This window comes from Actinomadura sp. NPDC049382, assembly GCF_040677125.1.
Classification (GTDB): Bacteria; Actinomycetota; Actinomycetes; order Streptosporangiales; family Streptosporangiaceae; genus Spirillospora; species Spirillospora geliboluensis.
Window position 1 is genome coordinate 1 of record NZ_JBFARO010000009.1, and the last position, 57,671, is coordinate 57,671.

At 73.2% G+C, this 57,671-nt stretch carries 44 protein-coding genes and 1 pseudogene (1 of these 45 running past the window's edge); 26 read left to right on the forward strand and 19 right to left on the reverse strand.

Features of this window, described 5'->3' with window-relative positions; all coding sequences use genetic code 11:
• A partial coding sequence (locus tag AB0K34_RS08455; protein WP_364546641.1) for a hypothetical protein occupies window positions 1-993 on the reverse strand: 993 nt, incomplete at its 3' end.
• The gene (locus AB0K34_RS08460; RefSeq protein ID WP_301175381.1) at window positions 990-4,295 is read right to left on the reverse strand and encodes an ABC transporter permease; all 3,306 of its coding nucleotides are present in this window, start codon (window positions 4,293-4,295) and stop codon (window positions 990-992) included. The genes AB0K34_RS08460 and AB0K34_RS08455, both read right to left, overlap by 4 nt.
• A 250-nt stretch (window positions 4,296-4,545) precedes the next feature.
• On the opposite strand from AB0K34_RS08460, the gene AB0K34_RS08465 reads away from it, so the two are divergent.
• Window positions 4,546-5,106, forward strand: a complete 561-nt coding sequence (locus AB0K34_RS08465; protein ID WP_301175380.1) for a dihydrofolate reductase family protein — start codon at window positions 4,546-4,548, stop codon at window positions 5,104-5,106.
• A gap of 239 nt (window positions 5,107-5,345) precedes the next feature.
• On the opposite strand, the gene AB0K34_RS08470 is transcribed toward AB0K34_RS08465, so the two are convergent.
• The 3 genes from AB0K34_RS08470 to AB0K34_RS08480 form a co-directional block, all read right to left on the reverse strand.
• Window positions 5,346-5,777 carry a hypothetical protein gene (locus AB0K34_RS08470; RefSeq protein WP_301175379.1) on the reverse strand — a complete coding sequence of 144 codons (432 nt, stop codon included), beginning with the start codon at window positions 5,775-5,777 and terminating at the stop codon, window positions 5,346-5,348.
• Between the two features lie 98 nt (window positions 5,778-5,875).
• Window positions 5,876-6,775, reverse strand: a complete 900-nt coding sequence (locus tag AB0K34_RS08475; protein WP_138636054.1) for a helix-turn-helix transcriptional regulator — start codon at window positions 6,773-6,775, stop codon at window positions 5,876-5,878.
• Window positions 6,772-7,596, reverse strand: a complete 825-nt coding sequence (locus tag AB0K34_RS08480) for an SAM-dependent methyltransferase (protein WP_138636055.1) — start codon at window positions 7,594-7,596, stop codon at window positions 6,772-6,774. Before AB0K34_RS08480 ends, AB0K34_RS08475 begins: the two co-directional genes overlap by 4 nt.
• A gap of 272 nt (window positions 7,597-7,868) precedes the next feature.
• On the opposite strand from AB0K34_RS08480, the gene AB0K34_RS08485 reads away from it, so the two are divergent.
• The 3 genes from AB0K34_RS08485 to AB0K34_RS08495 all read left to right on the forward strand — a co-directional run bounded on the left by AB0K34_RS08485 (window position 7,869) and on the right by AB0K34_RS08495 (window position 10,572).
• A complete protein-coding gene (locus AB0K34_RS08485; RefSeq protein ID WP_135655624.1) occupies window positions 7,869-8,222 on the forward strand; it encodes a YciI family protein in 354 nt (117 codons plus the stop codon).
• 50 nt (window positions 8,223-8,272) lie between these two features.
• Entirely contained in the window at window positions 8,273-9,556 is a 1,284-nt protein-coding gene (locus AB0K34_RS08490) for an RNA polymerase sigma factor (protein ID WP_356948746.1), read from the forward strand.
• A 74-nt stretch (window positions 9,557-9,630) separates the two neighbouring features.
• Window positions 9,631-10,572, forward strand: a complete 942-nt coding sequence (locus tag AB0K34_RS08495; RefSeq protein WP_301175378.1) for a threonine/serine dehydratase — start codon at window positions 9,631-9,633, stop codon at window positions 10,570-10,572.
• A gap of 10 nt (window positions 10,573-10,582) precedes the next feature.
• Here AB0K34_RS08495 and AB0K34_RS08500 read toward each other — a convergent pair whose 3' ends face one another.
• Window positions 10,583-11,869: a serine hydrolase domain-containing protein gene (locus AB0K34_RS08500; RefSeq protein WP_364546648.1), complete on the reverse strand. Its 1,287-nt coding sequence runs from the start codon at window positions 11,867-11,869 to the stop codon at window positions 10,583-10,585.
• A 170-nt stretch (window positions 11,870-12,039) separates the two neighbouring features.
• A pseudogene (locus tag AB0K34_RS08505) lies at window positions 12,040-12,942 on the reverse strand (RNA polymerase sigma factor); the annotation flags it as partial.
• 191 nt (window positions 12,943-13,133) lie between these two features.
• On the opposite strand from AB0K34_RS08505, the gene AB0K34_RS08510 reads away from it, so the two are divergent.
• Window positions 13,134-13,754, forward strand: a complete 621-nt coding sequence (locus AB0K34_RS08510) for a TetR/AcrR family transcriptional regulator (protein WP_364546651.1) — start codon at window positions 13,134-13,136, stop codon at window positions 13,752-13,754.
• A 60-nt stretch (window positions 13,755-13,814) separates the two neighbouring features.
• On the opposite strand, the gene AB0K34_RS08515 is transcribed toward AB0K34_RS08510, so the two are convergent.
• Window positions 13,815-17,192 (reverse strand): pyruvate carboxylase, encoded by a 3,378-nt coding sequence (locus tag AB0K34_RS08515; protein WP_301175375.1) that lies wholly within the window; start codon window positions 17,190-17,192, stop codon window positions 13,815-13,817.
• 321 nt (window positions 17,193-17,513) lie between these two features.
• Between AB0K34_RS08515 and AB0K34_RS08520 the strand changes: the two genes are divergently transcribed.
• Window positions 17,514-20,984 (forward strand): AAA family ATPase, encoded by a 3,471-nt coding sequence (locus AB0K34_RS08520; protein ID WP_364546654.1) that lies wholly within the window; start codon window positions 17,514-17,516, stop codon window positions 20,982-20,984.
• A 25-nt stretch (window positions 20,985-21,009) separates the two neighbouring features.
• Here AB0K34_RS08520 and AB0K34_RS08525 read toward each other — a convergent pair whose 3' ends face one another.
• Both AB0K34_RS08525 and AB0K34_RS08530 read right to left on the reverse strand, forming a co-directional pair.
• On the reverse strand, window positions 21,010-21,750 hold the full coding sequence (locus AB0K34_RS08525) for a DUF2812 domain-containing protein (protein WP_301175373.1): 741 nt from the start codon (window positions 21,748-21,750) through the stop codon (window positions 21,010-21,012).
• Window positions 21,747-22,085 carry a PadR family transcriptional regulator gene (locus AB0K34_RS08530; RefSeq protein WP_138639447.1) on the reverse strand — a complete coding sequence of 113 codons (339 nt, stop codon included), beginning with the start codon at window positions 22,083-22,085 and terminating at the stop codon, window positions 21,747-21,749. The genes AB0K34_RS08525 and AB0K34_RS08530 overlap by 4 nt, the downstream gene beginning before the upstream one ends.
• Window positions 22,086-22,320: 235 nt before the next feature.
• Here AB0K34_RS08530 and AB0K34_RS08535 point away from each other — a divergent pair, with 235 nt between their 5' ends.
• Complete coding sequence (locus AB0K34_RS08535; RefSeq protein ID WP_138639448.1) at window positions 22,321-22,503, forward strand: hypothetical protein; 183 nt, start codon at window positions 22,321-22,323, stop codon at window positions 22,501-22,503.
• Window positions 22,504-22,612: 109 nt separating this feature from the next.
• On the opposite strand, the gene AB0K34_RS08540 is transcribed toward AB0K34_RS08535, so the two are convergent.
• Complete coding sequence (locus AB0K34_RS08540) at window positions 22,613-23,275, reverse strand: TetR/AcrR family transcriptional regulator (protein ID WP_301175372.1); 663 nt, start codon at window positions 23,273-23,275, stop codon at window positions 22,613-22,615.
• Window positions 23,276-23,469: 194 nt separating this feature from the next.
• Between AB0K34_RS08540 and AB0K34_RS08545 the strand changes: the two genes are divergently transcribed.
• A complete protein-coding gene (locus AB0K34_RS08545) occupies window positions 23,470-25,341 on the forward strand; it encodes a serine/threonine-protein kinase (RefSeq protein WP_301175371.1) in 1,872 nt (623 codons plus the stop codon).
• 159 nt (window positions 25,342-25,500) lie between these two features.
• Here the strand turns inward: AB0K34_RS08545 and AB0K34_RS08550 are convergent, their stop codons facing one another.
• Both AB0K34_RS08550 and AB0K34_RS08555 read right to left on the reverse strand, forming a co-directional pair.
• Window positions 25,501-25,752: a DUF397 domain-containing protein gene (locus AB0K34_RS08550; RefSeq protein ID WP_089327163.1), complete on the reverse strand. Its 252-nt coding sequence runs from the start codon at window positions 25,750-25,752 to the stop codon at window positions 25,501-25,503.
• Window positions 25,752-26,618, reverse strand: coding sequence for a helix-turn-helix transcriptional regulator (locus AB0K34_RS08555; protein WP_171069264.1), 867 nt, complete (start codon window positions 26,616-26,618; stop codon window positions 25,752-25,754). The genes AB0K34_RS08550 and AB0K34_RS08555 overlap by 1 nt, the downstream gene beginning before the upstream one ends.
• A gap of 226 nt (window positions 26,619-26,844) precedes the next feature.
• On the opposite strand from AB0K34_RS08555, the gene AB0K34_RS08560 reads away from it, so the two are divergent.
• From AB0K34_RS08560 to AB0K34_RS08585, 6 genes are all read left to right on the forward strand, one after another.
• Complete coding sequence (locus AB0K34_RS08560; RefSeq protein WP_138639450.1) at window positions 26,845-27,465, forward strand: ATP-binding protein; 621 nt, start codon at window positions 26,845-26,847, stop codon at window positions 27,463-27,465.
• A gap of 97 nt (window positions 27,466-27,562) precedes the next feature.
• Entirely contained in the window at window positions 27,563-27,916 is a 354-nt protein-coding gene (locus AB0K34_RS08565) for an STAS domain-containing protein (RefSeq protein WP_240808279.1), read from the forward strand.
• Between the two features lie 248 nt (window positions 27,917-28,164).
• On the forward strand, window positions 28,165-29,421 hold the full coding sequence (locus tag AB0K34_RS08570; RefSeq protein WP_301175369.1) for a pitrilysin family protein: 1,257 nt from the start codon (window positions 28,165-28,167) through the stop codon (window positions 29,419-29,421).
• The gene (locus tag AB0K34_RS08575; RefSeq protein ID WP_301175368.1) at window positions 29,418-30,782 is read left to right on the forward strand and encodes a pitrilysin family protein; all 1,365 of its coding nucleotides are present in this window, start codon (window positions 29,418-29,420) and stop codon (window positions 30,780-30,782) included. The genes AB0K34_RS08570 and AB0K34_RS08575 overlap by 4 nt, the downstream gene beginning before the upstream one ends.
• A 261-nt stretch (window positions 30,783-31,043) precedes the next feature.
• A complete protein-coding gene (locus AB0K34_RS08580) occupies window positions 31,044-32,786 on the forward strand; it encodes a sporulation protein (RefSeq protein ID WP_364546662.1) in 1,743 nt (580 codons plus the stop codon).
• A 110-nt stretch (window positions 32,787-32,896) separates the two neighbouring features.
• Window positions 32,897-33,772, forward strand: coding sequence for a hypothetical protein (locus AB0K34_RS08585; protein ID WP_301177891.1), 876 nt, complete (start codon window positions 32,897-32,899; stop codon window positions 33,770-33,772).
• On the opposite strand, the gene AB0K34_RS08590 is transcribed toward AB0K34_RS08585, so the two are convergent.
• The 3 genes from AB0K34_RS08590 to AB0K34_RS08600 all read right to left on the reverse strand — a co-directional run bounded on the left by AB0K34_RS08590 (window position 33,773) and on the right by AB0K34_RS08600 (window position 39,409).
• Entirely contained in the window at window positions 33,773-34,687 is a 915-nt protein-coding gene (locus AB0K34_RS08590) for a hypothetical protein (RefSeq protein ID WP_364546665.1), read from the reverse strand.
• A 1,410-nt stretch (window positions 34,688-36,097) separates the two neighbouring features.
• Window positions 36,098-36,955 carry a hypothetical protein gene (locus AB0K34_RS08595; protein ID WP_364546668.1) on the reverse strand — a complete coding sequence of 286 codons (858 nt, stop codon included), beginning with the start codon at window positions 36,953-36,955 and terminating at the stop codon, window positions 36,098-36,100.
• 90 nt (window positions 36,956-37,045) lie between these two features.
• Window positions 37,046-39,409, reverse strand: a complete 2,364-nt coding sequence (locus tag AB0K34_RS08600) for a SpoIIE family protein phosphatase (RefSeq protein ID WP_364546671.1) — start codon at window positions 39,407-39,409, stop codon at window positions 37,046-37,048.
• 377 nt (window positions 39,410-39,786) lie between these two features.
• Between AB0K34_RS08600 and AB0K34_RS08605 the strand changes: the two genes are divergently transcribed.
• The 7 genes from AB0K34_RS08605 to AB0K34_RS08635 all read left to right on the forward strand — a co-directional run bounded on the left by AB0K34_RS08605 (window position 39,787) and on the right by AB0K34_RS08635 (window position 48,915).
• Window positions 39,787-42,906 (forward strand): M14 family zinc carboxypeptidase, encoded by a 3,120-nt coding sequence (locus AB0K34_RS08605; RefSeq protein WP_364546674.1) that lies wholly within the window; start codon window positions 39,787-39,789, stop codon window positions 42,904-42,906.
• A gap of 481 nt (window positions 42,907-43,387) precedes the next feature.
• On the forward strand, window positions 43,388-44,089 hold the full coding sequence (locus AB0K34_RS08610) for a sigma-70 family RNA polymerase sigma factor (RefSeq protein WP_274704614.1): 702 nt from the start codon (window positions 43,388-43,390) through the stop codon (window positions 44,087-44,089).
• Between the two features lie 366 nt (window positions 44,090-44,455).
• The gene (locus tag AB0K34_RS08615; RefSeq protein WP_364546677.1) at window positions 44,456-44,824 is read left to right on the forward strand and encodes an SSI family serine proteinase inhibitor; all 369 of its coding nucleotides are present in this window, start codon (window positions 44,456-44,458) and stop codon (window positions 44,822-44,824) included.
• 146 nt (window positions 44,825-44,970) lie between these two features.
• Window positions 44,971-45,369, forward strand: coding sequence for a CBS domain-containing protein (locus tag AB0K34_RS08620; RefSeq protein WP_240807723.1), 399 nt, complete (start codon window positions 44,971-44,973; stop codon window positions 45,367-45,369).
• 77 nt (window positions 45,370-45,446) lie between these two features.
• Entirely contained in the window at window positions 45,447-46,268 is an 822-nt protein-coding gene (locus AB0K34_RS08625; protein ID WP_364546680.1) for an ANTAR domain-containing protein, read from the forward strand.
• Between the two features lie 121 nt (window positions 46,269-46,389).
• Complete coding sequence (locus AB0K34_RS08630) at window positions 46,390-48,357, forward strand: SpoIIE family protein phosphatase (protein WP_138637318.1); 1,968 nt, start codon at window positions 46,390-46,392, stop codon at window positions 48,355-48,357.
• A gap of 54 nt (window positions 48,358-48,411) precedes the next feature.
• Entirely contained in the window at window positions 48,412-48,915 is a 504-nt protein-coding gene (locus AB0K34_RS08635; RefSeq protein WP_138637317.1) for a DUF6328 family protein, read from the forward strand.
• Window positions 48,916-48,940: 25 nt separating this feature from the next.
• Here the strand turns inward: AB0K34_RS08635 and proS are convergent, their stop codons facing one another.
• Complete coding sequence (proS, locus tag AB0K34_RS08640; RefSeq protein ID WP_364546685.1) at window positions 48,941-50,389, reverse strand: proline--tRNA ligase; 1,449 nt, start codon at window positions 50,387-50,389, stop codon at window positions 48,941-48,943.
• Window positions 50,390-50,447: 58 nt separating this feature from the next.
• Between proS and AB0K34_RS08645 the strand changes: the two genes are divergently transcribed.
• A complete protein-coding gene (locus AB0K34_RS08645; protein WP_138637316.1) occupies window positions 50,448-52,148 on the forward strand; it encodes a proline--tRNA ligase in 1,701 nt (566 codons plus the stop codon).
• 4 nt (window positions 52,149-52,152) lie between these two features.
• On the opposite strand, the gene AB0K34_RS08650 is transcribed toward AB0K34_RS08645, so the two are convergent.
• The gene (locus tag AB0K34_RS08650) at window positions 52,153-52,971 is read right to left on the reverse strand and encodes a rhomboid family intramembrane serine protease (protein ID WP_364546688.1); all 819 of its coding nucleotides are present in this window, start codon (window positions 52,969-52,971) and stop codon (window positions 52,153-52,155) included.
• A gap of 218 nt (window positions 52,972-53,189) precedes the next feature.
• Between AB0K34_RS08650 and AB0K34_RS08655 the strand changes: the two genes are divergently transcribed.
• From AB0K34_RS08655 to AB0K34_RS08665, 3 genes are all read left to right on the forward strand, one after another.
• Entirely contained in the window at window positions 53,190-54,833 is a 1,644-nt protein-coding gene (locus AB0K34_RS08655; protein ID WP_364546691.1) for an ATP-binding cassette domain-containing protein, read from the forward strand.
• A 149-nt stretch (window positions 54,834-54,982) separates the two neighbouring features.
• Entirely contained in the window at window positions 54,983-56,098 is a 1,116-nt protein-coding gene (locus AB0K34_RS08660) for an exo-alpha-sialidase (RefSeq protein WP_364546694.1), read from the forward strand.
• Window positions 56,095-56,391 (forward strand): MoaD/ThiS family protein, encoded by a 297-nt coding sequence (locus AB0K34_RS08665; RefSeq protein WP_301176569.1) that lies wholly within the window; start codon window positions 56,095-56,097, stop codon window positions 56,389-56,391. The genes AB0K34_RS08660 and AB0K34_RS08665 overlap by 4 nt, the downstream gene beginning before the upstream one ends.
• A 61-nt stretch (window positions 56,392-56,452) precedes the next feature.
• Here the strand turns inward: AB0K34_RS08665 and AB0K34_RS08670 are convergent, their stop codons facing one another.
• The gene (locus AB0K34_RS08670) at window positions 56,453-56,827 is read right to left on the reverse strand and encodes an SH3 domain-containing protein (RefSeq protein WP_138637311.1); all 375 of its coding nucleotides are present in this window, start codon (window positions 56,825-56,827) and stop codon (window positions 56,453-56,455) included.
• A gap of 181 nt (window positions 56,828-57,008) precedes the next feature.
• Here AB0K34_RS08670 and AB0K34_RS08675 point away from each other — a divergent pair, with 181 nt between their 5' ends.
• Window positions 57,009-57,671: the 5' portion of an NAD-dependent epimerase/dehydratase family protein gene (locus AB0K34_RS08675; RefSeq protein WP_364546699.1), read on the forward strand. It continues 291 nt past the right edge of the window; only the first 663 of its 954 coding nucleotides appear in the window; it begins with the start codon at window positions 57,009-57,011; the stop codon falls past the right edge of the window.

Below are 57,671 nucleotides of genomic sequence, written 5' to 3' on the forward strand. Positions count from 1 at the left end.
GTTTCGGTGGTGTGAGGGAACGATGGGCTCGGGAGCAGGTGCTCGGCCTGGCGCCGGACGCGTCGTCCGCGAAGGCCGCCGGCGGCCGAGCACGGACCGGGCGGTGTGCAGGCGTCCGGCGAACTCGTTCAGCCGGTCGTCGAGCGCGGTGATGACGTCGCAGGAGAAGAACGCGGCGCGGCCCCGGACGGCGGACCGGAGCGCGTCGAGGTCGGCGGCCAGGGCGCTCGCGTCGTCCGCGCCGACCGCGCCGACGCGGATCGGGAAGCGCCAGGTGAAGGTGAACTGCGTGGCGCCCCCGCGCGCGAGCCGCGAGTACCCGCCGGCGTCGATCAGCGCGGTGCCCGCGTCGCCCTGGATCCCGTCGCCGCCGAGGCCCTCCTTGACCGGGTGCAGCATGCGGGTGCGGGGCGACCAGAACGGGTCGGCGGCGTTCACCGGTTCGTACAGGCCGGTGATCCGGACGGTGATGCCGCCCAGGGCCATCCGGTCGCCGGTCTTGTAGCCGAGCTGGTCGGCGTACTTCTTGGCGACCATGACCCGGATGTCGCCGCTCGTCTCGGTCGCCGGGTTGATCGCGGGCGTGCCCGCCACGAGGCGGACGCGGCTCAGCGCGCCGAGGTCCCAGCCCAGGTAGAGCAGGCGCGGGGCGTCGAACTTCCCTTCGACGGACATCCGCTCGGCGGTGGCGGACGCCTCCGGCTCGCCCGCGACGGCGCGCAGCGAGGCCGGCAGCATCTGCTGCCAGGTGACGTTGTTGGCCTCCAGCGCGGCCCGGCTCGGCACCGCCGCCCACGCCTCGTTCCCCCGCGCCTTGCCCTGGATCAGGATGTCGGCGTCGGCGCCGGCGGCGGCCGCGGCGGCGCGGTCGTAGCCGGCGGCGGTGCGGGCCGGGACGGCGACCGCGAGCAGCGCCGTCAGCAGCGACAGCACGGCCAGCGCGGTGAGCGGCGCCCACTGCGCCCGCGCCAGCCGCAGGGCGGTGCTCCTCATCGGTCCTCCCCCACGCGCAGGCCGGCGCCGAGGTCGCGGCGGCGCAGCATGCGGATCACCGGTGGCAGCACGAGGCCGAGCACCGCCGCGACCCCGGCGAGCATGGCCAGCAGGATCGGCCACTGCACGACGAGCTCGGCGGGCGGGTACGGCTCCGCGGCCTGCACGCCGAGCACGATGTGCGGGACGACGAGCCGCGCCACGACGAGGCCCAGCACCGTCCCGCCGAGCAGGCCGAGCGCGACCAGGTACGCCTGCTCGATGGCCAGCATCCCGGCGACCTGCCGGGGCGGGACGCCGAGGGCGCGCAGCACCGCGAACTCGCGGGTCCGCTCGCCCGCGGTCACCGCGGCGTTCACCGCGAACGCGATCACCGCGAAGGCCAGCGACGCGCCGAAGCCGAGCACGAGCGCCCCCTGCAGGGCCGCGCCGAGCGGGGCGTCCCGGAGTTCGGCGCGCGTCCGGACGCGGTCGCCGGCGACCTCGCCCCAGGAGGGGTGCTCGGCGAGCGCGGCCGCGGCCTGGGCGGTGCGCCCGCCGCGCACTGCGGCCCACCACTCGCCGGGCTCGATGCTCCCGCTGATGAAGCCGCTCGCGGCGAGCCGGCTCTGGGTGAGCGTCGGCAGGTCCACGAGGACGCCGGGGGCGCCGGCCGGCACGGTCGGCAGCGCGGGGGCGATCCCCGCGACCTTGACCGGCTGGTCGCCGTCCACGGTGCTGAGGGTGATGGTCCCGCCGACGCCGACCTTGGCGCGCGCGGCGGCCTCCTCGGTGACGACGCCCGGCACGGCCGGCAGCAGGTCGGCGTTCCGCGGGTCGTGGGCGGGCGGCGAGGGCGTGCCGAGCACCCCGTGGACCACCGTGCCCGTCTCGGACCCGAGGACCTCGCTCGCCCTCTCGTGCAGGAGCGGCGACATGGGGATCACGAGGCCCACCAGGGCGCCCCGGGCGCCGGTGGCGTGCGGCTTGAGCGGGTCGATCAGGTTGGGCTGCTCGGCGAACACGTCCCAGCGGCTTCCGGCGGGCGCCTCGGCCTTGCCGGTCCCTTCGCCGCGCACGTCCAGCAGCTGGAGGTCGAGGGGGCCGGTGAGGGCGTTGTCGTCGTAGGCGAAGTGGACGCCCCGGACCGACAGGGGGTAGGAGAGGACGCCGTCCGGCCCGGCCATCTGCGCCGTGTCGAGGGCGAGGGTGTGCACGTCGCCGTCCGCGTCGAACGGGGGCAGGTCGAACCGGCGGGCCAGCCCGGCCCCGTCCATGACGGTCACCGCGATCTTGTGGTCCGGGCCCGGCGGCGGCGCGTAGTCCTCGGGCATCGGGGGCACCCGCCCGGCGTGGCCGAGCCGCACGTCGAACAGCAGCCGCTTCGGCCGGCCCGGGACGGTCAGCGCGGGCGCGGGCGGCCTGGCCTTCGCCAGCTCGTCCAGGCGCAGGTCGTCGCGCAGGCCGGGCTGGACGCGCAGCAGCGGGCCGAGCGCCTTCGCGTCGGCGCCGAGCAGGGTCGCCGGGTCGTTGCCGAGGTCGGCGTCCGCGCGCAGCACCGGCACCGTCCCGGTGACGCCGGGCAGCGCCGCGAACCGCCCGCCCTGCCCGAGCGCCGCCGGGCCGCCGGCCTGGGCGGTGCGGGCGAACCGCAGGTCGGCGCCGCTCTGGAAGTCGGCCTGGTCGGTCTGCGACGCGCGCCAGGTCGCCATCGTCGTCACCGACAGCACCCCGACGGCCATCGCCATCACCAGCAGCAGGACCGGGCCCGCGTAGCGGAGCTGGCGGCGCCCGACCTGCCGGGTGCCGAGCACGGGCACCAGCCCGCGCGCCCGGGTCGCGACGCGCTCGGCGACGCGGGACGCCACGGGCACGACGCGCAGCAGCAGCACCCCGCCGGCGAGCAGCGCCAGCGCGGGGCCGGACACGATGAAGGGGTCGATGCCGGACGCGCCCTCCCCGGTGTCGCCCGCGCCGTCCGCCCCGTACCGGGTGAGCTGCCAGATCGCGAGGCCGGCGACGAGCAGCAGCGCGAGGTCGACGCCGGAGCCGCGCAGGCCGCCGCGTCCCTGCCGGCCGATCCCGGCCTGCGCCTCGACGAACGTGCGGTTGGCGCCGCGCAGCGTCGGGATCGTCAGGACGACCGCGCAGGCCAGCGCGGTCAGCACCGACACGGCCCACAGCGGCGCGAGCGGTCCGGCGTCCAGCCGCAGCCCCGCGGACCGCAGCGCCGGGGCATGCCCGGCGAGCCGCAGCAGCGGACCGGCGAGCAGCGGGCCGAGCACGGCGCCGGGCAGCACGATCAGCAGCCCCTCGGCGATGCCGAGCCGGGCGAGCTGCCGCATGCCCATGCCGCGGGTGCGCAGCAGCGCCACCTCGCCGCGCCGGTGGTCGGCGAGCAGCCGGGCGACCAGCAGCCACGCGCACCCGGCCAGCAGCACCAGCTGGATCACCGGGATCAGCATCGTGGACCGTGCCACCTGGACGGCGCCGCGCAGCTGCGAGGTCAGCTCGGGGAGCTCGGTGACGACGGTGAACTGCTCGCCCCCGCCGATGTCCTCGAAGGTGCCGGCGGCGCGCGTCGCCCGGTCGCCGAGCGGGCCGAGGTCCCTGGCGGCGACGCCGCGCAGGTCGGGCATGACGGTGAAGCGGGCGTCGGCCCCGGTGCCGGTGAAGCGCTCCGCGAACACCTCGGGCGGCACGACGAACGGCCCGTAGGTCGTGTAGTCGAGGCGTTCGGCGCCGGTCGTGACGAGCCGGTCGCCCTGCCAGAAGTAGTGCTGCGGGTCGGGGACGTCGAACAGCCCGACCAGCCGGACCCGCACGACGGACTTCTTGTCGACGCGGCCGTGCAGGGTGAGGACGTCGTTCACGCGGGCGCCGATCTCGCGGGCGGCGGCGCCGGGCAGCACCGCCTCGACCTCACCGGACGTCGCGGCGGCGGGCCAGCGGCCCGCGGTGAGCCGCGCGTGCTTCTCGATGCCGGTGTAGGTCCCGAACGCGGTCAGCTCGGGGTGGTCGCTCTTCTCCTGCCCGGGCAGCGTGTAGGAGTCGCTGCGCACGCTCATCGAGACGGTGAGCGGCACGTCCCGGTAGATCTGCTTGAGCCCTCGGGAGACCTCGTCCTGCACCGCGGGGAGGCCGTTCGCGGGGACATGGGTGCCGAGCGTCGCCCCCACCGTGGCGAAGGTGGCGTCGGCGAGCGTGCGCCGCAGCCCCTCGCGGGTCACCGACCCGGTGTAGCCGACCAGCGCGGCGAGCACGGTCGTGGCGAACAGGGCCGTCGCGCACGCGGCCAGGACCAGCATGCGATCGCCGGCCATCCGCCTGAGTACCAGCCCCCGTCGCCCCACAGCCGCTCATGATCAAGTGTTTGTGGCACGGACCACAAGGGGCCGCAACCTTTCCGTGACTTTCCGCAATGCTGTTGCAATATACGACAAATCACCCAACGTTCCGCCAGGTGGGACGGCGTAATGATCCGGTAAACGACGTGCGCGGCGGCGGTGCCGTGCGGGACAAGAGCAGGCGAGAGACAGGCACGGCACCGGTCGGATCCCCTGGAGGACGAGCATGCGCAAGATCATCAACTCGACGTACGTGTCGCTCGACGGCGTCGTCGAGAAGCCGCAGCACTGGACGCCGGCCTACTTCGGGGACGAGGCCGCCGCCTACGCGCGGGAGCTGCTGTTCTCCTGCGGCGCCCTGCTCATGGGCCGCCGGACGTTCGACGGCTTCTCCCAGGCGTGGCCGGCGATGGAGGAGGCGACCGGCGACTTCGGCGTCCGGATGAACACCCTCCCCCACTACGTCGTGTCCGACTCGCTGAGGAAACCGGGCTGGGGCGACACGACGGCGATCCCCCGGGCGGAGGCCGTCGCCGAGATCACCGGGCTCAAGGAGCGCGACGGCCAGGACATCCTCCAGTACGGGTTCGGCCCGGTGACCCGGACGCTCATCCGCAACGGCCTGCTGGACGAGCTGCGCCTGTGGATCCACCCCGTCTTCGCCGGCCCCGCCGACCCGGAGCACCTGATCACCCGCTCCGGTTTCAAGGCCGCGTTCGAGCCGGCCGACGTCAGGACGTTCAAGACCGGCGTCGTCATCGCGACCTACGTCCCCGTCCGGGAGTAGCGACCGCCTACCGGTCCTCCCCATGCGCAGGTCGGCGGCGAGGTCACGGCGGCGCAGCGCACCGATCATGACCCGCAGCACGAGCCCGAGCACCGCCGCCACCCCGGCGGTCATCACCAGCAGGGCCGACCACGGGAACACCGCCTCGACGGGCGGGTACGGACGGGCGGCGCGCACGCCGAGCACGATGTGCGGGACGGCGAACTCGCGCGACCGCTCCCCGGCCGTCACCGCCGCGTTCACCGCGAACGCGATGGCGCGAGGGCGGCGGGGTCCGCTCTGGTCACGGCGAGCCGCCGCTCGGTCAGCGTGGGCAGGTCCACCAGGGCGCCCGCCGTGCCGCCGGGCACGCTCGGCAGCGCCAGGGCGATGCCCACCACCGTGATCGGCTGCTCGCCGTCGGCGGTGGATACGGTGACGGTGCCGCCGACGCCCGCGTCCGCGCGCCGGGCCAGCTCGCTCGTGACGACGCCGGGGACGGCGGGCAGCAGGTCGGCGTTCTCCGACGGGTGGCCCGGCGGCGGCCCGGCCCCGGCGGCCATCGCGTGGACGGACACCCGGGGCACGGGCACGGCGTCCCCCTGGTAGGTCCGCTGGTACGGGGTCGCCGGGATGCTCAGCCGCAGCAGGCCGCCCTCCACCGTCGCCGAGACCCTGGTCGCCGTGCGCACCGAGGCGGGCCTCGCCTTCGCCGGCACCCGGGCCCACCGCGCGTCCGACGTCCTGCTCGCGGGTCCGGAGCCGGGCGTCCGTGAGCGGATCGCCGCCGTCAGGGGATGAGGAGGTCGCGGAGGATCTGCGGGGTGCGGGACGGCGGTTCGGCCTGGACGCCGATCCGGTCGAGGACGTCGCGGTAGCGGGCGATGTCGGCGGCGCGGTCGGGGTACAGGGCGCCGGTTAGCTGCTCCAGGTAGACGACGTCGGGCAGTTCGGGCTCGGCGAACCGCAGCAGCGTCACCGGGCCGCTCTCGGCGGCGTGGCCGCCCGTGGTGAACGGCAGGATCTGCACGGTGATGTTCGGCCGCTCCGCCATCGCGATCAGGTGCTCGATCTGCGCGCGCATCGTCCGGGGGCCGCCGACGACGCGGCGCAGCACCGCCTCGTCCAGGACGGCCCACAGCTTCAGCGGGTCGGGGCGCTCGAACACGCGGCGGCGCGCCATCCGCAGCTCGACCCGGCGCTCGACCTCCTCCTTGGAGGCGTCGGGATGGCGGGCGGCGAGGAGGGCGCGGGCGTAGCCGGGGGTCTGCAGCAGTTCCGGGACGTCCTGGACCTCGTACACGCGGGCGACCAGGGCGCCCTGCTCCAGCCCGAGGTAGGGCTCGTACCAGCCGGGCACCACGTCGCCGTACGCGTGCCACCAGCCGGGGGTGCTGGCGTGCGCGGCCAGTTCCAGCAGCGTGTCGCGGACGCCGGGATCGGTCACGCCGTAGAGGGTCAGGAGGTCGGCGATGTCGCGCTCCTTGAAGCCGACCCGGCCCAGCTCCATCCGGCTGATCTTGGAATGCGAGCCGCGGATCTCGTACCCGGCGTCCTCGGTGGAGATCCCGGCCGCCTCGCGGAAGCGGCGCAGCTGCGCGCCGACCACCATGCGCAGCACGGTGGGCCCGGCGGCCCGCAGGTCCGGCGCGGTATGCAGCGGCTCGTCCGGGCGGGGGCGGGCGGTCATGATCTCTTCACGCCCACGGCGCAGAACTCGTCCACCTCGTCCGGCTCGCCGAACGGGCCGGCCTCGGCGCGCCACCGCGACACCGGCACGACTCCCGGCTCCAGGATCTCCACGTCCTCGAAGAAGCCCGCGATCAGCTCGGGGGTGCGCAGGTGGTAGGGGGCGTCGCTGGCCTGGTTCCACATCTCGATGGCGCTCCGGAACGCCTCGCCGGTGACGACGTCCGTGCCGTCGGCGATCACCAGGTGGCTGCCGGTCGGAAGCGCTCCCATCAGGTGCCGGACGACCGCGCGCGCCTCGTCGTAGTCGGCGACGTGCCCGAGGATGTTCAGCAGCATCAGCCCGACGGGTTCACTGAGGTCGAGGGTGCGGCCGGCCTCGGCGAGGATGCGGGCGGGGTCGCGCAGGTCGGCGTCGACGTAGCTGGTGGCGCCCTCCGGCCTGCTGGTCAGCAGCGCGCGGGCGTGCGAGAGGACGAGCGGGTCGCTGTCGACGTAGACGATGCGGGACTCGGGCGCGACGCGCTGCGCGACCTCGTGGGTGTTGTCGACGGTGGGCAGGCCGGTGCCGATGTCGAGGAACTGCCGGATGCCGACGGGGCCCGCCAGGTAGCGGACGGCGCGGGAGAGGAAGGCCCGCGAGTGCCGGGCGATGTCCACGATCTGCGGGTAGGCGGCGACGAACTGGTCGCCGGCGGCCCGGTCGACGGGGTAGTTGTCCTTGCCGCCGAGCCAGTAGTTCCAGATGCGCGCGGACTGCGGCACCGTGTCGTCGATGTCGGGCTCCGGTCGCGGACCGGTATCCGGTGCCGAATCTCCCACGGAACTCCTCCTCGACAGGAAAGAAAACTACCTACGGAGAGAAGTTACTCGACACCGGGCCGCTTGCCCACCGGTCCCGAACCGCCCGTTTTGTCGTGATCTGCGGGAATATCTGGCGGCCAGGTCGCCCCGCTGGCGGGCTGACCTGGCACGATCCATGCTCCGAAGAAAATCCGAAAAAAGTCGATCCGGGATGTCGATCCGCCCTCCCCCTCTTCGACGCGCCAGTGAAGGCTGGGGATGACCCCGGACACCGACCACAGGAGGCAGCCATGCGATTCATGATGATGACCACCGACACCGGCCCCGACACCGCTCCCCCGGACGAGCGGATGCAGCAGGAGATGGGCGAGTTCATCGCGGAGATGGCCAAGTCGGGGGTGCTGCTCGCGACCGGCGGGCTGGAGCCGGACGGCACGCGCATCAGCGCGGTCGACGGCAAGATCACCGTCACCGACGGCCCGTTCGCCGAGTCGAAGGAGGGCGTCGTCGGCTTCGCGCTGATCGAGGTCCGCACCCGCGAGGAGGCGATCGAGCTGTCCAAGCGGTTCTACGGGATCGTCGGGGGCGGCGAGGGCGTCATCAAGCAGGTGTTCGGCCCGGACGACCCCTACCCGGGGCAGTGATCGCGCGCTGAGCTTGCGCGGCGGCCGGTGCGGATGCTCTCATCGGCGGCGTGACGGCTTCGACAGGGCCCGGTGGGCACGCGCCCGGCGTGCGGGCGAGCGTCGACGCGGTGTGGCGGCTGGAGTCCGCGCGCATCATCGGCGGCCTCGCGCGGATGGTGCACGACATCGGGCTCGCCGAGGAACTCGCGCAGGACGCGCTGGTCGCCGCGCTCGAACAGTGGCCCGAGTCAGGCGTCCCGGACAACCCGGGCGCCTGGCTCATGGCCGTCGGCAAGCGCCGCGCCATCGACCGCATCCGACGGCAGCAGCGCTTCGCGCACAAGCTGGAGGAGATGGGCCGCGACCTGGAGAGCCAGGCGCCGCCGGAGCTCGACGTCCCGGACGAGGGGCACATCGAGGACGACGTCCTGCGGCTGATCTTCACGGCCTGCCATCCCGTGCTGTCGGTGCAGGCGCGGGTGGCGCTGACGCTCCGGATGCTCGGCGGCCTCACCACCGACGAGATCGCGCACGCGTTCCTGGTCTCCGAGTCGACCGTGGCGCAGCGGATCGTCCGGGCCAAGCGGACCCTGGCGGACGCCGGCGTGCCGTTCGAGGTCCCGCAGGGCGACGACCGCGCGGCGCGGCTGTCGTCCGTCCTGGAGGTCGTCTACCTCATCTTCAACGAGGGCTACGCTGCCTCCGCGGGCGACGCCTGGGTGCGGACCGACCTGTGCCAGGAGGCGCTGCGCCTCGGCCGCATCCTCGCCGAACTCGCGCCGGGCGAACCCGAGGTGCACGGGCTCGCCGCACTGATGGAGATCCAAGCGTCCCGGACACGCGCGCGCACCGGGCCGTCCGGCGAACCCATCCCGCTCTTGGAGCAGGACCGCGCCCTTTGGGACCGGCTCCTCATCCACCGGGGCTTCGCCGCCCTGCTCCGCGCCAAGGCCATCGGGCAGCCGCCCGGCCCCTACGTCCTGCAAGCGGCCATCGCCGCCACCCACGCGCAGGCCCTCGCCGCCGAGGACACCGACTGGACGCAGATCGCGTCCCTCTACGAGATCCTCGCGAGGGTCGCCCCGTCACCCGTCGTGGAGCTGAACCGGGCGGTCGCGGTCGGCCGGGCGCACGGCCCGGAGAAGGGCCTGGAGATCACCGACGCGCTGCTGGACGAGCCGTCGCTGCGCGGCTACCACCTGCTGCCGAGCGTCCGCGGCGACCTGCTCGAACGCCTCGGCCGCCGGGAGGAGGCCCGGGAGCAGTTCGAGCGCGCCGCGGAGCTGACCCGCAACGCGCCGGAGCGCGCGGTGCTCCTCGACCGGGCCGCCGCGCTCGGCGGCCCGGAGTGACAGCGCTCCCGGCCGCCCGACGCGTCGTCATGCGCCAAACTGGGATTGACTACTGAGGCCCGGGAGGAAGATCGATGATCGCCGAATCGGACGTCCGGGCGGCGGCCCGCCGCGTCGCGGGCCGCGTCCGCCGCACGCCGCTGATCGAGGTCGACCCGGCCCCGCTCGCGCCCGCCGGGCGGATGTGGCTGAAACTCGAACTCGCCCAGCACACCGGGTCGTTCAAGGCGCGCGGCGCGTTCAACCACGTCCTCGCCGCGCGCGACGCGGGGCGGCTTCCGCGCGCCGGCGTCGTCGCGGCCTCCGGCGGCAACGCGGGCCTCGCGTTCGCGTACGCGGCGGCGGAGACCGGCGTGCCCGCCGAGGTGTTCGTCCCGGAGACGGCGCCGGCGGTGAAGGTCGCGCGGCTGCGCGCCCTCGGCGCCGCGGTCGTCCAGGTCGGCACGCGGTACGCCGAGGCGCAGGACGCCGCCCTCAAGCGCGCCGCCGACACCGGCGCGCTGTTCTGCCACGCCTACGACCTGCCGGAGGTCTGCGCCGGCCAGGGCACCCTCGGCCTGGAGATCCTGGAGCAGACCGGCGGCGAGGTCGACACCGTGCTGCTCGCGGTCGGCGGCGGCGGCCTGATGGCCGGGGTCGCCGCGGCCCTCGACGGGCGGGCCCGCGTCGTCGGGGTGGAGCCGGCGACGATCCCGACGCTCGAACGCGCCCTGCACGCCGGCGCCCCGGTCGACGTGGCGGTGTCCGGGGTCGCGGCGGACTCGCTCGGCGCCACCCGGCTCGGCGACATCGCGTTCGCGGTCGCGTCCCGCACCGGAGTGCGGCCCGTCCTCGTGTCCGACGAGGCGATCATCGATGCGCGCCGGTTCGTGTGGGACGAGTACCGCCTGGTCGTGGAACACGGCACCGCCGCCGCGGTCGCCGCCCTCCGCGCCGGCGCCTACCGCCCGTCCCCGGACGAGCGTGTGCTGATCGTCCTGTGCGGCGCCAACACCAACCCCTCCGACCTGGCCTGACGCGTTCCGGTCAGGAGACGGCGCGGAACGACTGGAGCGGCAGCAGCCGGAGGGGTGCGCCGGGGGTTGCCGTTGCCGTTGCGGGGCGGGTGCCGCAGAGGGCCTCGACGACGTGGGCGGCGAGCGCGTTGTCGATCGGGTGCGGGACGGGCGCGCCGTTCGCGTCTAGCTGCTGGTACTTCATCAGGTTGAAGGCGACCGACACCTGGCGCGCGCCGCCGGCGGACGACAGCGCCTGCGTGCCGGCGCCGAAGACGGCGCCGTCGTGGCCCCAGAACGTCCCGCACGGCAGGTCGAGCGCGTAGAGGCCGAGGCCGTAGTCCATCAGGACGTTGCCTTCGGCGTCCTGCACGGGGACGGTGCGCTTCATCTGCGCCAGCGCGTCCTTGCCGATGATGCGGCCGGTGAGGAGCTTACGGTAGAAGCGGTTGAGGTCGTCCATGGTGGAGACCAGTGCGCCCGCCGTCCACGCCCAGCTCATGTTGTAGACGCTGTAGTCGCGCGGGGGCTGCACGTGCTGGTACAGCGATTCGTACATGCGCGGGTGGGGCTCGGCGATCCAGGGTGAGGACGGGAAATAGGTGTCCTTGAGCCCGGCCTTCTCGATGACGTTGCGGGTGATGTACTGCTCCGCCTTGGTTCCCGTCACCTTCTCCAGGAGCTTCCCGGCGATGATGTAGTTGGTGTTGGAGTACGACCAGCGCTCGCCCGGCATCCCGGTGCGCGGCGCCTGCACGCCCCACGCGATGAGCTGGTCGGGCGGAACGTTCCGGAAGCGGTACTCGTCGAGGCTCTTCGGCGACAGCTCCGTCCACGACGGGAACGCGGTGCCGACGTAGTCGCCGATCCCGCTCGTGTGGTTCAGCAGCATGCGGACCGTGACCTGGTCGCCGAGCCGCCCCGGAAGCAGGCCCGGCAGGTAGTGCCCGACCGGCACGTCCAGGCCGACGCGCCCCTTCTCGGTCTCTTGCAGGACCGCGGCGGCGACGAACGACTTGGTGATGCTGCCGACCCGCTGCCGCATGCCGGGCGTGACCGGGCGGCGCGTGCGCACGTCGGCGACGCCGGACGCGCCGTCCCACGCGGTGCGCCCGTCGCGCGCCTGGGAGAACAGCCCGTACATGCCCGCGTCGCGGGTGGCGTCCAGGGTGGCGCGCAGCTTCGCGGCGTCGAACGCCACGGTCGGCGGCCGCAGCGTCGTGGTGGACGTGGGCGGGGTGGACGCGGGGGCGGTGGACGCGGTGCCCGGTCCGGCGGCCCGCGCGGGGGCCGGAACCGCCAGGAGCGCCAGTGCCACGGCCGCAGCCGCGGCCCGCCCGAACCGCCTCGCCATCATCCCCAACTCTCCACGCACCCCAGGACGTCCAGAGAAAAGTGTCCTCGGCGATCAGCCGCTCTGTCATCCCAATACGTGAGAATTCAACGGCCCGGTTCACCGCGTGAACCGGGCCGCACTCGGGGGCGGCCTCAGCCGAGCAGGTCGGCGAGGGTCTCCCGGCGGGACGGGTGGCGCAGCTTGTGCATGCCCTTCGACTCGATCTGCCGGATGCGCTCGCGCGTCACCCCGTAGACCTTGCCGACCTCTTCGAGCGTCTTCGGCTCGCCGCCGGACAGCCCGAAGCGCATCGAGATGACGCCGGCCTCGCGCTCGGTGAGCGTCTCCAGCACCGCGTCCAGCCGCCCGCGCAGCATGGAGGACGCGACGACGTCGGCGGGGTCGCCGCCGTCCGGGTCCTCGATGACGTCGCCGAGCTCGCCGTCGCCGTCCTCGCCGAGCGGGGTGTGCAGCGACAGCGGCTCGCGGGCCTGCCGGCGCAGCCACTCCACCTTCTCGGGGGTGATGTCCAGCTCGACGGCCAGCTCCTGCGAGTTGGGCTCGCGGCCGAGGTCCTGCATCATCCGCCGCCGGACGCGCGTCATCCGGTTGAGGACCTCGACGACGTGCACGGGGATGCGGATGGTGCGGCTCTGGTCGGCCAGCGCGCGGCTGATCGCCTGCTTGATCCACCAGACGGCGTAGGTGGAGAACTTCAGGCCGCGGCGGTACTCGAACTTCTCCACCGCGCGGATCAGCCCGAGGTTGCCCTCCTGGACGAGGTCGTTCAGCGGGAGGCCGTGGCCCATGTAGCGCTTGGCGAGCGACACGACGAGGCGGAGGTTGGCCTCGACCATGTGCTCCTTGGCGCGGCGCCCGTCGGCGGCGATCCACTCCAGGTCCTCCTTGTCCTGGAGGGGGAGGTCGTCGCCGAGGGTCTCGAGACGTTCGCGGGCGAACAGGCCGGCCTCGATGCGCTTGGCCAGGTCGACCTCCTGCTCGGCGGTGAGCAGCGGGGTGCGCCCGATCCGGGACAGGTAGTCCTTCATCGGGTCGACGAGGTTCACGGTCGCGCGGGGGGACGCGCTGGGCGCGTGGCTGGCGTTCAGGGCGGTGTCCTTTGCTCGTCCGGCCGGGAGGGAACGGGTCACCCGATCTCGGTACCCGTCTGCCTTGCGACATAAACTTAGGACGAACCTATAGATGTGTCAATGACAAACTTAGGTCGGTATGCAATGATGTCCGCATGGGACTGCGGGAGATGAAGAAGCAGCAGACGAGGCAGAACATCTCGAACCAGGCGACGCGCCTCTTCCTGCGGCACGGCTTCGACCGGGTGACGATCGCCGACGTCGCGGCGGCGGCGCAGGTCGCGAAGATGACCGTGACCAACTACTTCCCCCGCAAGGAGGACCTCGCACTCGACCTGCACGAGGAGTTCACCGGCCTGCTCGCCCGCACGGTCGCCGGCCGCGCCCCCGGCGAGTCGGCGCTGGCCGCGCTGCGCCGCGCGTTCCTCGCCGCCGCCGACCGGCAGGATCCGGTCATCGGCTTCTCCGGCCCGGACTTCGCCCGCATGATCGTCGAGAGCCCCGCGCTGGTCGCCCGCCTCCGCGAGTTCCACGAGGAGCGCGAGGACGCCCTCGCCGCCGTCCTCGCCGAGGAGACCGGCGCCGCCCCCGGCGACCCCCTCCCCCGGCTGGTCGCCGCCCAGCTCGGCGCCGTCCACCGCTTCCTGTTCCAGGAGACCCTGCGCCGCACCCTCACCGGCGAGAGCAACGACGAGATAGCCGCCGCCCTCACCAAGACGGCCCGCACCGCCTTCGACCTGCTGTCCCCGTCCCTCAACGACTACGCGGTGCACTAACGCACAGCGGGGTCTTGCGGCACCGCCAGTGCGCCGCAAGACCCCGCTGTTGTGTCCGGGTTAAGCCTCCTGGATGACGAGGAGGAGGTCGCCTGCCTGGACCGGCGTGGCCTCAGGGACGGCCAAGCGGGTCACGGTGCCGGCCACGGGCGCGGTGATGGCCGCTTCCATCTTCATCGCCTCGATCGTGGCGACGACGTCGCCGGCGGCGACCGTGTCGCCCTTGGACGCGCGGAGGGTGACCGAGCCGTCGAAGGGGGCGGCGACGTGGCCGGGTTCGGACGGGTCGGCGCGCTCGACCGGCGGCGCGTCCGAGACCACGGACTTGTCGCGGACGGACAGCGTGCGGAGCTGGCCGTTCACCGTGCAGATGACCTGCCGGACGCCCGCCTCGTCGACGTCGCCGACCGCCTCCAGCCCGGCGAGCACGCGGACGCCGGGTTCGAGGTCGAACGCGACCTCGTGCCCGGTGCGCAGGCCGTAGAGGAACGGGCCGGTGGGCAGCACGGAAAGGTCGCCGTAGGCGGCGCGTGCCTCGCGGTAGTCCTTCGCGGGGCCGGGGAAGAGGAGCCGGTCGAGAGTGTCGCGGACCTCTGGCCCGGCCAGGGCCTTCTCTTCGGCGCCGTCCAGTTCGGCCCTGGGCGGCGTGTAGTGGCGTCCGGCGAGCGCCTTGGTGCGGAAGGGCTCGGGCCAGCCGCCCGGCGGGTCGCCCAGTTCACCGTTGAGGAACCCGATGACGCTGTCGGGGATGTCGTAGCGCTCCGGGTTCGCGGCGAAGTCGTCCGGGTCGGCGCCGGCGGCGACGAGGTGCAGGGCCAGGTCGCCGACGACCTTGCTGGACGGGGTGACCTTCACCAGCCGCCCGAGGATCGCGTCGGCCGCCGCGTACAGCCGCTCGATCTCCTCGAAGCGGTCGCCGAGGCCGAGCGCGACCGCCTGCTGCCGCAGGTTGGACAGCTGCCCGCCCGGGATCTCGTGCCGGTAGACGCGTCCGGTCGGCGACGGCAGGCCCATCTCGAACGGCGCGTACAGCTTGCGGACGGCCTCCCAGTACGGCTCCATGACGGTCAGCGCGTCCAGGTCGATGCCGGTCGCGTGGTCGGTGAAGTCGGTCGCGGCCACGATCGCCTGGAGGGGCGGCTGGCTGGTGGTGCCCGACAGGGGCGCGGCGGCGCCGTCGACGGCGTCGACACCGGCCTCGATGGCGGCGATGTAGGTGCCGATCTGCCCGCCGGCCGTGTCGTGGGTGTGCAGGTGGACGGGCAGGTCGAACCGCTCGCGCAGCGCCTTGACGAGGGTGCGCGCGGCGGGTGCGCGGAGCAGGCCGGCCATGTCCTTGATGCACAGGATGTGGACGCCCGCCTCGACCAGCTGCTCCGCGAGCCGCAGGTAGTAGTCGAGCGTGTAGAGGTTCTCGTTCGGGGACGAGAGGTCGCCCGTGTAGCAGAGGGTGCCTTCGACCAGGGCGTGGGTCTGGAGCGCCGCGTCGATGGCCGGACGCATGGCCTCGATGTCGTTCAGGGCGTCGAACACGCGGAAGATGTCGACGCCCGTACTGGCCGCCTCCTTCACGAAGGCCCGCGCCACAGAGTCGGGGTACGGGGTGTAGCCGACGGTGTTGCGGCCCCGCAGAAGCATCTGGATGCACAGGTTCGGCGCGGCCTCGCGGATCGCGGACAGCCTGTCCCACGGCGACTCACCGAGGAAGCGGAGCGCGACGTCGTACGTCGCCCCGCCCCATGCCTCGATGGAGAGCAGCTCAGGGGTCATGCGGGCCAGGTAGGGCGCGGCGGCGAGCAGGTCGTAGGTGCGTACTCGCGTCGCCAGGAGCGACTGATGCGCGTCCCGGAACGTGGTGTCGGTGACGGCCAGAGCACTCTGGTTGCGAAGCTGCTCGGCGAACGCGCGCGCGCCGAGGGCGAGGAGGCGGTCCCTCGATCCTTCTGGGAAGGGGGCGTCCATGTTCAGCGGCGGCAGCTTCGTCGACGGGTCCAGGTCGGTCGGCGCGTCGCCGTGGGGCTTGTTGACGGTGACGTCCGCCAGGTACCGGACGAGCCGCGTCGCGCGGTCGCCGCTGGACCGGGCCGTCAGCAGCTCGGGGTGGTCGGCGATGTAGGACGTGGTGACGCCGCCCGCGCGGAAGTCGGGCTCGTCCAGCAGCGCCTGGAGGAACGGGATGTTCGACGCGACGCCGCGGATGCGGAACTCGGCGACGGCCCGGCGCGCGCGCCGCACCGCCTCCTCGAACGTCCGGCCGCGGCAGGTGAGCTTCACCAGCAGCGAGTCGAAGTGCGGGGAGATGATCGCGCCGCCGTAGGCGGTGCCGGTGTCGAGCCGCACCCCGGCGCCGCCCGGCGAGCGGTACGCCGAGATCTTGCCGGTGTCGGGGCGGAAGCCGTTCGCGGGGTCCTCGGTGGTGATGCGGCACTGCACGGCGAAGCCGCTGACGGTGACGTCCTCCTGCGCGATGCCGAGGCCGGGGAGCGTCTCGCCGCCCGCGATGCGCAGCTGGCTCTGCACCAGGTCGACGCCGGTGACCTCCTCGGTCACGGTGTGCTCCACCTGGATGCGCGGGTTCATCTCGATGAACACGTGCTCGCCGCGGTCGTTCACGAGGAACTCGACGGTGCCCGCGTTCTCGTAGCCGATCTCGCGGGCGAACCTCACCGCGTCCTCGCAGAGGCGCTGCGCCACGACGGGGTCGAGCCGGGGCGCGGGCGCGATCTCCACGACCTTCTGGTGGCGGCGCTGCACGGAGCAGTCGCGCTCGCGCAGGTGGACGATGTGGCCCTCGCCGTCCGCGAGGACCTGCACCTCGATGTGGCGCGGCCGGTCCACGGCCTGCTCCAGGAAGACGGTCGGGTCGCCGAACGCGCTCTCCGCCTCGCGGCGCGCGGTGTCGACGGCGGCCTCCAGCTCGTCGCGGTGGTCGACGCGGCGGAGCCCGCGCCCGCCGCCGCCGGCCGCGGCCTTGACGAACAGCGGGAAGCCGACCTCGTCGGCCGCCGCGAGCTCCTCGCCCGGCGCGGGGGTCGCCGAGCGCAGCACGGGCAGCCCCGCCCGGCGCGCCGCCGCGACCGCCTCGATCTTGTTGCCGGCCAGCCTCAGCACGCGCGAGGGCGGGCCGACGAACTTGATCCCGTTGCGCTCGCACGCCTCGGCCAGCTCGGGGCTCTCGGACAGGAACCCGTAGCCCGGGTAGACGGCGTCGGCGCCCACCCGCAGGGCGGTCTCCACGATCCCGTCCACGTCGAGGTAGGCGCGGACGGGGTGGCCGTGCTCGCCGATCTCGTACGCCTCGTCCGCCTTCTGCCGGTGCAGGGACAGCCGGTCCTCGTGCGCGTAGACGGCGACGCTGGCGATGCCGAGTTCGTAGGCCGCGCGGAAGGCGCGCACGGCGATCTCGCCCCGGTTGGCGACGAGCAGCTTTCTGATCAACGTATCTCTCCCAGGAGACGGCACGGGCGCGTCCGCCCGCACCCGACGGTCTCCTGGGGCTCCACGCTGAGCCGCTCTGAGGCGGGACCAGCCCGGCGGGCGAACCGAATCTTCGGATACCTACCCAGTTGAGCGGTCCGGCGAGCCTGGCACAGCAGTCCGGACGCGTGAACAAAGCGACAGATGACGCTTAGTGGGAAAAACGCACGATTGTTCTCACCTCGCCGGGTTCCCCTTCCGGCCTCACTGGGTCCGACCCTCGGAAAGCCCCGGATCGCTAGGCTTTCGCACTGTTTCGTGGACCTCGGGGAGGAGCAGCGGGTGCGGCTGCCAGAACACTTGGAACTGCTCGTCACGGACGAGCCCGTCCTCGACCTGTACGCGTCCCGCCCGTGGCGCGTCCCCGACGGGTTCTACGACGAGGTCCGCGGCCGGGTGGACGCCCTCGCCGAGGACCCGCGCTGCGCCGGGTTCACCGTGGACGAGCACGGGCTGATGGCCGTCCCCGCCCCGCTGATCGTCGCCGAGATGATGACCACGCTCGGCTTCCTGCCCGGCGGCGCCGCCGTCCTGTCCGGGTCGAGCGCGAAGCTGTACCACGAGGTCTTCGGCCCCTACATGGCCGAGCCGCTGGACCCGGGCGAGGAGGACGTCGACTGGAGCGCCGGGGCCGGCGCCTTCCGGCCCTTCGACTGGCTGGAGGAGACCGGCGACCAGGACCTCGCGCTCACCCTGGCCCGCGAGGCGGCCGGCGTGTTCCAGGGGCTGCAGCCATTCGAGCGGCGGCGGCGCGCCCTGCTCAGGCTGTACGACAACCCGCCGCCCGGGAACTGGCTGGCGCTGCCCTTGGAGAAGCGGCGCGACGCCTGGGCCGCGCAGGCCGACGACGATGTCCTCGCCGTGCTGCCTGAACTGGCCGGCCCCATCGGCTACCTGGAATGGGTGTGCTCGGGGCTGCTGCCCGTCCACGAGCACCTGCGCGAGGTGGCCCCGCACGGCGAGACCGCCGACGGGCTGCTCGTCCACTTGCTGCTGCAGGCGGGGCTCAAGCAGGTCCCAGCCGAACTGTCGGTCGTGCTCACCGAGGACCGGTACGGCGAACTTCTCGGACGGTTCGAGGACGCCCGCGGCTCCTCCTTCGACCCCGACGAGTGGTGCTCGGACGAATGGGCGTGGCTCGGCCGCGCCCTCGGCGCCGGCGCCGTCGACGCCTGCCGGGGCTGGCTCGACATGGCCGCGCGCTTCACCGGCTGCGTCCAGGGGCTGCCCGGCCCGGCGCGCTCGCCCGACCCCGTGTGGATCCCCGTCGGCGGCTTCCAGGACGACGTGCGCCGCCTGTTCACCCCGCGCCGCCGCGTCGCCAACCCGCTCGCCGCGAGCCTCGGCACGGCGCCGTCGCGGCGGCGCGGCGACCGCACCGCCGAGATCGAGACGGACCTGATCGGCCAGCCGGACGTCGTCGCGGCGCTGGCGGACATCGCGGCGGGCGACGGCCCGGTCCGGCTGATGCTCGTCGGCCCGGACGGCACCGGCAAGCGCGACGCCGCCCAGGAGGTCGCCGAGCTCGTGCAGCGGCGCGGCATCATGGAGCCGCCGCTGTGGCTGGCCGGCGACTTCTTCGCCGCCAAGGAGGTCTCCGCCGCGACCAGCCAGCTCTACGCCGAGGCCCGCGACTGCGCCGGCGTGCGGCTGATGGTCATCGACGGCCTGGACGACATGTCCCACGACACGCAGAGCGGCGAAGCCATCGTCGAGCAGCTGCACCGCACCCTGGACGCCCATGACGACCTGCACGTCGTCGTCTTGTGCGAGCCGGGAGGCGACGAACGGATCCGCGAGGTCAACCCCGCGCTGGCGCTGCGGTTCCAGATCGTCCCGACGCACCCGTTCACCGCCGAGGGCCACGCGGAGCTGTTCAACCGTGCGATCCAGCAGCGCGGGGCGCGCGCGCACAAGCGCGCCTTGACCGCCGCAGGTGAGCTGCTCGTCCGCACGCCGCCCGTGCGGAACCTGCGCAACGCCCGCCTCGCCCAGCACCTCGCCGACACCGTCGTGGACGCCGTCCGCGCCCGGACCGAGCCCGGCGCCGAACTCGTCGTCACGCACGCCGACGTCCCCGCCTCGTTCGACACCGCCGGCGACGACCCGATGGCCGAGCTCGCCGCCCTCACCGGGCTCGGCACCGTCAAGCAGGAGATCGAGCTGCTCGTCGCCGCCGCGAAGGCCGCGAAGATGCGCCGCGACGCCGGGCTGCCCGTCCCCGCCCCGCCCGCGCGGCACATGGTGTTCACCGGCAACCCCGGCACCGGCAAGACCGTCGTCGCGCGGCTGGTCGCCCGCGTGCTGAAGGACCTCGGCGTCCTGTCGTCCGGGCACCTGGTCGAGACGTCCCGCGCCGGGCTCGTCGGCCGCTACGTCGGCGAGACCGCCGGGAAGACCCGCGCCGTCGTGCAGCGCGCCGTCGGCGGCGTCCTGTTCGTCGACGAGGCGTACGCGCTGGCGCCGACGGGCTCGGAGGACGATTACGGGCCCGAGGCCGTCGCCGAGCTGCTGAAGGGCATGGAGGACCACCGGGACGACCTCGTCGTCATCGTCGCGGGCTACGAGCGCGAGATGCAGCGCTTCATCGCGTCCGACCCGGGCCTGGCGTCCCGGTTCCCGGGCACCGTCCGGTTCCCCGACTTCAGCGACGCCGAGCTGGTGGAGATCTTCACCGGGCAGGCCGCGGCGGCCGGGCTCGCGGTGTCGGACGGCGCGCGCGGCAAGCTCGCCGGCCTGCTGCGGCGGGCCCCGCGCGGCCGGTCCTTCGGCAACGCCCGCGTCATGCGCAACCTGTGCGAGCGCGCCACCGCGCTGCAGGCCCGCCGCGTCACCGCGCTGGCCGCGCCCACCGCCGCCGACCTCGCCGAGCTGCGCGCCGACGACATCCCGGACGGCCTCGGCGGCGCCACGCGGGTGCCGCCGGCCACCGACCCGCTCACCGAGCTGGACGCCCTCATCGGCCTCGCGTCCGTCAAGGAGGAGGTGCGCCGCCTCGCCGCCGAGGCCCGCGCCGCCGACCTGCGCCGCGCCGCCGGGCAGCCGGTCGGCGCCCCGTCCCGGCACATGGTGTTCACCGGCAACCCCGGCACCGCCAAGACGACCGTGGCGCGGCTCGTCGCGTCCGTCTACGCGCAGCTGGGGCTGCTGTCGTCCGGGCACCTCGTCGAGGTGACGCGCGCCGACCTCGCCGGCGCCTACGTCGGCCAGACCGCGCCGCGCGTGCGGGCCGCCGTCGAGCAGGCGCTCGGCGGGATCCTGTTCATCGACGAGGCGTACTCCCTGGCCGGCGACGCGTACGGGCGGGAGGCCGTCGCGACCCTCGTCCAGCTGATGGAGGAGTACCGCGGCGACCTGGTCGTCATCGCGGCGGGCTACGAGCGCGAGATGGACGCCTTCCTGGACGCCAACTCCGGGCTGCGGTCCCGCTTCCCCAAGCGGCTGGCGTTCCCCGACTACTCCGACGGCGAGCTGGTCGCGATCTTCGAGCACCTCGCGGCGCGGGACGGGCTCCGGCCGGCGCCGGACGTCCCCGGCCGGCTCCGCGAGATCCTGCGGGACGTGCCGCGCGGCCCGTCGTTCGGCAACGGCCGCCTCATGCGCAACCTGCTGGACGACGCCCTGGCCGTCCAGGCGGAGCGGCTCACCGCGGCCTCCGGCCCGGAGGAGCTGGCCACGCTGGAGGCCGCCGATCTGCGGCCGCACAAGCCCGGGTCGTCCGATCCGTCCAAGAGCGTCGGCCTCTACCTGTAGCGCCGGTCACCTGTAGCGGCGGCCGTCACTGCGCGCGGCGATGGGCCTGCCTCAGGCGCAGGCCCATCAGCGCGAGGGCCACCACGCCGCCGGTCAGGCAGCCCGCGATGAAGATGAAGTGGGAGTCGTCCGGCGCGAAGACGATCCAGGCCGTGCACATGACGGCGAGGAAGACCGCGTAGCCGGCGAGGAACAGGTAGAAGCGCCTGCTCCAGTAGGTCGCCTTGGCCGGGGCCTCCGGCGTCAGGTCGAGTTCGCCCTCCAGGCCGAGCGTGACCGCCTTGGGGCGCTTGAAGTACTCGAAGTGGAACCACGACCCGCAGGGCTCCCAGCCGTCCGGCGCGAGGCGCTCCGCGACGGCGGCGCGGTTGCGGGGCAGGACCGTCTCGCGGCGGTACTCCCAGCGCAGCGGGTGGTCGCCGACGCGGCGGCTGACGAAGCGGCCGACGGAGTCGACGCGCTCGACCTCCCACCCCTCGTCGCCGTAGCGGTTGAGCACCTCGCGCTCGTGGAAGGCGTCGGCCCGCCACGTCCACGTCTCGGCCTCGGCCGGCGGGGCGGCGGGGCCGGCGGGTTCGCTCTCACGCTCGCCCGCTCCCGCGAGCTGCGCGGCGAACTCGTCCGGCGTACCGAACTCCTGCTCCGGGTCGGTGCCGGACTCGGCCGCGAAGGCGGCCAGGTCGGCCACGGTCCGGGTGACCTCCTTCTCGGGCAGGCCGCGGTCGCGCAGGCGCCGCGTCAGTTCGTCGAAGTAGGGGTGCGTCATCGGTCGGCTCCCTCGGTGAGCATCTTCCGGACTGATTCGTCGAAGGCGAGCCACAGGCCGCTCTGCTCGGCGAGCGTCGCGCGGCCGGCGGCGGTGAGGCGGTAGTAGCGGCGGCCTGGCCCGCGGTCGGCGGCGCGGAACTCCGAGGAGACCAGCCCCGCCTCCTCCAGGCGGTTGAGGACGGGGTACAGGGTGCCGCCCTTGATCTGCCCCAGCCCCGCGTCGGCGAGGGTCTTGGCGATCTCGTACCCGTAGCTCTCGCCGCGGGTCAGCCCGGCGAGGACCAGCAGGTCGAGCACGCCCTTGAGCCAGCTGGCACGGCGGTCGAGAGCCATGGCGGACGGCACCTCCCCTTCAGTTAGCGCAACGACCTAAACGGTAGAGCAACCTAGTTAGGAATACAACCTAGATAGCGGGACTGAATCCGGGCCGCGGAGCGCCGCGGCCGGAACCGGTCGCGCATAAACGGAACGATCACTCGGAATAGCCGGAAGGATCTTGCGGTTGCAACTACCGTGCGAACACCGGCGCACCGGGTAGCACCCATGTCCACGACCCATGGAGGTGACCGTGCCGAGCAGCATCCCCCGCACCCGCTCCACGAACGGACGCAAACACGTGAAGACGACGTCGCTGCGAGCCCTCGCGGTGGCGGCCCAGCTGGAACGCAACCACGCCCCGGAGGGACCACCGGGCAAAGTGGACGGCCGGGAGGAGTCCCGCCCCGAGCGAGCGACTCCCGACCCGGCCTGACCCCAGCCCCCCGCGCCCTCCGGCAACTTGTCCGGCCTGACCCGGTCTTGGTCAGGCATACGACGCCGAGCCCCCGTGCATCGCGCACGGGGGTTTTGTCGTCTCGTACTCAGGACCGGACGTGGGTCACGTTGTAGAGCGCGTGGACGGCGGCGCGCGCGCGTTCCGCTCCTACGAGGTCGACCATCGCGGCGAGGTGCTCCGCCCCGAGGACGGCCAGAAGCGCATGCGCGGCCGCATCCGAGTCGATGCCCGGCTCGCCGGAGCCTGGGACCGTTCCACCCAGCTGGTCGAGAAGGATCATCAGGTGCCGGTGCCAGAAACCGTAGGCGCCGATGCGGTAGCGCGCTCCCGGCGCAGCGGTCTCCGACATCCGCACCAGGGAGAGATGGGCCAGCACGTAGTCGAGATAGGCGTCGGCGAAGGCGTGCAGCCGGTCGGACGGCGAGACGTCCGCGTCCCCGTCGCCCGGACCCAGCGGGGCCGGGCCGGAAAGGATCGCATCCTGGAGGTCGCGCTCGCGCTGGTTCAGGAGGGCCGCCGCCAAGCCGGCCCTGTCGCCGAACCGGCGGAAGAGCGTCCCCTTGCCGACGCCGGCCGCTGCGGCGACGGCGTCCATCGAGACCGACTCGACCCCGTGGCGGGCGAAGAGCCCGGCCGCCGCGTCCAGCACCTTCACGCGGTTGCGGGCGGCGTCGGCGCGCTCCTTGGGCGGCGGCGTCCGCATCAGTTCGAGGTCGACACGACGGCCGCCCGCGGGTCCCCGCTCCATCGGCGCCTCCTCATCGAATTAACCGGACTATAGTCCTATTTTGCGTTCGCGCGTGCCCAGATCATGCCGGATCAGGGCCGGAGCGGGGCCGGGGCGCGGAGATCGGCGATCGCGCGGAGCGTCTACCATCGTCTGCCCAATAGTCTTGCCCCACGGTCTTGCGGACGAGCCGGAAGTAACGGGGAGCGAGTGGTGTGACGGACAGGACGATGCCGGACGCCCTTCCACTGAGGTCGGGCGACCCGACTGAGCTGGGCGGATACGAGATCCTCGGCCGCCTCGGGGAGGGCGGCCAGGGGGCCGTCTTCCTCGGCAGGCGGGCCGGCGAGACTGGAACGATCCGGTCCGCCGACCACGTCGCGATCAAGCTGCTGCACGGCGGCCTCGCCGGCGACGAGTCGGCCCGCGCGCGCTTCGTCCGCGAGCTGGAGGTCGCCAAGCGGGTGGCGCGGTTCTGCACCGCGCAGGTGCTCGACGCCGACGTCGCGGGCGACCAGCCCTACATCGTCAGCGAGTACGTGCCGGGCCTGTCGCTGCACCATGTCGTGCGGACGGAGGGCCCGCGCACGGGCGGCGCCCTGGAGCGCCTCGCCATCAGCACCCTGACCGCGCTCACCGCGATCCACCAGGCCGACATCGTCCACCGTGACTTCAAACCGCACAACGTGATGCTGGGCCCAGACGGCCCTCGCGTCATCGACTTCGGCGTGGCGCGCGCGCTGGGCGCGGCCGGTGAGACGCAGAACGTCGGCACGCCCGCCTACATGTCGCCCGAGCACTTCACCGGCGGAGAGGTCGGCCCCGCGGCCGACATGTTCGCCTGGGGCACCACGATGGCGTTCGCCGCCACCGGGCGTCCCGCGTTCGGGAACGACGAGATGGCCACGGTCATGCACCGCATCCTGACCGGCGAGCCCGATCTCGGCGACCTGCCCGACCCGATGCGCGAACTCGTCCTGGCGTGCCTGGCCAAAGACCCTGCGCAGCGCCCGACCGCGCGGCAGGCGCAGGAGCGGCTGGTCGGCGCCGCCACCGGGACGTTCGCCGGCGGATCGCCCGTCCCGCCGCTGCCCGCCTTCCCCGGCCTGCTCGCCGACGCGGCGACGGGGCCCGGCGCGGGGACGCCGCGGAACTCCACGGACCCGTACGCCTCCCCGTCGGCGATGGCAGGCGCCCTGCTGCCTCCCGACCACGTCACGGACCCGTCCGCCCCCCGGAACAGGACGGCCCCGCAACCGCCGCCCTACGAGGAGCTGAACCCGCCGCTGGTCATGCCGGGCCAGCCGCACGGCGCGCCCCCGCCGATCCCGCCCGCCGCACCGCCCGGTCTGGGCCCGCACGGACAAGGCCAGCACGGGCCGGAGGGCAGGAGGCGCGGGCGCCTCCTCGTGCCCATCGCGGCAGCGGCGGCGGTGGCCGTCGTCCTCGCGGGCGGTGCCGCCTGGGCCGCGACGAGGGGCGGCGACGACAAGGGCAGCGACCACCAGACCGTCGCCTCCGACGACAACCAGGGCGCGCAGGAAGGCGCCGGGCCCACGGACAGCGCGGGCAACGCCGCGCAGAACCCGTCCAAGCAGAAGTCCGGGCAGCCGCAGAGCAAGAAGAGCGGGAACCCGGCGTCCCCTGGCCCGTCCAAGAAGCCGGGGGAGGCACCGCAGCAGCCGGGCCAGCCCGCGCCCACGCCGGGCACCGGCGGCGGTGGCGGTGATGATGGCGGCGGCGGTACGCCCGCCCGGGAGCCCGCCAACAAGTACACGCCGCAGCAGGCGTGCAACAGCGGCGGCCACGGGAGCGGCTACTACGTGCAGCGGTCGCTGAGCGTCTCCGGCGGCGTGGCCTACCTGCTCTACAACAGCTCGGGCTACAACTGCGCGGTCACCATGAAGACGGTGAACGTCGGCAAGTCGTCGCCGGTCTCGGTGTGGATCCAGAAGCAGGGCGGCAGTTCCATCGCCGACAGCGGGTCGTTCGCCTGGTACGCGGGACCGGTGTACGTGAAGGCGCCCGGCGCCTGCGTCAGGTTCGGCGGCAACGGCCGCAGCGCTCCCTACGGCAACTGCGGCTGAGCCCGCGGCCGGAACCCCGCGGCGGCAGAAGAAAGGCCACCCTCGCGCCGGGGTGGCCTGTGAGCGATCTGGTGCCGTCCGTACCGCGGTCGGGTCGACGTTCGGTGTTCCGGAGCCGACCCGCCGCCGTTCGGGCGTGCCGTTCGTTGTGAGAGCCGGTCAGTTACGGGAGGCGATGAGATGGTCGAAGTCGCCGTCCTTGGCTCCAAGGATCAGCGCCTCTATCTCCGGGCGGGTGTAGATCAAGGCGGGTCCGTCGGGATGACGGGAGTTGCGCATCGCGACCTGCCCGCCGGGCAGCTCGGCGATTTCCACACAGTTCCCCTGGGAGTTGCTTCGCCGGGACTTCAGCCACCGCGCTCCGAGGAGTTCGGCGGCCGGCATCCCGTTGTCGTAATCGGTCTGGAGCATCATGTCTCTCTGAGAAGATCACCGAGAAGCTCGACGGTGCGCTCCGGGGTCGCACTGTCGACGCACAGGCGTTCCATCGCCTGCAGATAGGTGTCGACGTCGTCGCGCTTGTCCAGGTACATCGCGCCGGTGAGGTTCTCGACGTAAACCACGTCCGGCAGGTCCTGCTCGGGAAAGCGCAGGATGGTGAAGGCCCCGCCCTCGGCGGCGTGGCCGCCGAACCTGAACGGCATGATCTGGATGGTGACGTTGGGCAGCTTGGACATCTCGATGAGGTGCTCGAACTGGCCCCGCATCACCTCCGGACCGCCGATGGGGCGCCGGAGCGCCCCCTCGTCCACCACGGCCCACAGGCGCGGTGCGTCCGGGCCCGTGAGGCGTTCCTGACGTTGCAGGCGCAGTTCCACGCGCTGGTCGATCTCGTGTTCGGCGGCGCCGGCGTTGCCCAGGCGGATCACCGCACGCGCATACCCCTCCGACTGCAGCAGTCCCGGGACGAACTGCAGTTCATACGTGCGGATCAACGCCGCCGACTCCTCCAGGCCCACATAGGTCTGGAACCAGCCGGGCAGCACGTCGTTGTACCGGTGCCACCAACCGGGGGTGTTGGCCTCCCGCGCCAGTTGCAGCAGCGCCTCGCGCTCGGTCTTGTCGCTGACGCCGTACAACGTGAGCAGGTCGTCCACGTCGCGTTCTTTGAAGCTGACCCGGCCGAGCTCGAGACGGCTGATCTTCGACTCCGACGCACGGATGACGTAGCCGGCGTCCTGACGGGTCACGCCCTTCTGCTCGCGCAGACGGCGCAGCTGCGACCCGAGCAGGATCCGACGAACCGTCGACCCGCTTCCCGGCGTCTCTGGAGTCACGCCCAACCTCCCGGCTATTCGGCGGACAGCGAACCTAGTGTGCCACTGGCCTGAGTGTCCTGCGGTTACCTCCGTTCACCCGCGCGCAATCCGCGTCGCCCCACACCCACACAACCCGGATGCACGTGCATTGGGCCTTGCATTCGCACGCTACGATGCGCAGGATAACGCACGAGACTTCCGAGCCACGGCTGCACAACGAGATCACTCTGCGGGGTCCGGTGGAATGACGTCACGCCACGCGCACGACGACACGCGGTGGGAGCTCGGCCCCATCGCGGGGCCGAGCGAGCCACGGGACCACGCTGGGCTGTCGACGCCCGTCCCCGAGTCGGTGAACCTGCCGCCCCGGCTGGACACGGCCGTCACCGCGCTCACCGAGCTGCGGGGCACCACGGTGTCGTTCACCGTGCAGCCCGACCCGGAATCGGTCACCGAGGCCCGGCACTTCGCCGTTTCCCGGCTCACCGAATGGAACCTCCCCGAACTCGCCGACGACGTCGGCCTCGTCGTGTCCGAGCTCGTGACGAACGCACTGCGGCACAGCGGAGGGGTGAACTCCAGCGGGCGGCCGGGCGTCGACGTGCACCGCGAGGGCGTGTACGGCGACCCGGCCGACCCGCTGGGCTCCGCGCCGTCCGCGATAAGGCTGCGCCTGGGGCACGAGGCGCCCTGGCTGCTCTGCGGCATCATGGACGCCAGCCGGACCGCGCCGCGCCGCAGGGAACCCGACTACATCGCCGAGACGGGACGCGGCCTCCACCTCGTCGAGTCGTTCAGCGTCCGGTGGGGGTGGCGGGGGCTCGACCACGGCAAGGTGGTGTGGGCGCTGTTCCGTTCCCCCTGACCCAGCGCGTAACGGCGCGCGACAGGGGTAACTATCCAATTCCCCCGCGGGCACCTCGCACAGGGCCCGACGAGCCATGCGGATGAGAGGAGCACCTGTGGACTTCGCCGTCGAGCACCGCGTCGAGAGGGGCCTCACGGTCGTCAAGATCAGCGGTGAGATCGACGTCTTCACCAGCCCCCGGCTGCGCGAGGCACTGCTCGACATCATCGACAACGGCGGCACCCACCTCGTCATCGACCTCGGCGAGGTGACGTTCCTCGACTCCACGGGCCTGGGCGTCCTGGTCGGCATCTACCACCGGCTCCGCGCGCGCGACGGCTCGATGTCCTTCATGGGCGTCAACGACCGGGTGCGCCGGGTCTTCCACGTCACCCAGCTCACCAAGATCTTCGTCCTGCACCGCTCCCTGGAGGACGCCATAGCGGCCCACGAGGCCGCCACCTCCTGACCCGCCGCTCCCCAGACTGACCACCGCTCCCCTAAGACCCCCGCCCGGAACGACCCCCACTTCCGCTCCCATTCGCCCGCTCTTGTCCGGCTTTGTCGACCTGGTCATCCACAGGTCGGCGTGGACGCGACCGCGGCCGGACGTACCCGGTACGGTGAGACCGAGATCAAGCCCGCCGCCCGGGCACGTCCCGCCGACGCGCGCGGTGCTGTCCGCCAGCCGACCCATCGAACGGACGGGAGCGCTCCGTGGCAGAACAGCCGCTGCATGAGCACACGCTCGGCAATGGCCTGCGCGTGGTGGTCTGCGAAGACCACGTCGTACCACTGGCCGCCGTGAACATCTGGTACGGGGTGGGCTCACGGCACGAGCGGTCCGGCCGGACCGGCCTCGCCCACCTCTTCGAGCACCTGATGTTCCAGGGCTCCGCGAACGTCGCCGAAGGCGAGCACGCCGCGCTGCTGGAGAGCGCCGGCGCCGCCTTCAACGCCAGCACGTCGTTCGAGCGCACGAACTACTACGAGACGGTGCCGGTCAGCCACCTGGAGCTCGCGCTCTGGCTGGAGGCCGACCGGATGGGCACGCTGCCCGCCGCGCTCACCCAGGCCAACCTCGACAACCAGCGCGACGTCGTGAAGAACGAGCGCCGCCAGCGCTACGACAACCAGCCCTACGGGACGGCCTTCGAGCGGCTGTGCGCGCTGACGTTCCCCGGCGGCCACCCGTACGCGCACACGCCGATCGGCTCGATGGACGACCTCGACGCCACCACCCTCGAAGACTGCGCCGACTTCTTCGCCACCTGGTACGCGCCGGGCAACGCCGTCCTGTCCGTCGTCGGCGACGTCGACCCGGCCGCGACCATCGCGGCGGTCGAGCGCTACTTCGGCGGCATCCCGGCCGGCCCGGCCAAGCCCGCCGCCCGCCCCGGCGAGCTCGGGCCGCTGACCGGCGTCCGCGAGGAGACCCTCACCGAGGACGTCCCGTCCCCCGCCTACTTCGCGATGTTCACGCTGCCGACCGACGGCGGCGACGACGTCGAGGCCGCCGAGCTGGCCGTCGAGATCCTCGGCGGCGGCTCCGGCTCCCGCCTCTACGACCGGATGGTCCGCCGCGACCAGATCGCGACCGAGGTCTGGGCCGGGGTGACCCGGCTGGCCTCCGGCCCGTCGCTGGCCATCGTCGACGCCATCGGGCCGGAACCGGACAAGATCGCCGCCGTGCTGGACGAGGAGCTCGAGCGGTTCGCCGCGCACGGCCCGGACGCCGACGAGACCGCCCGCGCCACCGCGCAGGCCGAACGCGGCTTCCTGGAGCAGACCGAGACCGTCACCGGCCTGGCCAACGCGCTGTCGCAGAACGCCACCCAGTTCGACGACCCGGCCCGGGTCTTCACCGCCCCCGGCCGCGCCGCCGCCGTCACCGGGGACGCGATCAAGGAGATGGCGGGCCGCTGGCTGGCCCCCGGCGCCCGCACCGCCCTGACCTACGGAGGCACCTCGTGAGCAGCGGCCTGGCACTGCAGCCCCGTCCCGTCCCCGGCCCGGCCCCGGCCTGGGTGTTCCCGTCCGGCGTCGAGGGCCGCGTCCCGGCCGGCCCGGCCACGCTCCGCTGCGACCTGCCCGGCCGCCGGCTCGCCGCGGTCCGGCTCGTCCTGCACGCGGGCGCGGGCCGCGAGCCCGCCGGCCTGGACGGCGTCGCCACCCTCGCCGCGCACGCCCTGATGGAGGGCACCGAGCCCGGCGGCGGCACCGCGCTGACCGCCGCGTTCGAGCGCCTCGGCGCCAGCTTCTACGCGACCGCCGACCTCACCGCGCTGCGCATCGCGCTGGACGTCCCGACCTCCCGCCTCGGCGCCGCCCTCGACCTGTTCTCCGGCGTCGTGCGCCGCCCCGCGCTCGACGACGCCGACGTGCGCCGGCTCGTCCGCGAGCGCCTGGAGGAGATCGCCCAGGAGGACGCCGACCCCGGCTCGCGCGCCATGCGCGAACTGCGCGCGGTGATGTTCCCGGCCGAGGCCCGCGCGTCCCGCCCGACGGGCGGCGGCCGCACCTCGGTCGGCGCGCTGCAGGGCTCCGACGTCCGCGCCTTCTACGGCTCCATCGTCCCGGCCGAGGCCACCGCGGTCGTCGCCGGCGACCTCTCCGGGACGGGCGCCGACGCGTCCCTCGCCGCCGCCCTGGAGTCCTGGGCGGCCACCGGCGAGCCGCTGCCCACCGCCGACCGCGTCCTGCCCGACTCGGCGGCGCGCATCGTCGTCGTCGACCGCCCCGGCTCCGTCCAGACCTACCTCAGCTTCGGGCACGGCGTCCCCGACCGCTCGCACCACGACTGGCCGTCCCTGACGGTCGCGGCCCACGTCCTCGGCGGCGGCCTCACGTCCCGCCTGAACGCGGTGCTGCGCGAGGAGAAGGGCTACACCTACGGCATGCGCGCCGGCCTGCTGCGGATGCGGCACTGCGGCCTGTTCATCGCGCAGGGCTCCGTCCACACCGAGGTCACCGCCGACGCGGTCGGCGACGCGCTGACCGAGCTGCGCAGCATCGTCTCCCGGGGCATCGACCCCGAGGAGCACGGCCTCTCCGTCCGCGCGCTGGCCGACCGCGCGCCCGCCGAGTACGAGACGTCCCGCGCCGTCGCCGCCGAACTCGCCGACGCGTCCGCGAACGGCCTCGGCGCCGGCTACCCGAGCGCCTACCTGGCCGCCGTCCGCGCCTCCACTCCCGACGGGGTGGCCCGCGCCTACCGCAAGCACGTCGACCCGGAGGGCCTCACCGTCATCGCCGTGGGCGACGCGTCCAAGATCCGCGAACCCCTGGAGCAGCTCGGCTACGCCCCGGTCACCGTGACCTCCAAGGAGGACTGACCCCGGAGCCGCCCCGCTGACCGACGGCGGCACCCCCGCGCGCAAGAAGCCCGGCATGTCCCTTGCGAGCGGCCATGCCGAGCATCACGCAGCGCCGCGCAGAAGGCGTCTCCGGCCTCTGCGGCCGGAGACCCTTCAATGGTTCCGCTTCGAGGGTGAACCGATGGCATGGTGAAGTAGGTCTAACTTGCGTGGCCCAGGGCTGGCGCGGTGGGCTGGGGCGGGGCGAACGTCCTCGCGAACTGAAGAAGGGAACGGCCGGTGTCCTACGGGCAGATGGCGGGTGGCGGGCCGTCCGTCGACACGATCCTCGCGGAGCCGAACTGCAAGCCGGGCGGGGTCGTGGCCGGCAAGGTCCACCTGCGCGGCGGGCCCGGGCCCGTGGAGATCCGGCATGTGACGCTCGCGCTCATGCCGCGCATGCAGAACGGCTACGGCGGCGAGACCGCGGGGCCCGAGGTGTACCGGGGCGCGCTCACCCGCCGCTTCCGGCTGGATCCGGCGCAGCAGCGCGACCTCGCGTTCTCCATCCCGCTGCCGTACGAGCTGCCGTTCACGACCGTCCTCGGGCACGAGCTGCCCGGCTTCACGATCGGCATGTGCACCGAGGTCGACGCCGTCGGGCAGCCCGACCCCGGCGACATCGACCCGATCTCGGTGGAGCCGCTGGAGTCCCAGCAGTGGGTGCTCGCCTCGATCGCCCGGCTCGGCTTCCAGATCACCAACGTGACGTTCGAGTCGTCGAAGCTGCGCGGCGTCGCGCAGCAGCTGCCGTTCCACCAGGAGATCCACCTCAACCCGCCGACCGCGTACCAGGGGCGGATCGACAAGGTCGGGCTGAGCTTCGTCGCCAGCCCGCGCAGCATGGCCTTCGTCCTGCGCGCCGAAGACCGCGACGCCCCGCGGGACGAGTCGTTCGGCGTGTTCCAGGTCGCGCACGCCGAGGCCGCCGAGACCGACTGGAACGCCAAGATCGGCGAGTGGCTGGAGGCCGCCGCCGCGCTGCCGCGCTCGTCCGGCTCCGGTGGCGACGCCCGGACGCCGCTGCCGCCGCCCGGCGGCGCGCCCTTCCCGCCGCCGCCCCCGGCCAATGCCTCCCCCTACGGGCAGGCCGAGAACGCCCAGTTCCCGCCCCCGGCGCCCGCCCCGGGCGAGGGGCCGGCCGCCTACTCCCCCAGCCCCGGCTATCCGGGCGGGCCGAGCCCCGCGTACCCGCCCCCGGGCGCGCCCGCGCACGCCGCGCACTCGTCCATGCCGCCCGGGCCCGGAGCGCCGCCTCCGCCCGGCCAGATGCCGTACGGCGCCACGCCTCCCGGCCAGACCCCGCCTCCACCGCCCGGCGGCGCGCCCATGCCGCCCCCGCCGCCCGGCCATATGGGGCACGGCCACACGCCGCCTCCGCCTCCCGGCGGAGCGTTCGCGCCCGGGCACGCCGGGCCGCCGCCCGCTCCCCACGGAGCCGTGCCGCCGCCCGCACCGCCGGGCCCCGGCGGCATGCCCGGCCACACCGCTCCGCCGCCCGCACCGCACGGTGCCCCGCCGCCTCCGGCACCCGGTGCCCCGCCGCCTCCCGCGCCCGGCGGCCCGTACCCGCCGGCGCCGGGCCACGCGGGCCCGCCGCCCGCCTACCCGCCCGCGATGCACGGCCACCCCGCGCCGCCGCCGCACGTCCACCACGGCTACCACGGGCATCGCGGCCACCACGGCATCGCCGCGGCGGGCCTGGTCGGCGGCGCCGCCGCGGCCGGTGTCGCGGGCGGCATGGCCATCGGCGCCATGGGCGACGTCGCCGGGCAGGCCGCGAACGTGGCGGGCTACGTCGCGGGCGCCCCGGTCGACGCCTTCGGCAACGCCGTCGCCGGATACGCCGGCAACGTCGCCGGCGGCATGATCGCGGACGCGGCCAGCGGCGTCGCCGGGGACATCGCGGGCGACGTGGCCGGCGAGATCGCGGGCGGCGCCGCGGAGATCCTCGGCGGCCTGCTCGGCGGCCTCTTCGGCTGACCGCCCGCACCGAAAATCACCGGACCTTTCGGACGAGATGCGCCGCGATCTCGTCCAATCCGGCCACGGATGGTTATCGTCGAAGGCGCAGCCGCTTCCCGAGGAGTCACATGACCACCGTGATCCTGGTCCTGCTCTGCCTTGCGATCGCCGGACGCGAGCTCTACCTGGCGTCCGACAAACGACTCCCCCGCGCCCAGGCGGAGCTGGGCCGGCTGCGCAGGCAGCTGGACGACCTCGCCAGGGACCACGAGGCGCTCAAGACGGTGGTGGACGAGGCGACGGAGCCGGCGGGCATCCCCATTCCGCCGCCGGAGCCGCCCGCCGAGATCCTCGAACGGCTCGACTCCGCCGTCGGCCGGGTGGAGCGGCTCGAGAAGCAGTTCGGCGACATCTCCGCGGAACTGACGGGCGCCGACCTCGACCGCGACGCCCAGCGCGCGCTGGCCCGCTCCCTCGACGCCGTGGAGCAGGACGTCCTCGAACTGCACCGCGAGATGCTCGACCGGCTGGACCGCGAGGAGGGCGTCGTCACCGGCGTCCTGCTCAGCGAGGAGGGCGAGAACGAGACGCTGCTCGCCGAGGCGTACGAGAAGTGCGCCGCCGAGTGCGGGCTGCGCGTCCGCATCCGCGACCGGCGCTCCGCGCAGGCCACCGGCACCTACTGGGGCACCGTCTACCACATGTCGGGCCGGCGCCCCGACGTCCTCGCCGAGGACCTGTTCTCCTACGTCCGCGCCCTCTACGACCCGCGGGACGAGTCCGCCGTCAACGCGCTGCTCACCGAACTGGCGTCGCTGCGCGGCGGCGGCATCGCGCAGTTCGGCCCGTTCGTCGCGGTGGGCACGCCGAGCGCGCTGCTGTGCGGCGTGCTCCCCGACGACGAGAGCACGCCGCCGACCGAACCGTGGCAGCTCGTCGACCGCATCCGCGAACTGCCCGCCGACCGGCAGCGCGACCTGTCCTGGCTGCGCCCCGACGAGTGATCACGGGCGGACGAACAGGGCCGCGCCCTCCTCGTCCACCCCGAACGCCAGCAGGCACCGCGGCACCCGCGCCGCGTCGATCCGCAGGCAGAGCCCGAGCCGCAGGTCCGGGTCGACGACCACGACCTGCCGCAGCGCCCGCAGCGCCCGCCGCACCCGCGCCCGCGTCTCCGGACGCCCCGGTTCGTGCAGCGTCCCGGTGACGACCCGCCCCGCGTACCGCCACAGCGCCGCCGAGTCGAGCACCCGCACGCCCGCCTCCGTGAGCTTCGCGACGACCACGACCCCGCCGTCGTCCTCGTCCGCCCCCGGCGGCACCCGCAGCGCGCCCTCACCCGACAGGTCCCGCGGCGCCCTCGGCCCGCCCACCGCGCGGTGGTAGCGCAGCGGGTCCAGCGTGTCGATGACGAAGGCGCCCGCGTAGGGCCTGGACGCGCGCGGCGGCGCGGCCCGTCCCGGCATGGGCGACCGCACCGGGCGCCTGCCCTGGTGCGCGCTGAGGTCGAACACCATCCCGGCGTCGTCCAGCCAGGCGGGCACTCCGAGGCTCGCCGCCGCCTTCCGGTCGAGCACCCCCACCGCCACATCGCTCCGCCGCGAGAGCGCCGAGGCGATCCCGAGCCCCGGGAACGCGCTCTCCAGCACCGCCAGCATCGCCCGCCACGTCGTCCCGCCGACGAACTCGCCCACGAACGCGTCCGCCATGGCACCACGCGACCCGGTCTCGACGACGTCCCCCTGCCGAGGCGCCGGAACGCTCACCGCCGGCGGCTCGGCCGACAGCCCCTTCACCGGCAGGAAAGGCTCGTCCTGCCCCGGCCGGGCCACCGCATCGGGCCTGGTCTCCAGCTCCGCCTCACCATCCGGCGCAGAGCCGAACGCCCCAGGCGGCTCCTCCCCGGAAGCGCCGGACACCGCTTCCGAACCGGCTGGACGACCACCGCCCTCCCCCGATGGCACCGAACCATGCGGAGCCCACATCGGCGTCAACGCGTCATCCGCAGACCCACCGGCCCCGTAAGGCGTCCAAGGCTCCGCAGCCCCGGCCCCCTCCGCACCGGACGCAGAGCCCGCCTCCTGCGAGGACTGCGACGACATCGCCGCACTCTGATCATGCGGCGCCCACCCCGCAGAGGACGCACTCGAAGGTTCACCTTCAGGAGTCGCCGGAGAAGCGGCAGCGTCCCGCTCCGTCGATCGCCCACCCTGCTCACGCACGGACGACGCCCCGCCCAGCGAGCCTTCACCCTCAGAAGATGCCGCCGCACCAAATTCCTGCGGGTACCCAGCCGACGCCGACTGCGCAGCACTCGAACCGTGCGGCGCCCACCCCTGAGCGGACGCAGGCGACGACGGACCCGACTGTTCGCCAGCGGGATTCGCCGTGGAAGCCGCAGCGTCCTGCTCGGTTGATCGCCCGCCCTGCTCATGCGCGGATGACGGCCCGCTCGAAGCCTGCGGGTACCACGACGCCGACTCGACTCCCGACGACGCAGAACCGCGGTCAGGAGGCAGAGACGGCGAGGTGCCGGAGGGGCTGCCGCCCGTGGCACCTGAAGGCCCGTCTTCAGCCGACGGCCCGGCGCTGGAACCAAGCGGCGTCCAGCCTTGGGAGGGCGCGGGCGACGACTGGCTCGGAGGTTCGGCTGCAGGGGTCGCCGGAGTAGCCGTAGCGTCCCGCTCCATTGATCGTCCGCCCTGCTCCTGGAGGGACGACGAGTTGCCTAGCGGGGCTTCGCCCTCTGAGGGTGCGGCGCTCTGCTCAGAGGACGGCGCCACACCGGGACCGAGCGGCGTCCAGCCCTGGGAGGGCGTGGGTGATGGCGGGCTTGGCTGTTCGCCTGCGGGAGTTGGCGGGGAGGCGTTCCGTTCTGGGGGGCGGGCGGTCTGCTCCTGGGGGTACCAAGACGGCTGCGGGTGTTCGGGCGTGGGGGGTGCGGGGGGCGTCGTCGGGGTGGATTGCTCGGGGTACCACGTGGACGCCGGCTGTCCGGCGGGTGGGTTGTGCGGCTTCCATGGCTGGGTCGGCTGGTCGCCTGCGGGAGGTGGCGGGGGTGTCACGTCCCGCTCTGGTGGTTGGGCGCTCGGGTACCACGGTGGCGGCAGGGCCGGGGGTGTGGCGGCGGGGTCGGGGGGCGGGCTCGCGGGTGCGCCGGGGTCGGGCGGGGTGGGGTGGGGGACCCAGTCGGACGTGCGCTTGCCTGCGACGTGGACGTCTCCGGGGTGGGGCACCTGGACGGGGTCCCCGGGAGAGTCGTCTGGTTCGGGGCTGGGGCGGTCACGCGGGCCGAATCTCACGGTGTCGATCCTGCGCTCCTATCAAGATCATCGGCAAGGTCGGCCGCCGAAGAGGGCGGTGCAGAGGGGGGCGAGGGTGTCCGGGGCGCCGGCGGTGAGGACGGGGCCCGGGGCCAGGCGGAGGCGGACGGGCACCTCGCGGCTCGTCGGGTCGCGGGTGCCCTGGGCGGCGGCGATGTCCTGGAGGCCGACCGGGACGGTCTCGGGGATGTCGGCGGTGAGGGCGCCCGCGTGCAGTTCGGCCAGCCACAGGTCGAGGACGCGGTGGGCGAGGCCGTTGAGGACGCGGCCCCAGGGTTCGAGGAGGTCGGGCGGGACGTCCTCGGTCTGCAGTTCGGGGAGGCCGAACCGGGCGAGGCCCTTGGTGGTGACGAAGAGGCCGTCCGGGCCGTCGGTGTGCGGGAGGAGCATCCAGTCGGTGAGCCGGACGGTGCCGTCCGGGCCGGGCAGGGAGCGCCGGAGGTGGTCGGGCGTCAGGATCTGCGGGGTGAACACGTCGACCACCGGGGCGCCGGTGATGGCGCCCAGGGCGCCGGCGACGGCGCGGGACGCCCATTCGTGGGCGGGCGGGCGGCCCGGGCGGTAGGCGGCGCGGACGGCGACCAGGTGGGCGGCGGACGTGACCGCCTCCAGGTCGGAGGCGGCGGCGCCGTAGGCGGCGAGCAGGTCGCGGGGCAGCGGCGGGAAGGCGGCCGCGGGGCGCTGGTCGAGGGTCAGCATGGGGCTGCCGAGCATGCCGAGGACGAGGTCGCGCAGCGGCGCCGCGGTGTGCCGGGCGATGTGGTCGCGGGCGAGGGACACGGGGTCGGCGAGCGGTTCGGCGAGCGCGACGGCGTAGGTTCCGTAGAGGGTCTCCGGCACGGGCAGCGTCAGATGTTCACCCAAACTCGTCCCCCGGGGGTAGTCGGCACCCTTCGATCAGATCCGATGGGGACGGCGGAGCGGATCTGGCGGCAACGGAACATTTACCTCACATCAGCGCGGCAGCCGCTGCTCGAACCACACGATCTTGCCCGCGGCGGTGCGGTGGGTGCCCCAGCGGGCGGCGAAGTGGCCGACGAGCTGGAGGCCGCGGCCCGACTCGTCGGTGGCCTCGGCGTGCCGCAGGTGCGGCAGGTCGTGGCCGTCGTCGTGGACCTCGCACAGCAGCGTCCGGCCTTTGATCAGCCGGACGCCGAGGGATCCGGCGCCGTGCACGAGCGCGTTGGTGACGAGCTCGCTGACGAGCAGCTGCGCGGTGTCGGCGAGGGCGTGCAGGTCCCAGCCGGCGAGCCGGGCGGCGACCTGCGCGCGGATCCACGGGACGCTGTTCGGCTCGGGTTCGAGCTCCCAGGCGACGGCCTCGTCCTTGGGGATGCCGTCGCAGCCGACCGCGACGATCGCGATGTCGTCGGCGGGGGTGTGCGCGGCGAGGGCGGCGAGCACGTCGTCGCAGGCGCCGTCGAGGTCGGCGGACGCCCCGGCGAGCAGCGCGCGCAGCTGCTCCAGGCCCTCCTCGATGTCGCGGTCGCGGCGTTCGAGGAGGCCGTCGGTGCACAGGACGAGCTGGGAGCCGTCCTCGACCTCGACCTCCATCGTCTGGAACGGTTCGCCGCCGACGCCGATCGGCACGCCGGACGGGACGGCCAGCACGCGGCTCTCGCCGGCGGCCGACACGAGCACGGGCGGGATGTGCCCCGCGTTGGCGAACGTGCAGCGCCGCTCGACCGGGTCGTACACCGCGTACAGGCAGGTGGCGAGGTAGTCCTCGCCGAGCCGGCGGGCGAGGCCGTCGAGCTGGCGGAGCACCCGGTCGGGCCGCATGTCCTCGGCGGCGAGGGTGCGCACGGCGGTGCGCATCTGGCCCATGATCGCGGCGGAGGTGAGGCCGTGCCCCATCACGTCGCCGACGACGAGGCCGAGCCGGCAGCCGGGCAGCGGGATCGCGTCGAACCAGTCGCCGCCGACCTGCGCGGCCTGCTCGGCGGGGCGGTACCGGTAGCGGACGCGGGCCCCGGCGACGTCGGGCGGGTCGTCGGGCAGCATGCTGCGCTGCAGCTTCTCGGCGACCTGGACCTCGCGCCGGTAGAGCCGCCCGTTGTCGACGCACAGCGCGGCGCGGCGGGCGAGCTCGTCGACCATGGCGAGTTCGAGTTCGCCGAACCCGGGCCGGTCGGGCTTGCGGAGCAGCTTGAACGTGCCGAGGACGCGCCCCCGCGCGATCAGCGGGACGACCAGCATCGCGCGCCCGGCGAACAGGTGGCGCAGCTCCGGGTTGCCGAACACCATGGCGAGCTTGGCGGCCTGCCCGGGGCCGACGCGCCGGATGTGCACGGGGCGCCCGGTCCGCATGGCCTGGACGAACGGCGTGCCGGACGGCAGGAACAGCGGCTCCCCCTCGCGGACGGCCTCGTCCCAGCGTCCGTGGTCGTCGTTGTGGGCGACGGCGACGCGGCGCATCGGGGTGGTCTCGTCGACGTCGTCGGCGGGCGGGGCGGAGTCGGCGACGACGCGTTCGAGCAGTTCGACGGCGGCGAAGTCGGCGAGCCGCGGGACGAGGACCTCGGCGAGCGCCCGGGCGGCCTGCAGGTGGTCGAGGGAGCTGCCGATCTGCTCGCCGGCTTCGCTGAGGTAGGCGAGGGGCTCCCAGGCGGCGGGGACGTCCCCGGCGGGGCGCCGCCGGCGGGCCGGGGCGGACCGCGGCGCGGGGACGGCCGGCGGCCCCGCGGCGTGCGGGACGATCGGCAGCCGGATCGTCAGCCCGAGCGAGACGGCCGGGCAGCCGAGCCCGATCACCCGCGAGGTGATCTTCTCCGCCGCGGCCGGGTCGAGCGCGGGCAGCAGTTCGGCGAGCCGGCCGGCGAGCGAGCCCGCGACGGCGTCGGCGCCGTCTCCGGACGGGCCGGTGAGGGCGGGCTCGACGCGGAGCAGCCGGGCGGCCGGGCGGCGGACCGGGACCGGCCCGTCCGGCGGGGAGAGCAGCCGGTCGCCGATGGTGATGCCGATCCCGTCACGGCGGAGCCGGCGCAGGTCGGCGGCGAGCGCCAGCACGCTGACGCCGCGTTCGCCGGGGGCCCGGTCGATGGGGTAGACCCACCACGCGATCTCGGCGGGCTCGCCGGTGTCGACCCGCGGCAGGGTGCAGGAGCCGCACCAGACGTGCCCGAAGGTCCCCGGTTCGAAGGCGCCGCGGTGCTCGGGCGGCAGCCGCAGCAGCGCCGCGGGCGGCCGGCCCAGGGCGCGCGGCGGCCCCACCCCGAACAGTTCGGCGGCGGTGTCGTCCCAGTGGCTGATGTGGCCGTGCTCGTTGAGCGTGATCGCGGCCATTCTGGCCACTCCCAGCAGGTCGGCGATGACCATGCTGTCCCCCTTCCGGGCGCATGACGCCCGAAGTCCCCGGCGACGCCTGGTAAAGGGGACGTTACCTGCTGTAAGGCGGGCGCGCTGCAACTCTGTCGAAAATGGTTCGGATGAGGACCCACCCGCGTGCCGGCGGGGTTCGGGCAGGCCGGAATTGCGCACCGCGCAAGATCGCGGACCCGCGGGAACGGCGAGCACAAAGGGGCGCGGCCGCCAAGGCGCCCGCGCGGACCGGAGGTGGCCAGGACGCCGGAATGCACCGCCCAGGGTTATTCGGTGGCCAAATGCGGGCTTAGGCAACTATTGCCCCATTGACACTCTTTGCCCCCCGGCAGACGATCGCGCAACCCCCGTTGTGATCCCTGCCAGGAGGCGCAATGCCGCGCACATTGTTCCGGCATCGAAGACTCACGCCCATCGCCGCCACGGCCGCGCTCCTGATCGGAGCGCTCGTCGCGACCCCCGCGGACGCGGCGCCGAAGCCGGCCGCGTCCGGCCCCGCCGTGGGCGTCTACACCGCCGAGCTGACCCCCGACCAGGTGAAGGTCCTCAACGGCTCCGCCCTCGACCGGGAGGACGTCAGCTTCTCCAAGAGCGCGCTGAAGGACCGCGTCCACGTCGAGGTCGTCATGAGCGGCACCGAAGCCGCCGCGCTCAACGCGCGGGGCCTCGGCCTCACCGCCGCGAAGGGCGCCCGCCCGCGCGCGAAGGCCGCGGCCCAGAACGTCTTCCGCCCCTACAGCGGGCCCGGCAACATCCGCGAGGAACTGCTCAAGGTCGCGGCCGACCACCCGTCCATCGCGAAGGCCGTGGACATCGGCACGTCCGTCAAGGGGCAGCCGATCACCGCCGTGCGGGTCGCCGGCAAGGAGCGGCGGGGGCAGCACAAGCGGCCCGTCGTCGTCTACCAGGCCGCCCAGCACGCCCGCGAGTGGATCACCCCGGAGATGGTCCGCCGGCTGCTGCACCACTACGTCGGCGGGTACGGGACGGACGCCGCGCTCACCAAGGTCATCGACACCACGGAGCTGTGGTTCATCCCGGTCGTCAACGTCGACGGCTACGACCTGACGTTCCAGGACGGCTTCCGGCTGTGGCGCAAGAACGTCCGCGACAACAACGGCGACGGCCAGATCACCGGCGCGGACGGCATCGACCTGAACCGGAACTTCCCCTACAAGTGGGGCTACGACAACGAGGGCTCCTCGGACCTGCCGTCCAGCCAGACCTACCGCGGCAGGTCGCCGGCGTCCGAGCCCGAGACGCAGGCGCAGCTGAACCTCTACAAGCGCGTCCGCCCCACCTACCTGATCAACTACCACTCGGCGGCGCAGCTGCTGCTGCACGGCGTGGGCTGGCAGGCCCTCACCCGCAGCCCGGACGACGCGATCCACGACGCGCTGCTCGGCGACATCGACCACCCCGCCGTCCCCGGCTACACGCCCGAGCTGGGCGCGCAGCTCTACACGACCAACGGCGACACCGACGGCCAGGTCGACAACCGGTACGGCACGCTCTCGATCACGCCCGAGATGGCGACCTGCACGACGGCCGCCAACGAGGACCCGGACGACGCCTGGGAGCCCGGCGACTGCGGCAGCGACTTCGAGTTCCCGGACGACGAGGCGCTGATCGAGCGCGAGTTCCGGAAGAACCTGCCGTTCGCGCTGTCGATCGGCACGTCCGCGCACACCCCCGACGAGCCGGTGTCGTCCGTGGGACGCACCGCGCCCGACTTCGAGACCGACGCGTTCGGCACGTCCTACGGGACGTCGCAGGAGGTCGCGTCCGTGATCCGCAGGTCGCTGCGCGGCAAGGAGCTGCGCTACCGGGTCAACGGCGGCCGGGTACAGCGCGGGAACGTGCGCGAGTGGCGCGGCGGCGAGCGGTTCGGCCACGACAACAAGGTCTACTACGCCGAGTACCGCGGCGAGATCAAGCGGCAGCGGCCCGGCGACCGGGTCGAGGTGTGGTTCACCGGCAGGAAGGGCCACAGGCAGGTGGAGAGCAAGCACTTCACCTACACCGTCCGCGATCAGAACAGAGCGGACGTCCTGATCGTCGCGGACGAGGACTACACCGGGATCAACCCGACCTACCCCGCCAAGGCGCCCCGGTACACGGGCCAGTACGCCGACCTGGTCAAGGCGGCGGGCCACCGGCCGCTCGTCTGGGACATCGACAAGGACGGCGTCCCGCACGACCTCGGCGTCCTGAAGCACTTCAAGGCCGTCGTCTGGTACCTCGGCGACAACCGCCTCACCCAGGACGCGGCCGACGACCCCGTGAAGACCTACATCGGCAACGCCCCCGACTCGCAGGTGGCCGACCGCGAGAAGGACCTCGTCCTCTCCGTCCGCTCCTACCTGAACGAGGGCGGCAAGCTCCTCCACACCGGCGAGACGACCGGCTACTACGGCCCGATCAGCCGGCTGAACGGAGGCGGCATCTACTACGGCCTCAAGGGCCACCCTGAGAAGCCGTGCGTGGTCACCGGCAACTTCCGGGACGACTGCGAACTGCTGTCGGACGACTTCCTCCAGTACTACCTTGGGGCCTACGACAGGCAGCGAGTGGGCGCGCCCACCGGCTTCGTCGGGACCGGCGCCCCGTTCGACGGGGTCACGTCCAAGCTCACCGGCACCGCGACCAACCCGGTGAACGAGGCCGGCGGGTTCCAGGTCACCTCGACCGTCCTGCCCAAGGCCGGCTTCCCGCAGTTCACCAGCTGGAAGGCCGGCGACTACACCGGCGCCGCCGCGCCCAGCGAGCCCGTAGAGGGCCAGTGGTACGTCGCGGGCCCGCACCAGGACGGCGCCTACCGCCGGCTGACCCGCACGATCGACCTCACGTCGGTCACCGCGGCCCAGGCCCCCACCCTGCAGGCCCAGCTCTCCTACAGCACCGAGACGGGCTTCGACAACATCATCGTCGAGGCGCACACCGCCGGGGCCGAGGACTGGACCACGCTGCCCGACAAGAACGGCCGGACGAGCACCACCGTCCCGGAGCAGTGCGAGCAGGGCTACTACCTGGACATGCACCCGTTCCTCAGCCACTACCTCACCGGCGGCAACCCCTGCGGCAACACCGGCACCTCCGGTCAGTGGAACGCCTTCACCGGCAACTCCAACGGCTGGGTCCCGGCCGCGTTCGACCTGTCCGCCTACGCGGGCAAGAAGGTGGAGGTGTCCCTCTCCTACGTGAGCGACCCCGCCACCGGCGGAACCGGGCTGTTCATCGACGACACCCGGCTGACCACGTCCGGCGGCCAGCTCGACGCCGAGGGCTTCGAGACGGGACTCGGCCCCTGGACGATCCAGGGCGCCCCCGCCGGCAGCCCCGGCAACGGCGCCGAGTACGTCCGCTCACAGGCCCTGATCGACTCCGTCTCCGCGGTGGCGACCCGGGACACCGTCCTCCTCGGCTTCGGCGTGGAGCAGTCCCCCGACGCCCCAACCCTGATCACCAAGGCCCTCGACCACCTGCTCGACTGACCGCGAACGCCCCCGGATGCGGCCCTCGTCCCGGAGCCTCGACGCTCCGGGCGGGGGCCGCGGCCCGCGTCCGGCTCCCGGCGCCGGGAATAGCCCGGCGTTCGCGCGCCTTATAGCAAGGGTTCACAGCGGGTTCGCCGACACGCCATGCGGATGTGATGAGCGACACCCCCAGGTGAGGCAACCTTTTGGACCCTTCCATGCGTCTTACCTGACAGGAAGACCACCGGCGGGTGGTCAAGCGCCTGATCGAGCACCGCCCGCGACGTCCCGGACCACCGGGGTCGCCCTGGCACCGCCGACCCGCGCAGAACCCTCGGCCCAGCCTCCGCGCGAGACCGGGGACCTTCTCCGAACCCGCCGGGAACGGTGGCACGTACCACTCAACGGGGGGCGGCATCATCCGCCCGGTCCGCGCGTGCCCCCGACCACGCGCCATGCAACCGGCCCCTTGCACCGGGCCCGACCACGGGGAGCGACGATGACCGCTGTCACCACGCCTGTCCGCGACAACGGCCGCGACGCCAGCCGAACGATCCGCACCACCGGCACGATGAGCATCAAGAGCAACACGAGCATCAAGAGCACCGCCACGACGAACGACCGCGCGAAGAGGAGCACCACGAACATCGAGAGCACCCAGCGCTACGAGCGGGACGTGCTTCCGCTGGCCGACCCGCTCTACGCCAGCGCCGTCCGCATGACCCGCAACTCCGCCGACGCCGAGGACCTCGTCCAGGAGACCCTCGCCAAGGCCTACGTGAACTTCCACCAGTTCCAGGAGGGCACGAACCTCAAGGCCTGGCTGCACCGGATCCTGACCAACAACTTCATCAACACCTACCGCAAGAAGCAGCGCGAGCCCCAGCGCGCCGGCTCCGAGGAGCTGGAGGAGTGGCAGCTCGCGCAGACCGAGGCGGACGCCTCCGGCTTCCGGTCCGCCGAGTCCGAGGCCCTCGACCGCATCCCCGACTCGCAGGTCATCGACGCGCTGCGCGCCCTGCCGAAGGACTTCCGCGACGCCGTCTACCTCGCCGACGTCGAGGGCTACGCCTACAAGGAGATCGCCGAGATGATGGGCACCCCCATCGGCACGGTGATGTCCCGCCTGCACCGCGGCCGCAAGCAGCTCCGCGAATCCCTCGCCGACCACCGCCGGGCCGCCCACATCCTCGCGGCGTGATTTCTTGTTCTGCCCTCGGCGGTCGGGCCTGGCGGCCCTTCCTTCCACGGGCAGAACGCGATCGCTGGCATCGCTCCGGCTCGCCTTGCGGCTCGCTTCGCGATCAGGTTTCTTGCTTCGCTTGAAACCTGGCTTCGCACGCGATCGCAATTTGAGATCTTTGCGTGCGGGGGTTACGGACGTGTTCCTTTCCGTCCGTGCGTGGCTTGGCGAGGAAAATGATCAGAACGTGATTTCGCATTCGCGATGATCGAAAAGCGTGGTCCCGCAGCTGCCCCGTGGCTGCGGGATCACTTGTTTCTCCGTACAGAACGCCATTGAGTCGCTACTCTGAGTTCAGGGTCCCTCGACCACTCGGAGTCTTTCGTGTCGAACCTCCTCACCGGGGTCATCGCGGGTGCGGTGATCGCCCTTGTGCCCGTCGTCCCGTCGGAGTCGACGGTGCGGCTCACGCTCACCCATCCCGGACGCGACACGTCCGGGACGCGGACCGTCACGCTGCGCTGCGATCCGCCGGGAGGCGGGCATCCCGCGGCGGCGCGGGCGTGCGCCGAACTGGAGGCGTCCGGCGGGAAGTTCAAGCATCCGCCGGACGGGCGGATGTGCACCGCCGTCCACGCGCCGGTCATCGCGCGGGCCGAAGGGCAGTGGAACGGAGAACCGGTGCGGTTCCGCGCCGAGTACGGCAACGACTGCGCGATGCAGTCGCGGACCGGTACCGTGTTCGCCTTCTGACCATGGGAAACGGGGCGAAGCGGTGGCCGATCCCGGATATGTCCGAATAGGCGCGCCGACCTTGGGTAAGGCGCGCACACGGGCCACGCGAGCCGCCGGCGATTCGGGAGGATGTGCGCGCGATGCCACCAAGGGTCAGCGATGTGATGACAGAGGCCCCGCTGTCATTGCCGCTGGACGCGACGCTGTACGAGGCGGCCCGTGTGATGCGGGACGAGGGGATCGGCGATGTGCTCGTCACCTACGCCGGCCGGTTGTGCGGAGTGGTCACCGACCGCGACATCGTGGTCCGCGCGGTGGCGGAGAGCCGTGACACGTCACTGACGCCCCTCGGCGACGTGTGCACGGCGGAGCTGACCACCGTCCGTCCCGACGACGACACCGGGACCGTCGCGCGGCTGATGTGCGAGCAGGCCGTGCGGAGGCTCCCCGTGGTGGACGCCGAGCAGCGCCCGGTGGGCATCGTGTCCATCGGCGACCTCGCGATGGCGAACGGGGACGCGGGCCCGCTCGGAGAGATCAGCAAGGCACCGCCCAACAACTAGGACCCCCCATGGACCACGAGGGCCGCCGGGTGCGCGGGCATGCCCCGGAGCCGCCCGGCCAGGATAATCTCGGAGGGGTGACGGCCACCGAAACGGTCCTGACGGACCAGCTCGCGCTCGAGATCGCCCGGCTGGGCATGGTCGGGGAGTCCTCCGACGTCGGCACCCTGCACCGGGTGACCGAGCTGGCCGCGCGCGCCGTGCCGGGCTGCGCCGGGGCGGCGAGCGTGCGGTGGGCGCTGCCGCCGGCGGCCGGCGGGGCGACCGCGTGGCCGGCGGCCGAGGCGGCAGCGGACGGGGCGACGGCGGCGGACGCGGAGATCGCCGTGGACGCCGGCGCGCCGGAGGACGCGCGGCCCGAGCCGCTCGCGGCGGCCGCGAGCCATCCCGATCTCGCCGAGGTGACCGACCGGCAGCTGTCCCGCGGGCACGGGCCGATCTTCGACGTGGTGCGCGGGCGCCGGGTGCTCACCTCCGACGACATCCTCGCCGAGACCCGCTGGCCCGAGTCGATGTCGGACATGCTGCGCCGCGGGGTGCGCTGCTTCAGCACGACCCCGCACGTGAACCCGCCCGTCCTGGTCACGCTGACGCTGTACGGGGTGCTGCCGAAGGCGCTCGGCCACGGCCGGCACGCGCTCGCGGCGCTGCTGCTCGCGCAGGGCACCGCGGCCGTCTCCAACAGCCAGCAGTACGACGACGTGCACCGGACCGCCGTCCAGCTGCAGCAGGCGGTGGAGGCGCGCGCGGTCGTCGACCAGGCGAAGGGCATTCTGATGCACGCGCTGGGGTGCGACGCCGACGAGGCGTTCGCCGAGATGCGCCGTATCTCACAGACGCGTCATGTGAAGCTGACCGCGCTCGCACAGCGTATCGTCGGTCATCAGGGCCTTCCTTAGGCCGTGCTTACAGACGCATGCGGGTGAGGCGAATAGGCTGCTCGAAGCGGTTCCGCGGATCGTGGCCGGTCCGGGGAACCGAGCTGGTTCCGCCGTGTGACGCGGATGAGAGGGAGACCAGATGCACGATCAGCCCGACCAGCTCGAACCCGAGTCGCTGACCCGGGAGATCTCGGACCTCGAGGGGCGCATCGGCGAGCTGCGCCAGGCCGCCGGCGTCCCGGAGCCCGACCTGCGCGCGACGCTGGACGCGGCGCTGGTCGAGCTGGAGCTGGCGCTGACCGTGCTGCGCACGATGGGCGGCGAGCAGGCCGGCGAGCAGGGCGGATCGGCCGCGGCGGAGAACGAGCGCCGGGTGCTGCGCACCGTGTTCCAGGACGCCCCCGTCCCGCTGTTCCTGCTGGACCGGACGACCAGCGTCCGCCGCGTCAACCGGCAGGCGGCGATGCTGCTCGGCACGTCGTCCGGGTACGTGTCGGGCAAGCAGTTCACGGCGTTCTGCGACATGGCGACGCGGGCGGCGGTGCGGTCGCAGCTGGCCGCCGTGGTCCGGACGGGGCGGCGCCGCCGCGTCAACGTCCGCTTCCTCGGCCGGGACCGCCCGGTCGACGCCGTGGTGACGCTGGCGCGGGTGTGGATCCGCGGCGAACCCGACCCGATGGTCGTGGTCGCGGCCGGGCCGACCACCACCCCGACCGAGGACGAGCCGCGCAAGCAGCCGGCGCGGGGCCGGGGGCGGACGGCGCAGAACGCGCCGGCCGACGACGAGGCCGTGGCGACGATCGTCCACCGGATGGACGTCCTCGCCACCGCGAGCGAGCTGCTGCTGGACGAGCCGGTCTTCAACGAGACGGTGGCGGTGCGCCGCTGCGCCCGGCTGCTGGCCGCGGAGCTGGCCGATTGGGCGTTCATCGACCTGACCGGCTCGGGCGGCGGCCCGGGCGGCGCGCCGCAGGGCGGCATCCACGCGGCGGGCGCGAAGCCGGAGCTGCGCCGCCAGGTGGTGATGGGCCCGGAGGACGAGCACTCCGTCGAGGCCGCGCGGATGCTGGAGGAGGTCGAGCCCGGCCAGGGCACCCTCCCGCACACGGTGTACGTCACCCGGCAGAGCGCGCTGCGCCCGCATCTGGAGAACCTCGACGTGCTCGGCGTCTGCCCGGACGGCCAGCCCGTCTGCGGCAAGATCGGCGCGACGTCGGTGCTGAGCGTGCCGATCGAGGACGGCGACCGCGCGATCGGCACGATCACGCTGGCGGCGAGCGGCGAGTACGGCCCGTTCGACCTGATGGACCTCGGGGTCGTGCAGCGGCTCGGCCGGTACCTGGCGCTGGTGATCCGGGCGGCGCGGCTGTACCGGCGGCGCGCCGAGGTCGCCGACACGCTGCAGGCGGGGCTGCTGCCGAAGACGCTGCCGTCGATCCCGGGCGTGCGGGTGGCGGCCAAGTACCTGACGTCCACGCACGGCTCGGACGTGGGCGGCGACTTCTACGACGTGTTCCGCACGGAGAGCGGCTGGGGGCTCGTCCTCGGCGACGTGTGCGGCAAGGGCGAGGACGCGGCGGCGGTGACGGCGACGGCGCGGCACTGCGTGCGGCTCGCGTCGCGGTGGAAGTCCTCCCCCGGGGACGTCCTCGGCATCGTGAACGAGGCGCTGCTGGAGGAGGACCGGTTCGTCACGGCGGTGATGGCGGGGCTGACGCTGGAGACCGAGCGGGTCGTCGTCGCGCTGGGCACGGCCGGGCATCCGCCGGCGATCGTGGTGCGCGCCGACGGGGTGATCAGGTCGGCGTCGCGGGGCGGTGTCCCGCTCGGCCTGTTCGAGGACTTCGAGGCCGGGCTCGACACCATCGACCTCACCGTCGGCGACACGCTGATCCTGCATTCCGACGGGGTGCTGGAGGCGTGCGACATGACGCGGCAGGAGTTCGGCCAGGAGCGGCTGCTGGAGGCGCTGGCCGGGCACGCCGGCGACACGCCGGAGGGCATGCTCGCGGGGGTGGAGCGGGCGCTGCTCGACTTCTGCGACGGGGACCTGCGCGACGACGTGTCGATGCTCGCGCTGCGGGTGGAACAGCCCACGCTGAACTAGCCCGCACGAGCAAGATGTCGGGATGATGGTCGTTTAGCCGGGTAGATCGGGAACATGACCGTCGATCCCGCCGACAAGCCCCGCAACGAGACCGAGCACGAGCGGCTGGACCGGCAGCTGATGGAGCTGCTGCAGGGCTTCCGGGTCGCGACGACCGGGGTGCAGGTGCTGTTCGCGTTCCTGCTGACCGTCCCGTTCTCCGCCGGTTTCGACAAGGTGGACGGCGCCGGGACGACGCTGTTCTACATCGCGCTGTTCGGCGCGGCGTTCGCGTCGATCTGCTTCATCGCCCCCGCGTTCCAGCACCGCATCCTGTTCCGGCTCGGGCAGAAGGAACTGCTGATCAAGCGGGCCAACCAGTACGGCATCGCGGGCGCGTTCGCGCTGGCGGTCTCGATCACCGCGGCGACCATGCTGATCGTCGAGTCGCTGTCGGAGCGGACGGTCCCGGTCGTCCTCACGGCCGTGGGGATCCTGGCGCTGAGCGGCTGGGTGTGGTTCGTCCAGCCGTACCTGACCCGGATGAAGGCGAACGCCCGCGCGGAGGGTGACACGTGACCGCGCGGGCGCCCCTTCTCGGCGGTCAGTAGGCGCGGCCGAAGATGACGCGCTTGCCGTAGGCGGACGGGCGGCCGCACTTGACGCAGGCTCCGGTCTCCTCGGGCGCGTCCGCCGGGATGACCCGCGGGGTCGCGGCGGTGTCGGCCTTGATCGCGTCCTCGCACTCGGTCTCGCCGCAGTGGAAGGCGCGGGCCCAGCCGGTGGCGACCTGCGCGGCGAACGCGTCCCAGCCGTCCACGACGGCGGTGTTGTCGTCGCGGAAGCGCTCGGCCCTCGCCAGCAGGAACGCCTGGAAGTCGGCGAGCATCCCGGGCAGCACCTCGGGCACCTTGGCGAGCGGGATCTGCTCCTTGCCCTGCCCCTCGACGGTCGGGAGCCGCCGGACGACGGTCGCGACGCCGTTCTCGATGTCGCGCATGCCGAGCTCGATGCGGACCGGGACGCCGCGCATCTCCCACTCGTTGAACTTGAAGCCGGGCGACAGCTGCGGGCGGTTGTCGTCGACGTGCACCCGGATGCCCATCGACTTGATCGCGGCACCCAGCTTGCGGGCCTCCGCAGCGGCCTGCTCGCCCTGCTCCTTGCGCCCGATCGGGACGATCACGACCTGGTAGGGGGCGAGCCGCGGCGGCAGCACGAGGCCCTTGTCGTCCCCGTGCGTCATGATCACGCCGCCGATCATGCGGGTGCTCATCCCCCAGGACGTGGTGTGGGCGTGGGTGAGCTTGCCCGCCTCGTCCTGGTACTGGATCTCGAACGCCTTGGCGAAGTTGGTGCCGAGGTAGTGCGACGTGCCGGCCTGCAGGGCCCGGCCGTCCCGCATCATGCCCTCGATCGTGTAGGTGCGGACGGCGCCGGCGAAGCGCTCGCCGGGCGTCTTCTCTCCCGGCACGACCGGCATCGCGGCGAGGTCGCGGGCGACGGCGGCGTAGGCGTCCAGCGCCCACATCGTCTCGCGCATCGCGTCGTCCTCGTCGATGTGCGCGGTGTGGCCCTCCTGCCAGAGGAACTCGGTCGTGCGCAGGAACATCCGGGGCCGCATCTCCCACCGGACGACGTTCGCCCACTGGTTCAGCAGCAGCGGCAGGTCGCGGTGGGAGTCGATCCACTTGGCCATGTACTCGCCGATGACGGTCTCGGACGTGGGCCGCACGACGAGCGGCTCCTCCAGGTCCTTGCCGCCCGCGTGGGTGACGACCGCGAGCTCCGGCGAGAAGCCCTCGACGTGCTCGGCCTCGCGCTTGAGGTAGGACTCCGGGATGAACATCGGGAAGCAGGCGTTGTCGTGGCCCGCGTCCTTGATGCGCCGGTCCAGGTCGGCCTGGAGCAGCTCCCACATCCGGAAACCGTACGGTCGGATGACCATCGTGCCGCGCACCGGGCCGCGGTCGACGAGCTGGGCCTGCACGACCACCTCGTTGTACCAGGCGGAGAAATCCTCGCTCTGCGGCGTCACACCTTCTCGACTCACGGCAAACAAGGGTACTGACCCTCGGCATCGGTCCGGGCACCTTCGCTACCCTCGCGGGATGCGCTGGTCCCAGATGTTCGCGCCCACGCTCCGCGAGGACCCGGCGGAGGCGGACGCGGCGAGCCACCGGCTGCTGCTGCGCGCCGGGTTCGTCCGGCAGCTCACCGCCGGGCACTACTCGCTGCTGCCGCTGGCCGTCCGCGTCCGGTCGAAGATCATCGCCATCGTCCGGGAGGAGATGGACGGGATCGGCGCGCAGGAGATGCTGCTGCCGGCGCTGCACCCGGCGGAGCCGTGGCGCAGGTCGGGCCGCTGGGAGCTGATGGGCCAGGAGATGTTCCGGCTCCGCGACCGGCGCGGCGCCGACCACGCCCTCGGCATGACGCACGAGGAGATCTTCGCGACGGTCGCGCGGGAGCTCAGCTCCTACCGGCAGCTGCCGCAGCAGTGGTACCAGTTCCAGACGAAGTTCCGGGACGAGCCGCGCCCCAAGGGCGGCCTCATGCGGACCCGCGAGTTCACCATGAAGGACGCCTACAGCTTCGACGTCGACCCCGCCGGGCTCGACGCGTCGTTCGCGTCCTACCAGGGCGCCTACACGCGGATCTTCGCGCGGCTGGGGGTGCCGACGCTGGTGTGCGAGGCGTCCAGCGGCACCATGGGCGGCTCCGGCTCGACCGAGTTCATGTGCCCGTCCGACGCCGGCGAGGACCTCGTCGCCCACTGCCCGTCCTGCGGGTACGCGGCGAACGTCGAGCGGGCGACGTCGGCGCTGCCGGCCGCGTCCGACGGCCCCGGCCCGCCGGCGCCGGAGCGGTTCGACACGCCCGGCGTCCGCACCATCGAGGATCTGCTGGCCTACGGCGCGCCGGGCGACCGCCAGATCAAGACGCTCGTGTACATGCTGGACGGCGCGCTCACGCTCGTCCTGCTGCGCGGCGACCATCCGCTGAACGAGCAGAAGCTCGTGGACGCGACCGGCGCGGCGGAGATCCGCGCCGCCGAGCCGCAGGAGATCCAGGACGCGCTCGGCGCGCTGCCCGGCAGCCTCGGCGCGGTCGGCGCGGCCCTCCCGGTGATCGCGGACGAGGCGCTGCGCGGCCGCCGCGACATGTTCACCGGCGCGAACACCGACGACGTCCACCTGCGCGGCGTGGACGTCGGCCGCGACATCGAGGTCGGCGCCTGGGCCGACCTGCGGGAGGTGGCGGCCGGGGAGCCGTGCGTCCGCTGCGGGACGCCGCTGGAGATCGTCCGCGCCATCGAGGTCGGGCACATCTTCAAGCTCGGCGACCGCTACTCCCGGGCGCTCGGCGTCGAGGTCCTGGACCCGGACGGCCGGCGCGTCCCGGTGGTCATGGGCAGCTACGGGATCGGCGTGGAGCGGGCGATGGCCGCGATCGTCGAGACCCACCACGACGAGCGCGGCATCGTGTGGCCCGTCTCCGTGGCGCCGTTCCAGGTGGTGGTCGTCCCCGCCCAGTCCGACGACCCGGGCGTGTCGGGGGCGGCGGAGGGCGTCTACGCCGCGCTGTCGGCCGCCGGGGCGGAGGTCGTGATCGACGACCGTCCCGAGCGGGCGGGCGTGAAGTTCCGCGACGCGGAGCTGACCGGCATCCCGTTCCGCGTGACGATCGGCCGCCGCGGCCTGGCCGAGGGCGTCGCCGAGGTGACCACCCGTGCCACCGGCGAGACGTCCAAGATCGCCTTGGACGCGGTGGCCGCCCACGTCGAAGCACTGCTGGCGAAGACGGCCTGAAGCGTCACAGCAGGGTGCCGCCCAGCTCCCCCGTCTTGACCACCACCAGGACGGCCAGCAGGACGAACACGGCCGCGGCGGCACCGGCCTGGACGAGAAGCCGCCGTTCCCGCGGGGCGTGGGCGAAGGCGATCGCGACGGCGCCTCCCGCCAGAAGGCCGCCCAGGTGCCCCTGCCAGGAGGCGATCCCGGCCGAGACGACCAGCCAGATCAGGGCGAGCACGACGAGCCGGTTCGCCTCGTCCATGCGGTGCCCGAGCCGGCGCATGAAGATCCAGTAGGCGGCGGTGAGCCCGAACACCGCCCCGGACGCGCCGACCGCGTTCATGCCCGGGTCGATCAGGTAACCGAGCACCGAGCCGCCCAGCGCGGACAGCAGGTACAGGGCGAGGAACCGCCAGCGGCCGAGCATCTCCTCCGTCGGCCGGCCGAGCCGCCACAGCCACCACATGTTGAACACGATGTGGAGGATCCCGAACCCGCCCTTCGTCGGCGGCAGATGCACGAACGCCGACGTGATGAGCCGGTACCACTCGCCGTGGGCCACCCCAACGGACTCGAACCCGGCGTAGGCCGTCCCGTCGGCCACGAAGAGGTCGCCGTCCGGCCCGACGAGCCCGATGCCCAGCGACCCGAGCTTGTCGACGAGATCCGGCTTGGCCAGCTCACCCAGATAGACCAGCACGTTCACCGCGATGAGCACGTACGTCACCCACGGCGTGACCGAGACCGTGCCGCCGAAGACCGTGCGCCCCTGCCGGACGGTCTTGTTGCCCTCCCGTACACAGTCGACGCACTGCTGCCCCACCGCCGCCGTGCGCATGCAGTCCGGGCAGATGTAGCGGTCACACCTCGAACAGCGGACGTACGTCTCACGCTTGGGGTGCCTGTAGCACGCGGGGGCCTCTTGTGTCGCCGTCATCATCCAACCTCTCCGGGAGCCGGAGATCATAGCCGCAACCGCCGACACGCCCCGCGAAAACCGTTTGACGCCCCCGCCGTCGCCTCCGGAGACTCGATGGGTCATCGAGGGGGAGAAACGTGGGACACGTCGAAGTCGGCCATATCAGCCATGTGCTGCCGGACGGCCGCACACTCCTGGACGACGTGTCCTTCCGCGTCGGCGAAGGCGTCACGGCGGCCCTCGTCGGCCCGAACGGCGCCGGCAAGACGACCCTCCTGCGGCTGATCGCCGGGGACCTCGTCCCCCAGTCCGGGACGGTCGGGCACAGCGGCGGCATCGGCGTGATGCGGCAGTTCATCGGCAGCATGCGGGACGACTCCTCGGTGCACGACCTGCTGCTGTCCCTGGCGCCGCCCCGTGTGCGGTCGGCGGCCGAAGCGGTCGAGGCGGCCGAGCTCGCGATGATGGAGCGCGACGACGAACCGACCCAGCTCCGCTACGCCACGGCCCTCGCGGGTTGGGGCGACGCGGGCGGCTACGAGATCGAGGTGCTCTGGGACGCCTGCTGCGTGGCGGCGCTGGGCGTCTCCTACGACTCGTGCCGCTGGCGTGAGGTGCGCACCCTCTCGGGCGGCGAGCAGAAACGCCTGGCTCTGGAAGCCCTGCTGCGCGGCCCAGACGAAGTCCTCCTCCTGGACGAGCCGGACAACTACCTGGACGTCCCGGGCAAGCGCTGGCTGGAGGAGCGACTCCGCGAAACCCCGAAGACCGTCCTGCTCGTGTCCCACGACCGCGAACTCCTCGACCGCTCCGCCGACCGGATCGTCACCGTCGAGGCGGCCAACGTGTGGATCCACGGCGGCCGCTTCGCCACCTACGCCGCCGCCCGCCGCGACCGCAACGAACGGCTCGAAGAGCTGCGCCGCCGCTGGGACGAGGAGCACGCGAAGCTCAAGGACCTCGTCAACATGCTCCGCACCAAGGCGACGGTCAACGACGGCTTCGCGTCCCGCTACCGCGCGGCGCAGACCCGCCTGCGCAAGTTCGAGGAGGCGGGCCCGCCCGAGATCCCGCCCCGCGACCAGAACCTCAAGATGCGCCTGCGCGGCGGCCGCACCGGCAAGCGCTCGGTGATCTGCGAGAACCTGGAACTGACGGGCCTGATGAAGCCCTTCGACACCGAGATCTGGTACGGCGAGCGCGTGGCGGTCCTGGGCTCCAACGGCTCGGGCAAGTCCCACTTCCTGCGCCTCCTCACGGCCATCGCGGAAGCACTCCCCCGAGGCGCGACCCCGGTGGAACCCGTCGCCCACACCGGCGTGGCCCGCCTGGGCGCGCGCGTCGTCCCCGGCCTGTTCGCGCAGACCCACGCCCGTCCCGACCTGGCCGGACGCACCCCGTGCGAGATCGTCATGACCGAGCACGCCCGCCTCCGCAACGACGCCATGAGCGCCCTGGCCCGGTACGAGCTGAGCGTCTGCGCCGAGCAGCCGTTCGAGACCCTCTCCGGCGGCCAGCAGGCCCGCCTGCAGATCCTCCTGCTGGAACTCGGCGGCGCCACGCTCCTCCTCCTGGACGAGCCCACCGACAACCTGGACCTGGCCAGCGCCGAAGCCCTCCAGGAGGGCCTGGAGTCCTACGAGGGAACGGTCATCTCCGTCACCCACGACCGCTGGTTCGCCCGCGCCTTCGACCGCCACCTCATCTTCGGCGCCGACGGCACCGTCTACGAGTCCCCCGAACCCGTCTGGGACGAAACCCGGGTGAACCGCCCCCGCTGACCCCCGCGAAGGCGCGAAGGATCTGTCGCGGACGGGTGCTCGCGAGCTGATCGGCGGCATCCCGTGGTCGGAGCACCGATGAGTTTTCCGGAGGGCCGGAGTCAGCATCGCCGGTGAAGTCATGCCGGACGGCTCTTGGAGGGGGCACCATGACCGGAGTTCGGGTTCTCGTCGGTACGCGGAAGGGCGCGTTCATCCTCACGGCGGACGGCGCGCGCAAGGACTGGGCGGTCAGCGGGCCGCACTTCGGCGGGTGGGAGATCTACCACGTGGCGGGGTCGCCCGCCGATCCGGCGCGGCTGTACGCGTCGCAGTCCACGGGGTGGTTCGGGCACATGATCCAGCGGTCGGACGACGGCGGCGCGTCCTGGCGGCCGATGGGGAACGAGTTCGCCTACGACGGCGTCCCCGGCACGCACCAGTGGTACGACGGGACGCCCAGGCCGTGGGAGTTCAAGCGGGTCTGGCATCTGGAGGCGTCGCCCACCGATCCCGACATCGTGCACGCCGGGGTCGAGGACGCCGCGCTGTTCCGCACGGTCGACGGCGGGGCGTCCTGGCAGGAGCTGCCGGGGCTGCGCGAGCACGGGTCGGGGCCGTCCTGGCAGCCGGGCGCGGGCGGGATGTGCCTGCACACGATCGTGCGGGACCCCGCGGACGCGGCCCGGATGTACGCGGCCATCTCGGCGGCGGGCGTGTTCCGGACGGACGACGCCGGCAAGACGTGGCGGGCGGTCAACCGCGGGCTGCGGTCGGAGGGCATCCCCGACCCGGACGCCGAGGTCGGGCACTGCGTGCACCGCATCGCGATGCACCCGTCGCGGCCCGAGGTGCTGTTCATGCAGAAGCACTGGGACGTCATGCGCAGCGACGACGCGGGCGAGACGTGGCACGAGATCAGCGGCGACCTGCCGAGCGACTTCGGGTTCCCGATCGCGGTGCACGCCCACGAGCCGGACACCGTGTACGTCGTCCCGATCAAGAGCGACTCCGAGCACTACCCGCCGGAGGGGCGGCTGCGCGTGTACCGCAGCCGGGTCGGCGGTGACGAGTGGGAGCCGCTGACCGCGGGGCTGCCGCAGGAGCACTGCTACGTCAACGTGCTGCGGGACGCGATGGCCGTCGACTCGCTCGACGCGTGCGGCGTCTACTTCGGCACGACGGGCGGGCAGGTGTACGCGTCCGCCGACGCCGGGGACACCTGGGCGCCGATCGTCCGCGACCTGCCGGCGGTGCTGTCGGTGGAAGTCCAGACGCTGCCGTGATCCGCGTCGTGCTGCCCGCGCACCTGCGCGTCCTGGCGGAGGTGGAGGGCGAGGTGGAGCTGGACGTGCGCGAGCCGGTCACGCTGTGCTCGGTGCTGGACGCCCTGGAGGCGCGGTACCCGGTGCTGCGCGGCACGATCCGGGACCGCTCCACCGGTCGCCGCCGCGCGTTCGTCCGCTTCTTCGCCTGCGAGGAGGACTTCTCCCATGACCCGCCGGAGACCGTCCTGCCCGCGCGGGTCGCGGCGGGGGCCGAGCCGTTCATGGTGGTCGGCGCCATGGCCGGCGGGTGACAGCCCAGGTCCGTGAGGGGCCAGGGGCGGCGGACCGCCCCTGCCCCCGGATCCGGCTCGGCTAGCAGCGGTGGACCTTGCCCTTCACGATCCGGACGTAGGCGCCCGAGACGTAGTTCTTGGGGCTGCTGTACCCCAGGCGGTACCAGACGCGGGTGTTGCGGATCTTCTGCCCCCGCGTCCAGCACTTGATGAAGAACCGCTGGCCGGGCTGCAGCCAGCCGACCCGCTTGGAGTGCGTGGTCGGCTTCGTGCGGATCGCGAGCCGGTGACGGCTGATCACCTTCCCCGTCGCGTACTGGTACGCGGCGGCCGCCGGCGTGCTCGTCCCTTCGGCGGCCGGCGGAGCCGACGCCTGCGCGGCGGGCGCGCCGGCGAGGCCGGCGCCGACGGTGCCCGCGAGCAGCAGGGTTGCGAAACTATGGCGTAGTTTCACGAACTCTCCCTTTCAAAAGTGTGTTGACAGGCATGGCAGTCCTGCCCCTCTGTGACTGAAAACTAACTCTAAGTAACGACAGTGGGCGGCTATGTTCGCTCCATCCGTCCCGGTGATCGTCCTGGTTGAGCTGGGACGCGAGCCCTGTCCGGGTTCGGGGTCCTACGGATAAAGTGCCCGGGTGCGGGTGGTCGTGACGGGTGCTGCGGGGTTCATCGGGAGCCATGTCGTCGACGCGTGCTCGGGTGCCGGGCACGAGGTGCTCGCCGTCGACGCGCCCGCGCGGTCGCTGACTCCGGAGCTCGCCCGGCGGACGTGGGCGCGGGTCGCGGCGCGGCCCGGTGTCGTCGCCGCCGACGTCGATCTCGCGGTGGACGAGCTGGACGCCGTCGCCAGGGCGGACGTCGTCCTGCATCTGGCGGGGCGGCCCGGCGTGCGCGATTCGTGGGGGCCGGGGCGGGCCGTCGCCGAGCGGGACAACGTGACGGCGACGCGGCGGCTGCTCGCGGCGTGCCTGGCGGCGGGGCGCAGGCCGAAGGTGGTCGTCGCGTCGAGCTCGTCGGTGTACGGGTCGGCGGGGCGGCGGCCGAACCGGGAGGACGACCGGCTCCGGCCGGAGAGCCCCTACGCGGTCAGCAAGGTCGAGGTGGAGCGGCTCGCGGGCCTCGCGGCGGACGCCGGGCTCCGCGTCGTCGTGCTCAGGTACTTCTCGGTGTACGGGCCCCGGCAGCGGCCCGACATGGCGTTCCACCGGTTCGTGGAGGCGGCGCTGGACGGGCGCCCGCTGCCGGTGTTCGGCGACGGGCACCGGTCGCGCAGCTTCACGCATGTGCGGGACGTGGTG

Bases quoted from the DNA above. Each gene is read 5' to 3' on its own strand.
- AB0K34_RS08460 (WP_301175381.1), bottom strand. From the start codon at position 4,295: ATGGCCGGCGATCGCATGCTGGTCCTGGCCGCGTGCGCGACGGCCCTG.
- AB0K34_RS08465 (WP_301175380.1), top strand. From the start codon at position 4,546: ATGCGCAAGATCATCAACTCGACGTACGTGTCGCTCGACGGCGTCGTC.
- AB0K34_RS08475 (WP_138636054.1), bottom strand. From the start codon at position 6,775: ATGACCGCCCGCCCCCGCCCGGACGAGCCGCTGCATACCGCGCCGGAC.
- AB0K34_RS08485 (WP_135655624.1), top strand. From the start codon at position 7,869: ATGCGATTCATGATGATGACCACCGACACCGGCCCCGACACCGCTCCC.
- AB0K34_RS08495 (WP_301175378.1), top strand. From the start codon at position 9,631: ATGATCGCCGAATCGGACGTCCGGGCGGCGGCCCGCCGCGTCGCGGGC.
- AB0K34_RS08510 (WP_364546651.1), top strand. From the start codon at position 13,134: ATGGGACTGCGGGAGATGAAGAAGCAGCAGACGAGGCAGAACATCTCG.
- AB0K34_RS08525 (WP_301175373.1), bottom strand. From the start codon at position 21,750: ATGACGCACCCCTACTTCGACGAACTGACGCGGCGCCTGCGCGACCGC.
- AB0K34_RS08530 (WP_138639447.1), bottom strand. From the start codon at position 22,085: ATGGCTCTCGACCGCCGTGCCAGCTGGCTCAAGGGCGTGCTCGACCTG.
- AB0K34_RS08540 (WP_301175372.1), bottom strand. From the start codon at position 23,275: ATGGAGCGGGGACCCGCGGGCGGCCGTCGTGTCGACCTCGAACTGATG.
- AB0K34_RS08550 (WP_089327163.1), bottom strand. From the start codon at position 25,752: ATGCTCCAGACCGATTACGACAACGGGATGCCGGCCGCCGAACTCCTC.
- AB0K34_RS08560 (WP_138639450.1), top strand. From the start codon at position 26,845: ATGACGTCACGCCACGCGCACGACGACACGCGGTGGGAGCTCGGCCCC.
- AB0K34_RS08585 (WP_301177891.1), top strand. From the start codon at position 32,897: ATGACCACCGTGATCCTGGTCCTGCTCTGCCTTGCGATCGCCGGACGC.
- AB0K34_RS08600 (WP_364546671.1), bottom strand. From the start codon at position 39,409: ATGGTCATCGCCGACCTGCTGGGAGTGGCCAGAATGGCCGCGATCACG.
- AB0K34_RS08605 (WP_364546674.1), top strand. From the start codon at position 39,787: ATGCCGCGCACATTGTTCCGGCATCGAAGACTCACGCCCATCGCCGCC.
- AB0K34_RS08610 (WP_274704614.1), top strand. From the start codon at position 43,388: ATGACCGCTGTCACCACGCCTGTCCGCGACAACGGCCGCGACGCCAGC.
- AB0K34_RS08620 (WP_240807723.1), top strand. From the start codon at position 44,971: ATGACAGAGGCCCCGCTGTCATTGCCGCTGGACGCGACGCTGTACGAG.
- AB0K34_RS08630 (WP_138637318.1), top strand. From the start codon at position 46,390: ATGCACGATCAGCCCGACCAGCTCGAACCCGAGTCGCTGACCCGGGAG.
- AB0K34_RS08635 (WP_138637317.1), top strand. From the start codon at position 48,412: ATGACCGTCGATCCCGCCGACAAGCCCCGCAACGAGACCGAGCACGAG.
- AB0K34_RS08645 (WP_138637316.1), top strand. From the start codon at position 50,448: ATGCGCTGGTCCCAGATGTTCGCGCCCACGCTCCGCGAGGACCCGGCG.
- AB0K34_RS08650 (WP_364546688.1), bottom strand. From the start codon at position 52,971: ATGCGCACGGCGGCGGTGGGGCAGCAGTGCGTCGACTGTGTACGGGAG.
- AB0K34_RS08660 (WP_364546694.1), top strand. From the start codon at position 54,983: ATGACCGGAGTTCGGGTTCTCGTCGGTACGCGGAAGGGCGCGTTCATC.